This window comes from Vibrio sp. IB15, assembly GCF_016406055.1.
In the GTDB taxonomy this organism is placed as follows: Bacteria; Pseudomonadota; Gammaproteobacteria; order Enterobacterales; family Vibrionaceae; genus Vibrio; species Vibrio chagasii.
This window is the reverse complement of record NZ_JAEFCE010000004.1, coordinates 1-57,671: the sequence shown is the minus strand read 5'-3', so window position 1 is coordinate 57,671 and position 57,671 is coordinate 1. Positions and strand designations below refer to the sequence as shown.

Here is a 57,671-nt window from a genome sequence, read left to right as displayed (position 1 = left end):
GTTTGCACGCCATGCGTCGTTGTCACGCTCGTCGTATTGTTTACCCAGTACAAGAAGGTTTTTCAGCAATGTTTCTGCGTAGCCGTCTTGAACCATCGCGTTAGCAGGCATAGTGATGTATTGCTCACAGACGTGAACCCAAGCATCAACCAGACCATTCACCAATTGGCGCTCTGGTAGAGACTTCATTACATCTGGGTCCATAACTGCAAACTTAGGCTGTACCGCAGGGTTTAGGAAAGCCAGCTTCTCTTGAGTTGCTTTACGAGTGATTACTGCGCCCATGTTTGATTCAGAGCCTGTAGCAGGAAGCGTCAGTACCGCACCGATTGGCGTCGCTTCGGTTACTTGGTGCTTACCTGTTAGGATGTCCCAACCGTCACCGTCGTATTTCGCTGCTGCTGCAACATATTTCGAACCATCGATTACCGAACCACCGCCAACAGCGATAATGAATTCTACGTTTTCTTCTTTAACGATAGCGACTGCTTTGTCTAATGTTTCTTTAGTTGGGTTTGCTTCAACACCAGAAAACTCAATCCAAGCGTGATCTTTAAGAGATGCGACTACTTGGTCGTAAACACCGTTGCTTTTGATTGAACCGCCACCGTAGATGACAAGTACTTTCTTTGAAGTATCAACGGCTTGGCTGATAGCGTTGATTTGGCCTTGGCCGAAGTGGATAACAGTAGGGTTAACATAGGTAAATTGCATCGTCAGTTCCTTGTGTAAAGCTAAAATTTTTATTTTGTTGTAGTGCTTAATTTCTATATTTGCATATTAGTACACGGAATTAGGGTGGTGAAGGTCAATTTCTCCAAACTAATTGCCTATTTCTACATAATTGATATTCTCTTTGGGCTTTTGTGCAAACTAACATCAACCTTTGAATGGAACACCACCTGTTATGAATACACTCGCTCAGTTACTGCAATCTTACGTTGAACTCAAAGGTTGGGATGATCTTGAAGGGATCAGAGAAACAGAGATAGAGGGCGTATGGTTGTATCGCAGTAGTGGTGGGAATCAGCGCCAACCATTCACTTACCAGTCAGGTATCATCATGCTTGGACAGGGTAAAAAGAATATCTACATAGGCGACAGGCCAGTAACTTACGCGGCAGGTGATTACCTTGTGGTGGGGGTGCCAATGCCATTGGAGTGTGAAGCTTTACCAGTTGATGGTGAGCCGTTACTGGGTTTGTCGATCAACATTGATTCTCAGCGTTTGCACAGCTTAGTGAAAAAGCTCGAAGAGCAAGGTTTTCTGGAGAGTTATTGTAACAAGCACAAACAGAATTCGAGTGGCTTAGAGTCCACTCGAATGGAAACGGCGATGCTAGAGAGTTTCACTCGGTTGGCGAAGACACTGCATTGCGATATCGAAGCCAACATCTTGGGTGACGCAATGGTGACGGAGATTGTTTATCGCGCTTTGACAGGCTCTGAGGGCCGCGTACTGTTTGATTTAGCCCATCATGATGGCCATTACGCACGCGTCGCCAAAGCATTGTCTAAAGTGCATGAAGAGTATGATCAAACCATTACTGTTCAGTCGCTAGCTGACGAAGCGAACATGAGTGTGTCTGCTTTTCATAATGCTTTCCGCAACGTCACTTTCGAATCACCGCTCCAATACTTGAAGAAGGTTCGGCTTAACAAAGCCAAGGAGCTAATCCAGTTAGAAGGCCTACGTATCAGTGATGCCGCACGCCGAGTTGGTTATTCTAGTCCATCTCAATTCAGCCGAGAATTTAAACGTCATTTCAATACTACTCCACGAGCTGTTTAGTGTTCCTTTATACGAATGGCTGGGAAAGTGCTCTCTGTCTGATAGGTTGTTAAATATTTAGTTGGAAACGTCGGAGTTAATATGGATAAAGATAGACTTGAACTTGTTCAGAGTATCATAGAGCGCGCTCTATGGTTGGGCAGCGAAAATCTAAAACATCATGGTTGGTGTATTACTTCAGACCTTATAGAAGACGAGCTATATATGTTCGTACGCGAAAGTGGATTAACTGATCTTGAGGCGATAGAAATACTTTTAAAGGAAAGGTTCGATTCTCTAATTTTGATTGAACTGGAAAGAGAAACTGAGTTAATAGTTTCACCTTACAGTGATATGTTGAAAGAATGCATTAAGGCTTTTGAGTTAGGCTTTTATAATGTTTGTATACCTAGTTTGTTTAGTATTATTGAAACATCCCTTATGTATCTTGCCAATAGAGGTGACTACAAAAGTCTTCGCTACGTGACAGGGATAAGGAGAAGAGTTAATTCAGAGCACTGCCAATACTCCCTAAGATATAAGCTAAACGATATTGCAAACGTTACGGAAGCTTTATTTTCTAAGGTGGATTTTGATAGTAATGAGTACGATAGCTTGTTAAATCGGCATGTATCAGTTCACGGTCGTAGGGAGACAGCGTATACCAAAACAGACTGCCTCAAACTGTTTTTGCTCTTATCATCTATCAAATCTTGCTATTCAAATTAAAAATAACTCACGAGCATGGCGTCAATAGTCAAACGTTGACGGCATCTTCACACAAAAAAGTCACTTAAAATAATTAGTTAACCAGCCTAAAAATTTATGCATGGAAATAAGGCGGTAACTTCTAAAAAACATTGGTTAAGGGTCTTTTAGTGTGAACAAGCTAACAAACACGAACTAAATTTAAAAACTTACCCATTATATTACGTGGGAAAGTATTCAATATAATTGGATATACTTGAAAACAGTTAGGGGTGAGTAGTCCTCAAACCTAATTTACGTGGATAATTAGTCTTTTGATGACTAATTATCCCATAAGTCATTGAATATTATTCGAGTGATAGTCTGATGGGTATCACGTTCAATCTAAGTTTATTCACCTAACATGGCGCTACTTTAATTATTCATTCCAATACGATTGTTCAATATAAATACGTATTCTTATTTTATTAAAAGGATCACACCAATGAGTAGCGATATCATTAAAATTTCAAGAAATACTGAAAATGCACCATTAAATAATGTATCTACACAAACCGTTGCTTTTTCTCATTACAATAATTTCTCTGCTCAATTACCCATTGACCCTAAGACAGGTCAAATAGTCATCGGTGATATTAAAGATCAAGCAACGCAATGTTTGAATAATATTAAAGCGATTGTTGAAAGTATCGACCATGTAATGGATGACGTGGTGAAAATTAATATCTTCGTTAAGAAAATTTCCGATATGGAAGCTATCGATGAAGTTTATAAGGGCTTCTTTAGTAATAGCCTTCCGACACGCACAGTAGTTGGTGTTGCAGCTCTGCCAATGAGCGATGCGCTAGTTCAAATGGACGCGCTTATTTCAAACGGTGAAGGTACAACGCCACAGGCTCCATGTGCGTTAGTTAAGGTATCAAGAAACACGGATAAAGTCCCTCAGAGTGCTTTGTCTATTCAGACTGCTGCTTTTTCTCACTACAATAATCTTTCAGCTCAATTACCGATTGATGTGAACATCGGTGAGTTGGTTTCAGGTGGTATCACAGAGCAAACAACGCAATGTTTAGCAAACATTAAAATGATTCTGGAAAGCATTGGTCATGTTATGAATGATGTGGTGAAAACCACGATTTATCTAAAAGATATCCAAGATGCAGAGAAGGTAAACGAAGCTTGTGCCAAGTTCTTCCCAAGTTATGTTCCAGCGCGAACGATTGTACAGGCATCTGAATTACCCATGGGCGCTTTAGTCCAAATCGATACCTCAGTTTCACATGGCGATGGCACACCACCACAATTACCAGAAGATACTTGCTTACTGGTTATTGAAGCAAATAATACGGTTGAAGCACCTTTTATGCCTTATTCGCACACCGTTGCTTTCTCGCACTACAATCATATTTCAGGTCAACTTCCTGTAGATCCGAAAACTCATGAAGTGGTTGCTGGTGGTATTAAAGAGCAAGCTGAACAGTGTCTTAAGAATATTAAGGCGATCATTGAAAGTGTTGATCATTGCATGGACGATACGGTGAAAGTTAATATTCAACTTAAAGATATTTCAGATCTTGATGCGGTGAACGAGGTCTACACTACATTCTTTAGTGCTGACTTACCGGCAAGAACGGTGGTTGGGGTTTCGCAGATTCCTATGAGTGCATTAATTCAAATTGATGCCGTCGTATCTAACTGCGAAGGTACACCCCCACAAGGTGTTGTTGCTTAAGCATAGTTGCACACATCGATAACAACGTTGATATTTAAGCTCTAGTTCCTAACTTGGAATTAGAGCTGATTCAGTTTGAAGGCCTGCGAATAAGCGACGTTGCATGCCGAATCAATGACTCCAATTCATCTCAATTTAGGTGCGAATGTAAGCGCCACCTCAATACATCACCACGAGCGGTGTAATGTTTCCTATCAGCAATGAAGGTTGTTAAACATGCGGCACTTCATATAGTGCAATCTTGCGCATACTTTTTGATTGACCGAGAAATATAAATTTTATAAATACCTGTTATTGAAGTAGTAAGATTCTGTAGGAGGTTCATTTGCTCGATTTGTTAAAGAAAGTTGTGCTTATCAATTTAATGGCTGCAATGGTCGTTTTTGTGCTGTCGCAGTTTTTTCCTTTCTTTGCTTCTACTCGACTCGTCGACTTCTTATTTTTTGTCGTTATTGTCATTTCGATTTTGGCAAAACTTCTGTGGGAGGGAGGCGTTCATAGCAAAACAACGCGCTTAGATGATCCTATTACAGACAAAGTCTACAAAATGGTCGACGGGCACGATTTTGCTAAAGACCAACAAGAACACTATCGAATGAATTATCAAACGGGCTTAGTGTTATTCATTGCTGGCTTACCGGCGTTTATTACGTGCTTTGTTCTGCAATTCTTTTAAGTACGGGTAAGAGGTAGTTATGGAAGAATATTTAGAACTGGACGTGATGACATTGGAGTCAATTTCAAAAGAAGCGGGCTTTCCAATAGATAGAGATGTGTATTTAGCATCTCATGCCCAATCGATGGAACAAGGACTGCTTGTCGAATATCGGCGACATAATAAGCTAATTGGCTACACGACGTTAAGTGATTTAGGCGATGGCAGCTGGTTTGTCCCTATGTTTGTGGTACACCCAGACTATAGAAGTAAAGCCGCTTTTCTTGCTCTATTTCGTGGCATTGTAAACATACTGAAAGATCGTGATTCAAGGGTATTAGTAAGCAATGTTTTACGCTTAAATGAACTGTCGGTGCAGTTTCATAAGCGATTAGGATTTGAAGTAACACGTGAGAATCACTTAGGCTATGAGTTTACTCTAGCGTTGACGCCTGAAGTAAAAAGAAAATGGTCTAATTTCGTCGCTGTTACCTAGGGGTCATAAATAATTGTGGATCGAGTTTGACCTCAAGTATGTGGTGGTTAATATCACCTTTCTATGAATCGCCTCACTATTAACGCTTCTCATCTTTCGAGAGTAATCAACAAGGGCATGTATTATGTACAAAGTCGGAATCGTATTATTTGATGACTTCACAGATGTAGACTTCTTCTTGATGTATGACTTATTAGGAAGAACGACGGACTCTTGGGAGGTTAAGGTTCTTGGAACTAAGCCTGAGCATCGTTCACATTTGGGTATGACGGTGAAAACCGATGGCCATTTGAGTGAAGTAGCGCAGCAAGATGTAGTGCTGATAACAAGTGGTTATCGCGGTATTCCTGCTGCATTGAAAGAGCCAGAGTTCATGAACTCATTACAGCTGGATCCGAGCGAGCAGTTAATCGGGTCGATTTGCGCGGGATCTTTTGTGTTACACGAACTGGGTTTACTTAAAGGTAAGAGGCTTACAACAAACCCGCATGCCAAACCAACATTAGAAGCGATGGGGGGAGACGTCCAAGATCTGCCTTTAGTTATTGAAGGCAACATTGCTACGGCTGGTGGATGTCTTTCTCTGGTCTACTTAATTGGTTGGATGGCTGAACGATTATTTGATTCTAACAAACGTAGAGCGATTCAAAATCAACTCATCCCCGCAGGGCAGTTAGATCTCTTCGAAGATCTTATCTCGGGAACCATCCAGTCTGCAGAGGCTGATAACTTACACAATAAATCACTAAAAGCTGAGCTGCTGGACGCAATGGTTTGAATCATAGTCACGGTATTCCTACAAAAAGCGTTTAGCGAGAGAACGAAAACAAGTGTATGCCATTTAGAATTATTTTAATGCTATGCCTAGCTCTGACGGGCTGCGCGTCCAATGAAGCTTTACAACCGGACCCAACAAGTATCACGTTGTTTTATGGCGAGACATCGATCTCCGCAGGCGTATTAGAAGACAAAACATTTAATTCAGTACTCGCCGATAGAGCTGAAAGTGTCACTTTTTCGGGTTTAGTACGAAAGCAAGACTCTGGTTACTTGGTCGATATGCTTGTGATTCGAGAAACGAAAGAGCCACGCTCGACTCGACAATTAAACACGTCAATTCATATGAAAACTGGAGAGTTAGTGGATGTGGGTGGCGTGAACAACGACATTTTTAGGGTGATTTTGGAATAGTGTTATCAGCCTTTAGTTAAGCGAGAGGTTATGCAGCAGAATATTACCACGGAACGATTAATCTTAAGGCCATTTCGATTGAGTGATAGCGAGCGCGTTGCTGAACTTGCGGGTGAGAAAGTGATAGCTGATATGACGGCTAATATTCCTCATCCATATGAAGCAAGTATGGCGACTGATTGGATTAACACGCACGAGTCTTTCTTTAATGAAGGAAAAGGTGTGGTGTACGCGATAACTCTTAAAGCAAACGACGAGATTATCGGTGCAGTTAGCTTTCCTAGTTTGCAAGATGGTGTTGGTATTCTTGGTTATTGGCTTGGTGTTCCGTTTTGGGGGCAGGGTATAGCCTATGAAGCCTCATTGGCGTTAGTGGAATACAGCAAAGCTCATTTGGGGCTCACAGAACTGAAAGTGATGCACTTGTCTGAAAACAAACGCTCAGAGTCAGTTATACGAAAGCTCGGTGTAAAGTTTGTTGAGAAGCAGGTGCGTAAAGTCCATGGTAGAGATCGTGAACTATACCTGTATCACTCTTTACTTTAGTTTTCTTATATATCGTATCCATTTCTACATTTACAAAAATTAAATGGTCTAGCGAAATAAATAGTTCAATTATCTAAAATTTCGCTTTACCTCAACCTAACTTCAAGTCTTAAGCTTCTTTTACTTATTCATAAGGAGCTTATTATGCAAAGTAATTACGTTAAGGAACTCTCCGTTAAAACTTACCAAGAAGCGATTGAGAGAGAGGTCGTTAAATCAAAAGTTCGACCATTTCATGCACCGAGTTTTTTCAGTGGTGCCTTGTTATCTATGGCGGTAATGGGATTGTTTTCGGTCATGCCAATACTTTGAGTGATGGTTGACTCCCATCATCCTAGATAGAAACACAGAGAGTTCGAAATCTGAAAAAAAACAGTACTTTAAGGGAGCCTTGTAGAGTTACTTATGGATATATCTATACACTTACTTCAACCAAGTGATGTTGGTCCTCTTTTCGAATTTGAAGTCGAAAATAGAGAGTGGTTTAATCAATTTGTTCCTGCTAGGGATGACAGTTTCTATTCTGATTCAGGGGTTGCCGAGCAAATTGCGCTCTTCCTGAAGGAATACCAAAATGGTGAGTTGATCCCAATGCTAATTAAGGACGCTAACGGCGTCATTTGTGGAAGAATCAACGTTCGCGATATCAGCAAAAATGGTGAAAACGGGGAGCTCGGCTATCGGGTTGGTCGAGCTTTTGGTTCTAAAGGTGTCGCCTCTAATGCGGTCAGAAAGCTGCTAATCTACTTGTCTAAGCACTCATCCCTAAAATATATTGATGCTTATGCATTAGTAGGTAATGTCGGTTCAAATAAAGTACTAACAAATACGGGCTTCGACCTCGTTGATTGTGTCCCAAATTACGCAGTATTCAAGGGAAAGCAACAGGATGCCAACTATTACCGCAAGGCAATATCCGTATAAGTGGGCATTTGATATCTATTATTTTTCCTATAATCAATGAGATAATAGGCTCGGAAAGATGAGCTCACACCATTGTGGTGCGAAACAATACAGAGATCAGTTTATGAACATTGTGACAGTCTATAGTGGTAATCAGCAGGTATACGCGAATTTATATCAGGGCTATGCGGCTGAGTTTTCAAAGATTATCGGAGACAAACCAGACGAGTATGGCTTGTTTGAGATTTACCCGACGCTTGGTGATGCCGTAACGGGTTATTTACTCTACATTGATGGCGTTCCTGCTGCATTAACTGCCATTGAAACCAAAGCGCCAAACGAGTTTGAGATTTGTGATTTCTATGTGGTGCCTTATTTTCGAAAAAATAAAGTAGGGAAACAGTTTATCTCTGAACTGTTTGAACACCTAAAAGGCAGTTGGGAGATTAAACAAGTACTGGGCGCAGATCATGCTGTTAAGTTCTGGAGAGAAGTCGTTAATGACTACACCTCAGGTAATTATGTGGAAGACCAGTACCAAGACGAAAAGTGGGGTTTGGTAACAAGACAATGCTTCAATCATGATGGGATTGCCAAGTAAAACCTTATATATCAGAAGCTGGCGGGGTCCTTCTAGCCAGCTTCGGGCCTGTCTATTTTAAGGTTTAAGGTGTCCTCTAGATTTAGGGTAACCTTATTGCTTTATCGTTACTTTTGAGGTTTATTGCGTTCGATTACACTGATCGCGATTGCTAAAAATAGAATATCTTTCACTAAGAAGAAGTTAGTGACCAAAATACCATCCGATACTTTCCAAGCGTTTGGCGTGGTAATTAGAAAGCTCAGTGTCACAACAAAGATAGCCGCCGAAGCAATGCCAGAATAAAACGCGACTTGCGGTTTCTTAAACCCAATCATCAGCCCTAGGGCGACAATGATTTCAGCACCACCAACCATATTAGACACGGCTTGGACTGAGAATAAGTTGTAAAGCCAACTCATTGCTGGGTGATTGGCAATTAAAGGCTCAATCAACATCGCCTCGGTAGGCGTAAACTTATAAATTCCAATCCAAGCTAACACCAACGCGACACCTATCACGCCAAGGTTGTATCCGAAGTTGATTTGTTTTAAATCATAGGTTTGAACATGCATAAAAGTACTCCATTAATAAGTTCTACACATGACCGCACTAGTGCAAAATTAATTTCACTGTGAGAGTATTACTCCTGCTTATGAATCATTGCGATTTGTATTTTAATGTTATATGTATCAATGGTTTATTTGAAGAAAATGAAATGATAGTTTTTATTAAGAGCTTAATACGACGGTACAAGGAGATAAGTTATCAACGCACTTATATATGATGTATTTAGTGGAGAGTCGGCGAAAGGGAACCCTTGTGGGGTTGTTGAATTAGAGCAATGGTTAGCAGATTCAGAGCTACTAGAAATAACACATCAACTAGCACAGCCTATTACTGCTTTTGTGAAGAAATCGGGAAGTCAGTTTGACATCCGTTGGTTTGGATTAGATGGTGAGATAAACCTGTGTGGTCATGGTAGTTTGGGTGCTGGTACTGATTTGATTGAGCGGTATAAGTTTGAAGAGGTTACGCTAAACAGTGATTACGGACAGGTCGTGATTTCTAGAAAAGACGGCCTATCTCGATTGGAACTGCCAAGCTGGAATGGTAAACCTTACGTTCAGTGGAGCGATGCTCCAATTGATTTGTCGGCTTTGAATCAGCCCGTTGTCGATGTATTCTCGACAAGAGATTTAGTGTTAGTGTTGGATTCAGAGGAAGCAGTAAGGAATTTTACTCCTGATTTTGAACAGTATAGAAAAATCAATGATTTACATGCTGTTATGGTGACCGCTCAAAGCTCGGATGACGGTTATGTACTTCGTTATTTTGCACCGAAGATCGGCATTTCAGAGGATTTAGCAACCGGATCTGCGCAATGTTCACTGGCCCCATATTGGTTCGATAAGCTAGGAAAAGACAAACTCTCAGTTCGTCAGCTTTCGAGTGCTGGTGGTTATTTTGAAGTCGAGAAGGGAGCCAACTCTTCGATTGTCGTCTCTGCTAGAGTTGAATGCCGTCAGTGAAAGTGTGTTGAGCCTATGACCAATACCGCGAACTAATTTTTGTTATCAATATTAAGGATTTGGATTAGATTACTCTGATGTAGATCCCAACAATAAAAAGAGAATAGCGAGTGAAGATTCATAGAATTAACCCGACCAAGCGTTGGTCTGATGTGACTGTTTTTAATGGTATTGCAAGCTTTGTTGAAGTTGCTGAATCGGACACATCTGCGGGCATTAAGAGTCAGGTCCAACAAATTTTTGAGCAAGCTGAAGAGATGATGAGCCTGGTAGATAGCGATAAATCTCGCGTATTGTCGGTCACTATTTACCTAACGGATTTTGCTAACTTTGATGCACTCAATGAAGTGTGGGAAGCATGGTTCCCTGAAGGCTGTGCACCGAGCCGTGCATGTGTGAAAGCTGAACTGGCAAACCCTGAACTGTTGGTTGAAATGTCATTCATGGTTGCTGCTGGGGAAAAGTTTCAATAAACCGACATACAGATAGATAAAACAAAGCCACTCAGGTGATTCACTTGAGTGGCTTTTTTGTTCGAAACACGAAACCGAGGTTAGTCGGCTTTGTGATTAAGCGATGCCTTGCTCTTTTGCCATCTGTGTCGCGATCTTAGGAGCATGCCATAGACATGGCAGTAAGATGAATGACACAGGAACGGCGGTAATCACAATGAATGACTGCAGAGCAGAAATACCACCAGAGCCCATTGAGATAAGCGCAATGGCTACAGCACCCATGATGATGCCCCAGAAGGTGCGTACTGCTGCGTTTGGCTCTGTTGTGCCTGTCATAACCACACTGATGGTGTAGGTCATTGAGTCACCTGTTGTTACGATGAACGTGGTGGTCAGGATAAGGAACAGAATTGCAATCAGAGTCGGGAATGGCAGTTGCGCAGTAATAGCAAGTAATACCGCAGGAAGATTGAAGCCTTCGAACGCACTAGAAATCACGCCAGGATTTTCTAATTCAAACGCTAAACCACTACCACCAACGATGCTGAACCAGAAACAGGTTACTAGCGGAGCAACGATGCTGATAGACACGATCATTTGGCGAATTGTTCGGCCACGTGAGATGCGAGCAATAAAGATTGCCATCATTGGGCCATAACCTAAGAACCAACCCCAGAAGAATACCGTCCAACCACCTAGCCACGCTGTATCTTGTCGGTAAAGCGCCATTGGGATGAAGTTATCGATCATTTCACCCATGCCTTGCAAGTAGCCATCAACGATGAAGCTTGTTGGACCCACAAGAAGGATGTAGCCGATCAGGCATACAGACAAGATGATGTTGTAACGGCTAACCAGTTGAATGCCTTTGTTCACGCCGCTCAATGCAGATAGGGTGTACATGGCGATGGCGAATAGAATGACGATGCTCTGCGTAGCAAAGCTATCTGAGATACCAAACAGTTCACTTAGCGCATAACTGATTTGAAGACCTAAGAAACCAATTGGGCCGATAGTGCCTGCTGCAACAGCAACAATACTACATGCGTCGACTACGTTACCAATCCAGCTATTGATCGCTTTGTCGCCCAGTAGCGGGTAAAGCAGAGTACGAGGTTTAAGAGGGAGCCCTTTGTCGTAGTGTAGGTGCATCAGTACGATAGAGGATAAGCCACCTAAGATTGCCCAAGCAAGAAATCCCCAGTGCATGAAAGACTGAGATAGGGCGTTGAATGCCATTGCTTGAGGATCAGCGTTGCCGTATAGAGGCGGAGCAGAAACGAAGTGAGCAATAGGTTCTGCTGCTGCCCAAAATACACCACCGCCTGCGAGCAGCGTACATAGGACAATCGACATCCATTTGAAGGTAGTCATTTCTGGAAGGGCAAGTTTACCCAAACGAACGTGACCAGTGCGTCCTAGTGCGAGCACTAAGCCGATGATGAAGTTGAGTAGTAACAGAACCTGCCAAAAAGCACCGAACCATTTAGTTGAGTAACTAAAGCCGATGTTTACAAGTTCTGACAACACCGAGGTGTTGGTGAAGGCAAGAATGACAAAGAGAGTTAAAAAGCTCCCACTTAGCCAAAATACTGGATTTCCAAGCTCCAGTTTTTCACCCAAAGATTGGGCTTTAGTGAAGTTAATAGAAGTAGATTCTGCGTTGATGTTTTCGTTGGCGACTTGCGTCAAGTTGGACATTATTTCTTCGCTATATTTGGCTCTTTCAAGCCTATGTATTTCTCCCACACTTGCATTGGAAATGTGAGGTTCGTCAAAAAAGCCGCGATACTATCACAGTTGTTAAGAAAAAGTGGGCGAATTTAGAAAAGAAATCGGTTCTATGGCTCAATCACTCCCTTTTGGTTAGTTTTAAGACGAAATTTCAGAATGAATGAATAAAGTCGATATGAATAGAGTTTTGTAATTAATGAGGTGAATTAGGCGATATTTTTTAGCGTCCCGAAATAAATTTAATATTAGTTGTTCGTGCAAAATAAGTGTCGACTCATTGCATGCTATAAACAAATTAATGCGAGTCATTTTATAAATATCGAATATTTTAGGTGTTAAATTGGCACTGTTACCTACAGTTGTTTTGCGAAGAGATTTAAGTGGTGAGAAATATGACACTTAAATTAAGCATATTGAAACAATAACTTAAGGGACAGCTAACATGCACCTAAACCAAGGAAGAGTGGCCAATAAGGTTTTTACACTCAGTACTCTCACCGCGTCATGCTTAATGGCGTTCAATAGCTACGCGGCTGTTGATTGTTCAACGTTAGAAGCGTGGGATTCTGCCACGGTATACACCGGTGGTGATCAGGTTTCACATGACGGCAGCGCGTACTCAGCGAATTACTGGAATCAAAACAACAACCCGAGCCAATTTGAAGGTGACTATGCACAATGGAAAAAGATTGATGTGTGTAGCGGCGGTGGAGACGGTGGGACGCCAAATGAAGCGCCAACCGCTTCGTTAACAGCACCTACCGTGTCAGATGTGATCGTTGAGGGCGATAATGTCGTCTTAAGTGCTACGGCACTTGATGCTGATGGTAGCGTTGCTTCAGTAGAATTTTTTGTCGATGGTACTTCCGTCGCAGTAGTAACAGCAGCACCATTTGAAGCGACTTGGGCTGCAACGTCGGGCAACCATCAGGTTTCTGTTGTAGCAACAGACAATGAAGGTGCAGCAAGTGTAGCAAGCGCGGTATCTGTTTCTGTCGATTCACTGCAACCTGGCAATGAGGCGCCAACGGTATCAGTTGCACTTTCAGCGGCTTCTGTAGATGTAGGTAGCGTGGTAACACTTACGGCAACGGCTGCAGACAGTGATGGTACGGTTGATAAAGTCGATTTTTATGTGGCAGGTTCTTTAGTTGGTACGGCTGCAACAAGCCCGTATACGCTTGACTACACAACCACTCAAGCAGGTACTTTGTCTGTTTACGCCAAAGCGACCGACGATCAAGGCGCAACAACGGATTCAGCCTTGGCTTCTTTAAAGGTGAATGGTGCTCCAACGGTGAGTACATGTCGTCCTGATGGCTTGTATCAAACGCAAGGTGTCGATGTTCCTTACTGTACAATTTACGATGATGAAGGCCGTGAGAAAATGGGCGCGGATCACCCTCGTCGTGTGATTGGTTACTTCACCAGCTGGCGTGCAGGAGACGACCCGCAAGCGGCTTACCTGGTTAATGATATTCCTTGGGAACAACTTACACATATTAACTATGCGTTTGTGAGCATCGGTTCGGATGGCAAAGTGAACGTTGGTGACGTAAACGATCCAAATAATGCTGCTGTAGGTAAAGAGTGGCCGGGTGTAGAAGTCGACCCTGCATTAGGATTCAAAGGTCACTTTGGTGCGCTGGCAACCGCGAAGGAAAAACATGGTGTTAAAACGCTAATCTCAATTGGTGGTTGGGCTGAAACGGGCGGTCACTTCGTGACTGACGGAAGCCGAGTTGCTGATGGTGGCTTCTATACTATGACGACCAATGCTGATGGATCTATCAACCACCAAGGCATTGAAACATTCGCGACTTCAGCGGTAGAAATGCTACGTAAATATCAATTCGATGGCCTAGATATTGATTATGAGTACCCAACGTCAATGGCCGGTGCGGGTAACCCATACGACAAAGACTTCATGGAACCGCGTCGTGAGTACCTATGGGCCTCATACCAAGTGCTGATGAAAGTACTGCGTGAGAAGCTTGATGTGGCGTCTGCTGAAGATGGCAATCACTACATGTTAACTATCGCGGCACCTTCTTCTGGTTACCTGTTGCGCGGTATGGAAACATTCGATGTCACTCAATATCTTGATTACGTGAACATCATGTCTTACGACCTTCACGGCGCTTGGAACGACCACGTTGGCCATAACGCAGCCTTGTTTGATACAGGTAAAGATTCAGAACTAGCGCAGTGGAATGTATACGACACAGCGGCTTATGGTGGCATCGGCTACCTGAACACGGATTGGGCTTACCATTACTTCCGCGGTTCAATGCCAGCAGGTCGTATTAACATCGGCGTTCCATATTACACGCGTGGTTGGCAGGGCGTAACAGGTGGTGAAAATGGTCTTTGGGGCCGAGCTGCACTGCCTAATCAATCTGAATGTGCCGCTGGTACAGGTGAAGGTGAGAAGAATAACTGTGGTCACGGTGCGATTGGTATCGATAACATGTGGCATGATACCGACCCTAAAGGAAACGAAATGGGCGCAGGTTCGAACCCAATGTGGCATGCGAAGAACCTAGAGAAAGGTATTTGGGGTTCTTATGCGGACGCCTACAAGCTAGATCCTGTAAATGATCCAACGGATGTTCTAAGGGGTACTTACACGCGTAACTACGACAGCGTGGCGGTTGCACCTTGGCTATGGAATGCTGAAAAAGGCGTGTTCCTTTCTACGGAAGATAAAGAGTCTATCAACGTGAAAGCGGACTACGTTATCGACAAAGAAATCGGCGGCATCATGTTCTGGGAACTGGCTGGCGACTACAACTGTTATGTACTTGATGCAAGTGGCAACCGAACAACGGTTGATACCACAGAGCAAGCGTGTAACAGCGGTAACGGTGAGTTCCACATGGGTAACACAATGACTAAAGCTATCTACGATAAGTTTAACTCGGCAACGCCATATGGAAACAAAGTCGCGACAGGCGCAATTCCTACTGAAGCATTAGACATCGCAGTATCGGTGGGTGGCTTCAAAGTCGGTGACCAAAACTACCCAATTAATCCTAAGATCACGTTTACCAACAATACGGGGCAAGCACTGCCTGGCGGTACTGAGTTCCAGTTCGACATTCCAGTATCTGCACCAGACAACGCGAAAGATCAATCTGGTGGTGGTTTGACTGTGATTGCTTCGGGTCATACTCGTGCGGATAACATCGGTGGATTAGACGGTACTATGCACCGTGTGGCCTTTACATTACCTGCATGGAAAGAACTGCCTGCTGGTGGTGTGTATGAGTTGGACATGGTGTATTACTTACCAATTTCAGGTCCTGCAAACTATGCCGTTAACGTAGGTGGTGTTGATTATGCCTTTAGCTTTGAGCAGCCAGATTTACCTTTAGGTGATATCAGCTCTGGTGGTGATAACCCTGGCGACGGTGGCACAAACCCTGGTACGTGTGATACTGCAGGTTTAACTGTGTACCCAGATCTGCCTCAGAAAGACTGGGCCGGTAACCCAAGCCATGCTAATACGGGGGACCAAGTGGTTCACAACGGCAGTATTTACCAAGCTAACTGGTGGACAAGTTCTGAGCCGGGCAGTGACGGTAGCTGGACCAAAGTGTGTTCATAGTATTGATTTGTTGATAGAGGTGAGAGCTTTCTAGCTTAGCCTCCTTAAACAAACCACTTAACGTAGAGTTAAACGCCGAACTCAATCCTGTTCGGCGTTTTTTTATTCATGGTCTTACTATGTTTTACGCCTGCTACGTCTGAACGGTGAAAAAGTAGAAGGTAGTGAGCGTGTAGAGGAATAACAGATATAAAAAAGCCCAAATAGATCGCTCTATTTGGGCTTTTTCAGAATAGTTTGAAATCGCTAGTCGCTAAATTAAGCTTTTGCTTCTTTCATCGCTTCCGCTTTTTTTTCCTTTTGCATTTTTGCAAGGAAGTAGATGTTTACACATGCGATGAAGCCGTTGGTTGCAACCACTGGCCAAGCGTCAATCATAACGCCGTATGCTGTGAAGAGTGCACAGCCAATAAAGTTAAGGACACGCAGGCGAACGATATCTTTCATTGTTAATGAAATTGCGACCATAATAGACGCAGCGTAACCTAAAATCTCAACCATATTGAATTCCATTGTTTGACCCTCTTAAATTTGCCGATACTTTGTCGGTACCAATTCTTCTCTTCATGAGATGATTGAGGAAGCTCCGTGCCTCGAATGGTCTGGTTATGTTTAACGGGGTAGACTATACCAACTCCGTTTTTGTGATTAAACCCCCAAAATAGGTAGAAGTGAAGGTTAGCGATTACGCAAACGTTTAATGCATTTTTGCTTAACATAATTACCGTTTATGTTGGTGGTTGAATTGATAGTTATTGATATATAGGTAAAGGCTCTAACCATGATAAAACGATCCATTTGTGCAACAAAAAGCATAAAGACCGCTGTGCTTGTGACCTTGATGAGCATTGGGCTGACGGCATGTACGACCCAAGAGCAACTGCCTGTGCATGATTATGGTGTCGTTACTAGCGGTGACTTCGAGTTTATGAAAAATGGCGTCACGACTTATTCATGGCACCTACAATCAGAACAGGTATATCTCTCTAAGAAATACAATGAAACCGTCGTGACTGACATGGTACGTGATGCGATTGAAGAGCAGTTAACTGAAAAAGGGTACCGCTTAGAGCAAGTTGGGGGTGTTGGTGACGTGGTGGTTGGCTTTGGCCTAGCCGAAGAGTCAGAGCTGAATGACAATTCCATTTTCGATGCGGTTCAGCTCTCTACAGGTGTTTCATTCTATGATCGAAAGGGAAAACTCGCCGAAAAAGGCTCTCTATACATTGTGTTTTCAGTGCCAAATTCTCAGGTGATCCAGTGGCGAGCGCTAGCGCAAACGGGTATTCAGGCCGATCTTGAAGCAAGTGAGAGCAAAGAGCGAATTTCTGGTTTTGTGGAGATGCTATTTAGACAAATGCCAGAGAGATAAATAGCAAATACTAAGTTGGGGTAGTATTTGCTTGGTCGATATTAACGGTCGGAAAAATGAACAGATCGCAGAATATACTTTTTTATTTGTAACTAAAGGTACATTTGCGTAAAGCAACGTAAAGTTCGCGCTTCTTTTGCTAGCATTTGTCTATACTGGTCAAAACGTTAACTTAGGTTTAATTCAATGAAACTGTTCTCCAAATACTCTCTTCCTCTATTAAGTATATTCATTGTAAGTAACGCAGCGATGGTTAGCACGGCAGCTATCGCAGCACCTTCTATAGTACCGGCACCGCCAAGTTTGGGCGCGAAAGGGTATGTGTTAATCGACTTTAATTCTGGTGATGTGCTCGTCGAAAAAAATGCGCATACCAAGTTGAACCCAGCAAGCTTGACCAAACTGATGACCAGCTATGTCGCAGGTCAGGAGATGAAGCGAGGCAACATCTCCGCGGATGATAAAGTCAGAATCAGTGAAAACGCTTGGGCAAAGAATTTCCCTGACTCTTCAAAAATGTTCATCGAAGTAAATACCGACGTCGCGATGATGGATCTATACCGAGGATTGATTATTCAATCGGGTAACGATGCCAGTGTAGCGATCGCGGAGCATGTTGCAGGCTCTCAAGATGCCTTTGTTGATTTGATGAACTCTTGGGCTGCTTCGCTTAAATTGGAAAACACTCACTTTGCTAATGCACATGGTTTAGACGCTGACGACTTATATTCAACGCCTTACGATATCGCAATGCTTGGCCGAGCAATCATTAAAGATCTTCCAGATGTCTATGGCTTATACAGTGAGCGTTCTTTCAGTTACAACGGCATCACGCAACACAACCGCAATGGCTTGCTCCGTGACAGAAGTTTAACGGTTGATGGCATGAAAACGGGTTACACCTCGGGGGCGGGCTACAGCTTAGCGAGCTCGGCAACACAAGGTGAAATGCGACTTATCGCAGTGGTGATGGGCGCATCGAGTGTTAAAAGCCGTGAGTCAGACAGTAAGCAGCTTTTAAGTTACGGCTTCCGATTCTTCGATACGCTTAATGTCCACCAAGGTGGCGACCAAGTGGCTGAAGAGAAAGTATGGTTTGGTGACCAAGACACTTTGAAGCTTGGGGTTGCAGAAGACACGTTTATCACGCTACCTAAGTCAGACAGCAAAAGGCTCACCGCATCTATCGAATTAAACTCGGAACTCAAAGCGCCGATTGCAGAAGGTCAAACTCTAGGTGTCGTTCATTACACGGTTGATGGTGAAGATGTTCAAACTCAGCCTTTGATCGCACTTGAATCGGTTGAACAGGGTGGCTTGTTCAAGCGTTTGATGGACTACATTAAATTGTTCTTCTCAAGTCTGTTCTAAGTGAACTGACACCAGAACGAAAAGTAAAATGAATGGGCGCTGTGATTTGATCACAGCGCCTTTTGTTGTTTTAGAACTAGACAAAGCGAGGTGAATAACGTTCTTTATTAGCAGTCGCTGATGGTTTCGATTACTATACGCAAAATTTAGCAGTGTAGTTACTTATGACCATAGAGATAAAGAACATCACCGAACCTGAAGTAACTTGCGCCAATTGCCAGGCATGCTGTTGTCGTTTAGAGGTTATGATTATCACAGATACCGGTGTCCCAGAAGAGCATATTGCTTACGATGAGTGGGGCGGTGAAACCATGAAACGTTTAGATGATGGTTGGTGTTCAGCGGTAGATAGGGAAACACTGATGTGCACTATCTATGAAAACCGACCATGGATATGCCGTGAGTTCGAAATGGGCTCTTTTGAGTGTATCGATCAGCGTAAAGAGGTTATGGGTTAGGTTGTATTAGCAACCGGTTGATCCATATTATTAAATCAATATACGATATCTTGTAAGTCAGGGCTTTATATCTCGATTTGATATAGAGCCCTGATTCGTTTTACTGATTTAGTGTTGTGTGAGAACGAGTCGATTTAGAACTTAGAAGGCACTTCAAATTCCATCCATTCCCCGGTTGTTGGGTGAATCAGTTTGAGGTAGCCCGCATGAAGGTGCAGTCGTTCGCATTTGTAGCCATATAGGTCATCACCACGAATTGGTACGCCAAGTCCTTGTGGGTGAGCGCAGTGTACGCGTAGCTGGTGGGTACGGCCTGTTTTAGGATACAAGTACACCTTAGTTTTTCCGTTGTTGGTGCTGACCGCTTGCCAGTGCGTTTCTGCATTACGCCCATGTTCATGACAAACGAGTTGTCTTGGTCTGTCGGTGATATCGCCACGTAACGGCAAACTAATATCGCCAGAATCACCGTGGATTTCACCATCAAGCAGAGCTGTGTAACGTTTCTCAACGGTTCTATCGATGAACTGCTTCTGGATGTGTTTGTTGGATTCGGCCGTCAGCGCCAAGATCAACAAGCCAGATGTCGACATATCCAGTCTATGGATAATCAAAGGGCCTGTTGCATCTGGGTAGCGCGTTTTGATACGTATATATACTGAATCTTCGATGAACTTGCCTGGAACCGACAAGAACTCTTCGGGCTTGTTCACGACCACGATCTCTTCATCTTCATAAACAATTTCAAAAGACTTACCGACCGCAGGGTTTACGATAAGCGGATTATCTTCTAGCTCAATGCCACTTAGCTGGTGCTCAAGGATCTCAAAGCTCTTACTTTGGCAAACCGGGTAGAGGTTTCCGTGTTGTCGAATAATATCTGTTGGCGGTAGTCCCCACCAAAACTCTGCTAAAGCTAACGGTGTAAAGCCGTGTTCAAAGGCAAAGTTTAGCAATTTAGGTAGGCAGCAGTCACCAGAGCCTTGAAGCGCGTCTTTACCATCTAACAATTCAAGCAGGCTCTTTGACTCTGCCGCTCGGTTGACAAAACGATAGTGAGACAAGCGCTGTGTTTCTAATTCTGTAGAAATGGCCTGGAAGTCGTTCTTACGGCTTTTAAGTTCGCTTTCGATAGCGTCTACTTGTGATTGCTTTTCAGCGATCTTTTGTTTCCACTCGATACGAAGTGCTTTGAGGTCTCGCTTCTCTTGGCTGCTTTGATTACCTAACTGCTTAAGTAGATTGGCCGCATACTCTAGATTACCGAGTGCTTTCTCTTGGTTAGCTTGCTCTCTCAGTTCATTGCGCTGTGCTTTGTTGGCAGCCATAGTGAGTTGAAATGCTTCTATTGCTTTGCTCGCGTCGTTTTTAAGTTCGCTCAGCGTTGATGTCAGTTCATCTAAGTTATGAGAGTGCTCTAGGTTAGAGATGTCGTCAGCTAGAGTCGCTTGTTGAGTTAAGCTGTGTCTGTTTTGGTTTTCAAACTGCTTTTTATCAAATGCAGATGGAACAAAGCCAAAGCTTGTTAGTTGGGACTCTAACGACGAATCGAGTTGCAAGCCTGAGAACGCAGAAAGGTAGCCCAATTCTTGAGTTTGAGGGTGTTGAACCAGAAGAACGGCATAGAGATTACCTTGTGATGTTTCATTCACACCACAGTCAAGCAGTGACTGTTGAAGCTGCTGCATCGCTATTTCACACAGTGGATGCGGAGTATAGTAATACGGGAATGTAAAACGCTCTGGCAGCGATAAGGTTTGATTCGCTGTTTGGTTTAACGTGTGCAGTGGTGTGTATTGAGCAAGGTTTGCTGACATGAAGATCAAACTCTATGGGTATTCAGTTTAGAGCTCGATATTGTTGTCGAAATGAAGGTAAATGAGAAGCCAAAGCGAAAGATAAATCGGCTTTGGCTTCATTTAGACGGTCATTTTCACGCTATGGACGCATTGAATAGACAAAATCTCGATTAATTGGAGTGTTCTAACTCGAGTTGTTCCGCCTTTTGGTAAGCAAGGTGGCTCGCTAAAAGGTCACCGTATTTAGCAATGTTATGGTAAAGCGAAGTTGCACCAAAGTTACCGACGATTTCTACGATGAATGACATCATGAAATCGGCACCAGTGAGTGTTTCGCCTACAAGATAGGTTTTGCCTTCAAGTGATTGGTTTACGAAGGTCAGTATCTTTTGATTTTCGTCATCAGCATAACCACCAAGGAAGTTTGTTTCGGCGCCGTCTTTCATCACGAAGATCTTAAGCAGCATTGGTAAAATGCCCGAACTTTCAGCAAAGTGTAGCCACTGAGAATACTCAACGTATTCAGCTGTGCCGCGTGCTGGTGCAAATTTACCTTGGCCAAATTTGTCAATGAGGTACTCAGTAATCGCGCCAGATTCACTGATCACCAAGCCATCATCTTCAATGACTGGAGATTTGCCTAGAGGGTGAACAGACTTCAGTTCAGGTGGTGCTAAAAACGTGACACTGTCTCGTTGGTAAGGTTTGATCTGATAGTTTACACCAAGCTCTTCGAGTAGCCAGATGATGCGCTTCGAACGCGATTTATTCAGGTGATGTAAAGTAATCATAGTTCTGCCTATTCTATCCTTGAGCTATTTTGGTTCGTTAGTTTTGATAACAAGTTTACCGAAGTTCTGGCCTTCTAATAGACCCATGAAAGCTTGTGGCGCTTCGTCTAAACTTTCAATTAGGTGTTCGCGGTAGTGCATTTTTCCTTGAGAAAGCCATTCGGTCATTTGAGTTGCGAATTCATTGTAACGATGCGCGTAGTCGTCGAAGATAATGAAGCCTTGCATCTTAATGCGCTTAACTAGAAGGGTACCCATAAGGCTAGACATACGGTCTGGGCCCTCAGGGAGTGATGTCGCATTGTATTGCGAGATAAGACCACAAACAGGAATTCGAGCGCCTGTATTTAGAAGAGGCATCACTGCATCGAATACCTTGCCGCCAACGTTTTCAAAGTAAACGTCGATGCCGTTGTCACACGCTTTCGCCAATTGTTCTGCGAAGTCATCTGCCTTGTGGTCGATACATTCATCGAAACCAAGAACCTCTTTCGCGTATTGACACTTCTCTTGACCGCCAGCCACGCCAATGACACGACAACCTTTTAGTTTACCGATTTGTCCTACGGTAGCGCCAACTGGACCAGTTGCAGCCGCTACCACTAACGTGTCGCCTTCTTTCGGTTGGCCGATATCCAGTAAACCCATATAAGCGGTAAAGCCTGGCATGCCCATGATGCCCAGTGCGTAAGAAGGGTGAGTCGGCTCTTTTCCTAGCTTGATAAGACCTTCACCATTCGACACGCCATAGTCTTGCCAGCCTGTGTAAGCCAACACCCACTCGCCAACTTCAAAGTCGCTGTTGTTTGATGCTTCAACCTGACAAACAGTTGCACCAACCATCACCTCATCAATAGCAACTGGATCGGCATAAGATTTTGCATCATTCATACGACCACGCATGTAAGGGTCGAGAGATAGGTAAACTGAGCGAAGTAACATTTCACCATCGTTGATTGCTGGTGCGGCAACGGTTTCTAAGCGGAAGTTATCTTCAGTTGGTGCGCCGACAGGGCGAGAAGCCAATACGATGCGACGATTGTCTTGTTGAGTCATTGGATGTCCTTAATTTTATATTGTGTTTATTTAGAATTAGACCAGTCGTCTAGTATTGTTTCCTAAAAATCCCGCCGTCATCAAATTGATAAGAGGGCGGGTGATTTCTTTTAAGCTAATAAAGTCAATGCCAATCAAACGCAGTGCGCGTTAATGGCTTTCACCTTTTAAAATTTGTTTGGTAAGGCGTAATGCCGATTCTAAGCTATGTGAACTTTGGCTTAACTTGCTTAATAAACTAGCGCCTAGCCACATTGAGTATAGGTTCTGGGCTGCTTCTTGACTGTTTTCTACCGAGATAGAGCCATCTTCAATACCGCCAACAATACATTGTTGAATGGTTATCGTGACTTTCTCAGCACCTTTTAGCAGAGCCTGGCGCATAGGATCAGAAAGGTCAGAAACTTCAGCGCTGAGCTTAACCACTAAACACTTGTGTGCGTTACAGGTGCCATCTTCAGTTTTCGCCCATAGTGAAAAGTAACTCAAGATTCGTTGATAATGGCTGCCTTCACCGTGCACTAAAATGGATTCAATCTTAGTGATGTAGTTTTCAAAATAGTGCTGGATTAGCGCCTCACCAAATTGCTCTTTTGATTTAAAGTAGTGGTAAAACGACCCTTTCGGTACTTCCGCTTCTTTAAGCAATTGTGATAAGCCAACGCCATTAAAGCCGTTGTTCACTATTAATTGATAGCCGACATCTAAAATATGCAGGCGTGTGTCATTTGTTTTCTCGTTCATGGTCGATACTATAATTTAAATTAGACCAGTCGTCTAGTGGCTGTGTTTTTACTTGATTATTCGTGTCAACTGGATGGTCGCCAGTGATAAGGCGCTTTAAAGCAATGATTTACCAATAAAAAGCCCCGGCATGTTCTGAATGTCGGGGCTTAACGTAATGCTCACTTTCAAGCGAGTAGATTACTGGATAGAGATTAACTCAACGTCAAAAATCAGTGTTGCTGATGGTGGGATTGGGCCGGTACCACCTTTGCCGTAACCTAGCGTGCTTGGAATGAATAGGCGGACTTTTTGACCTTCTACCATGTAAGTCAAACCTTCTTGCCAGCCTTTGATTACTTGCTTCAGAGCGAATGAGATTGGCTCACCACGTTCTACAGAGCTATCGAAAACCGTGCCATCGATCAGAGTACCGTGATAGTGAACTGTTACTTTGCTGTCTTTAGTAGGGTGAACAGTGCCAGTACCTTCTTCAAGAACTAGGTACTGAAGACCGCTCTCAGTCGTGATCACACCCTCTTTCTTTCCGTTCTCTAGCAGGAACTGTTGACCTTGTTCGAAGTTTTCTGCACCAGACTTATGATTTGTCCAAGTACGGTAAATCATGAAACCCGCCAAAAGAAAGACGATGACCGGGATGACAAATTTAGACATAGTAAAACCTATTATATTTATTGCTTAGTTTATTAATGAGCTGACTAAAGCCGCGCTTATGGTTGAGTCAAAAGGTAGTTGATGGTTTTTGCGATACCAGCAACGTCTTGGTGACCAGCTGTCAGCACTTGGTATTTGCCGTTAACGATAAACGTTGGTACTGAGTTGATCTGACCTTTTACTGAAACTTCTTCTGCTTTCTTAACGTAGTCGAAAAGTGTTACTTGCTGTTCTTTGTTCAACTGGTATGGGCTAACCAAACCGCGAGAAGTGAAAGCTATTTCTAGCGCTTGCTGGCGCTGCTCTGGTGTCGCGTCTGCGCCCATTTGAACCGCAGCGAAAAGGTCTTCCATGAAAGCGTGGTCTGGCGTTGCGTCTAGCTGCATTACTGCTGTGTAGTAGATCATTGCGCTGATTTGAGCACTTTCATTGAATGTTACGTGCATCTTGCCAATGGTTTGGTCTGTAAGCGACTCAATCTCTGGAATTGCACTTTCCATTTGGCGACAGTGACCACAATTTAGAGAGAAGATTTCAGTGATCGGTGACAGGTTAAATTCTGTTAGAGCGGTCGGAAGCGCCTCGTATTGAACGCCTTTTTGTGGCTCGTCTGTTTCGCTACAACCAGCAATAACAAGTACAGCAACAAGCGCAGTGAAGAATTTAGTAAATGGTTTAAACATGATGTTTACTCTAGCGTTGAGAAGTCGTGAGATTCTAACTATTTAGTACGAATTGGAAAACAATTATAAGGTAAATAAATGCAAACAGTACGAACTAGCGAGTTAAGACAGGCTAGTTGACGGTTAACTGTGATCAAAAGCACTATTTTTAGAAGTGCGTGCTTTTTGTCTAAAGTTTTTTTCTGGGTGCCGATATAGACATAAGTAAATGGTTTATCTGCATGAGTGGTTGGTGAAGTAATGAGATATTTAGCGATAATGTTAAGCATAGCTTTGGCTGGGTGTGAAACGACGTTACCAACCGGTATGTTAGGCGACAATCTGCTAGAGACAGCGCCTCAAACAGATTACGATTTGATGCATCCGGAGTGGGGCGTTGTTCAAACGACAACAACTACAAACCGCCGCGGCTACTCAATGCAAAGTAGCTCTCAACATCAAAGAACCATAACCACTAACTACGGTCGTGGCGTGTCAACGAACGACCCGCTAGAAGTGTTTCTAAGACAAAACCGCATCGATTTTGAAGTGTTGCCAGGTAACCATGTGATGGTAAAACTTGAGCAACATGTGAATTTTAAAACAGGATCTGCGTTCCCTGAACCCGCTTACAATCAATGGTTAGACACACTTGGTAGTTACCTTTCTCAGCGCCAAGACATCGATATTGTGATTGAAGGTCATACCGATAACACCGGCACAGATCGTATCAATGATCCTTTGTCAGAGCAGCGCGCAAAAGAGGTGAAAGCTCGCCTAGAGAGCAACTATGTGTCGAGTCGTTCTATCTATACTCGTGGCTTTGGTGAGTACGTTCCAGCGTGTACCAATGCTTCCCCGCAAGGTAAGGCGTGTAACCGTCGTGTTGAGCTGATGCTGATTGTCGCGAAATAGGTTTTAGCGTTTTGTTCTTAAGAGAAGATCGCACAAATAACAGACATAAAAAATCCCTCACGTTCGAGGGATTTTTTGTATCTGACTTTCGCTTAGCTTGTTAGCTTATGCGAACTGCTTTTCTAAGTAAGCAACGATGTCTGAAGACTCGTACATCCACTCAGTTTTGCCGTCTTTCTCAATACGTAGACAAGGCACTTTCACACGACCGCCGCCCGCTTCAAGCTCTGCACGGTGCTGTTCATTGTTTTTAGCATCACGAAGTTCAAACTGAACCGATTGACGTTTCATCGCGCGGCGTACTTTTACACAAAATGGGCACGCTTCGAATTGGTATAACGTGTGTGATTTAGCTTGCTCATTGACTTTGTTTTGTTCTTCTTGCGAACGTTTCACGCCACGAGGAGTAAAAACAAAATTTAATAGCAAAATGACACGACCTAAGAACCAACGGATAAACTTCATAACTCTCTCTACATATTTAAAATTAGCGTTACAATTTGCAGCATTATATACACAAGTTTTGCCAGATGCTCGCAACAAACTGCTAATATCTATTTTGTCCGTTCAATCGTGTGAGACTTAGCCACATTTAGCCCTAAACGCTTCGATAGTCGGGTTAGGTTTGCTCGGTCCGTCTTTAGAACTCGACCTGCCTGCGCCCAGTTAAAGTTCGCCTCTTCTAACACCTCAGTGATGATGCTACGTTGAAAATCGTCGGTTGCACCACGTAAGCCTGCCGATAGATCGACCGTTGGCGTAGATAGCGGGGTTGTTTTCGCTTGAGTCGTGGCGACTGGCTGGTCTTGATCCAACGGCCCACAATCTTCTTTGGTGATTGTTACTAGGTTCTTGTTGGTACTGCGAGCAAGTGCTTTCAGTGCCGAACGGCTGATTACGTGCTCAAGTTCACGGACGTTACCTGGCCAGCCATAGCGGTTCAGGAATACAAGAACATCAGAGCGGAATTTAACTTGGTTGATGCCGAGCTTACGACGAGCCTGTTCTAGGAAGAAACCGGCTAGTAAACTGATGTCGTCTCCACGATCTTTCAAAGCAGGGACCGCAATAGGGTACACACTTAATCGGTGATATAAATCGGCTCTGAATCGACCGTCTTCCACTTCTTGCTTTAAGTCTCGGTTAGTTGCTGCCAACACACGCACGTCAATGGTTTGAATGTTGTCTTGACCTACAGGTTGAATTTCGTTGTTTTGCAGCGCACGCAGTAACTTACTTTGCGCGGCTAACGGCAGTTCACCAATCTCATCTAGGAACAGGGTACCGCCATCGGCGAGTGCGAACTTACCTAAGCGGTTTTTGTCTGCACCCGTAAATGCACCACGTACGTGACCAAACAGTTCACTCTCAACTAGGTTCTCAGGAATAGCCGCGCAGTTTACGTAAACCAGTGGATTACGCTTACGTTGCGATTGATGGTGAAGGGTACGAGCGACCAGTTCTTTACCTACACCTGTATCACCATGAATCAGAATGTTGAATTCTGAAGGCGCTACTACAGCGATGTCGTTCTTAAGCGCCACCATGGTGTCACTGTTACCAATCAACTCACCGCCGTCGCGTTCCCACGCCTCAACGTTCAACTCTTCTAACAGCTGTTTGGATTGTTTCGCTTGATGTTCAAGTTGAGAAAAGGTCAATGCCATCTGCATGCTTGATGCCGCAATGGCTGCTAAAACTTCTAGGTTACGCGCTGGAATATTAGCGAAGACGTCTGGCTTAAGGCTGTCTAGCGTTAGAACCCCTAATAGCTTATCGCCAAATAGCAAAGGCAGTCCCATACAGGCGTGCATTGGCAGGTCGCCATCATGGTCGATCAGTAGGCCATCAAAAGGATCTGGGAGAGAACTATCAGAATCGAAACGAACAGGAGAGCGAGATGCACATATCTCCGCAAAACGAGGGTGCTCTGAAATGATAAAGCGACGACCGAACGTGTCGCGGCTGAGCCCTTGCATTGCGATAGGTACTAGTGTGTCACCTTGAAGGCTTAATAGCGCGACACAATCACACGTAATGGTTTTACGAATGGCATCGATTAGGCGATTAAAACGATCTTGATCGTTCACACCACTTGCGAGACCAATGGTCATTTCCATGAGGGTAGATGCGGAGATATCTTGCATAAAAAACTCTAACTGTGTGTGTTTATATACATCATAGAGTCTTATTGACTTAAAAAAAAGGTCTTTTTGACATTTTTATAAAGGGATTTTTGAGAATAAAGCCAGTGCTGGCGGGGCTTGAAAAAGTTGGCACTGATTGTGCAAAAGAGACAGTGAAGCCCAATTATAGCGCTGATTAAACAGACTATTCTTGATCTCAATCAATCAGGTGGCATTAATCAGGTTTCGCGATTTTTTGAAATGAAAACGAGTCAAAATAACTCAGTTTCTAAGAATAACTAAGCTTTCAGAAAATCGATAAGTCATTCTTAATTTTTAAGTAGTCAAAATGACATAATAGGTCATAAGGCTCAGTGTTCGGAGTAAATTCATGCTTAACAATGCATATATCGAAATCATCAAATCTACTATTCCTCTACTTGAGAGCGCAGGCCCGGCTTTAACTCAGCATTTTTATCAACGTATGTTCACACATAACCCTGAGTTAAAAGATATCTTCAATATGACTCACCAAAGAACAGGTCGCCAAGGCGTAGCACTGTTTGAAGCTATCGCGGCATATGCAAAGAACATTGAAAACCTAGCAGCGCTAACAACAGCGGTTGAACGTATTGCTCACAAACACACAAGTTTTAACATTCAACCAGAACACTACCAAATTGTTGGTTTACACCTGATTGAAACATTACGTGAATTGGCAACAGACGCGTTTACACCTGAAGTTGAAGAGGCGTGGACAGCGGCTTACCTTTTCTTGGCTCAAGTATTCATCGATCGTGAAGCTGAGCTTTACCTACAACGCAAACAAGCTGTTGGCGGTTGGGAAGCGGCACGTACATTCGTGATTGCAGATAAGATTGAAGAATCAGCACTAGTAACAAGCTTTATTCTACAACCAAAAGATGGCGGTGACGTTCTAGATTACACGCCTGGTCAATACATCGGTATTGAAGTTAAACCAGAAGGTGCGCAATACAGTGAAATTCGTCAATACTCATTATCAGACAAGCCGAACGGTAAGCAATACCGCATCTCTGTGAAGCGTGAAGGTCATGGCCAAGAAACACAGGGCGTGGTTTCCAACCACTTACACGACACGGTTGCTATCGGTGATGAAGTAAGCCTTTACGCTCCAGCGGGTGACTTCATGTATCAAGAGCGCAGTAAGCCAGTAACGCTTATCTCTGCAGGTGTTGGTGTAACGCCAATGCAGTCAATGCTTGAGTTCTTGAATACTGAAGAGAAAAACGAGCCAGTGCTTTACCTACATGCTTGTGAAAATGAAGATCAGCACTCATTCACTAAACGTGTCAAAGACATCGTTGCTGATAAAGGCTGGTCTGCGAAGACATGGTACATGAACAAAGAAGCATCTGCGTGTGAGAATACGCACGAAGGTCAAATGGATCTTGCTTCGATCTCTGATACTGAAGGATTTAAAGACAGCGATTTCTACATCTGTGGCCCTGTAGGCTTCATGAAGAACATTGTTGAGCAGCTAGACGCACTGAAAGTTGACCGCTCTCGTGTTCACTACGAAGTATTTGGCCCTCACGCTAACTTCTAAGAACCACGCTAACTTTAAGAACTTTAGGGAGTTGTGTTAACACTCGCCTGATCTATTAACAACCTTGCCCAATCAAAAGGCCTCACAATGTGAGGCCTTCTTTCGTTTTGTGCGAAGCTGCGGATTCAGCGTGCTGGAAAGTATTATTTGAATTGGTTAAGAACGTTTCACTTTCTTAGACATGTAATCGGGGTCAAAAAGCTCGGGCCAGTACATCTTCACGTAACCGCCAGCGACCCAAATTACTAGGATGGTTGCGATGGTCAACTCGAAGAAACCAAATTTATGTAACCAGTACCACTGTGGATACTCGGCACCGAAAAAGGTGGTTAAACGATGCATAGCGATAGCACTGATTACCGATGGAAAGGTTACCGCAGCAATGGAAGGTTGGAACTTCAGTCGCATGAGCCTTACATAGCATAAGTAGATCAGCAACGTCATGGTAATAGCAATACCCGCTAAGGCGCCTGTCAGAATTGGGTCGGGGTGGTCGAAATTAACCAAGTAAGCGGCAAGCGACAAGTTCACTGGAGCCGCCATGATTGCTAGTGTCGGTCTTGCTCTACGAGGGAGGTTTCCTTCAAACACCAAGCGATAAAGCACTACAGGTAGTAAGAAGAAGTAGATACCGATGCAGGTGGCTGCGAGCGTTTCTGAAAACACTGTGTGCCCAAATTGGGTGCCTGCCAGCGAACTACTGATCAACCCTACAGGATATAGGAACCAGCTTGGAACGATATTAGACATCTTGAAATTGATGATCTGGAAACCGAAGAACAACACCATCATCGAAAAATGAAGTAATAGGGCACAGAACCAGATTGGGTAGGCGATTATTGGTGATATTTCGGCTAAATAGTCACATAGGATCAACAGTGCCATGCTCATTGGCGCCATCAAGCTTCCACTAAGTGGGTGACGAATATCATTAATGAAGGTATTAAAACTTGTCAGGTAACGAAGTAAAACAGGTAACAGAAGCAGCGCACCAAGTGAAGCGAGGTAGGGGCGAATAACCTCACCTATGCCTGGTATATATAAAGCCCAAGCTTGTCCTAGACCTATAACACCAAGTGCTAAAGATGCCTGAGATGGCGGCACGTTTTTTACTTGGGTCAACCTTCTCCAGTTCAACGACTTGCTCCAACTTAGTGACTTATAAAACAATTGTTAACAATAAAGCTTTTGCTCTATTTAATGCGTGCAGTTGTGCCATCAATAGCTGTTGAGGGCGCTCAACTAATTTTGAGTGGATGATAGCAACTTTAACGTTTGCTTTTTTGACTTTGATGCGGAATCGGGACATTAAGCACGTTGAATGTGTGCTTTTGTTCTGTGAGTCATTTGTCATTAACGAACTTCCTCTTGTTGAGGGAGGTCTTGTTGTCTCAACTTCTCATTTTTAAGCGTGCGGTTCAGTAGTTGGCTGTAGATTGGTTGGCCACCTAGCATTTGCGCAAAGATAACGGCACCAAGGCAGGTAATTATCAAAGGTAAGATCAGGTAATAGTTATTGGTCATTTCGATAACCAGCAATATACCTGTAATCGGTGCACGTACAGTTGCTGCGAACAGTGCGCCCATACCTGCAATCGCAAACATACCTGGTTCTATATTTAGTTCAGGGAAGAATGCCGCCGCGATAAGCCCAAATGCATAACCAAAGAGTGTACCGAGTGCTAGCATAGGGGCGAAAATACCACCCGGTGCACCAGAGCCGAAACAGAGTAGAGTGGTAAGCACACGCCCAAGGAAAATAAGCAGTAATATGTTGGTGCTGTAATTACCGTTGGTGACATTTGGGATAATACCGATACCACCGCCAGTCAATTCTGGAATGTAGAGAAGCAATAAACCAAAGCAACCACCGAGTAATGTACCTGTTATTAAGTAACGTTTGCGGTCGTTTTTGTGTATTGCGACAAACATGTCTTGTGAAAGGGTGATCAGTTTATTGAAAATTACCCCAAACATTCCGAACAGTACGCCTAACAACAAGAATAACCATAGTGCACTCAGTTCAGGCTGTTGATATTGAGGCATGGTGATGACAGCCGACTGCCCGTTGATAGAACGAAATACAATGTTGGCTGAAACGGCTGAAATGATAACGGCTTTGATAGAAATGAGAGAGTAGCGGAATTGTGGTCGCATCTCTTCAACAACGAACATGATTCCAGCTAATGGAGCATTGAATGCAGCTGCTAAACCACCAGCTGCGCCAGAGGCAAGCAGTGAGTGTCGACTGTCATCGTCTTTTACACGGAAGATATCAGTGACCATACGACCAATGCTGCCACCCATTTGCACGGTTGGTCCTTCACGACCTAACACCATACCTGAACCTAATGCGCCCATACCGCCAAAGAACTTCACAGGTAGAACTCGCCACCAACGAACCGGTCGCATCCCGTCCATCGCGCCTTCAATCTCAGGGATACCGGATCCTGCGGCTTCCGGGGCAAAGCGGTGCACGAGAAAATAGCCGATGAAAGCAAAGGCTGCACTGATAAGAAACGCAGATAACCAAAGTGGTAGATGATTGCCCAGCTCATCTTTCAGCCAGTCGGTACGTGTTTCTGTTATGAAATGCACTGCAACTTCGAAGTAGGTACCAACAACACCCGCAAGGATACCAACAAGGCAAGAAAGGATGAGAACTGAAACGGGAGCTTTGTCTCTAGAAAGAAATTGGTTGATAGCACCCCTTGGCATTTTTGCTAAAAGGGACTGCTTAAATTTCTCTCTATTGGTCATTGAAGTTTGGTTCCTGAGTTGATGCGGCGGGGCTTAAGTAAATTATACGCCTACTCTGCTTATCCTATAGCAACAAAGATGCAAAGTTGAATTTCATTTATGAAAGGAGTGTATTACATAAATAGATTGTATAAAGAATATAGTGGAATCACCGTCACAATTTTGATCGAATCTACAGCGCTAACTTGAATTACTACCAAAATGAACCATAGTTAAATCGTAAAGCAACATAACGAGCCGCAAGGAGACATGAGGTTTTACACACAATTTGGATGGATTCAAAAATACAAAGTTTTAGTTCCTCGTTAAATGTTCAGGTCGATATTTAAGACTTCCTGATTCGCGAACTCACGATTGAGTAACGAGGGTGAGGCGTACTCTTGAAGTACGCCTTTAGTTTGTTTGGAGCATCCAAAATCACTTCTCTTTCTCTAGCGCCAAATCTTCGAATGCGTGCACCAATTTCTCTTCTCACTCTCCCTTGGCCAAGGGCTTGTTTTCAATTTATCAATCTAAGTATAAACAAGCGATTGGGGTCAACTTTGTAGTGATTGAGTATATACTCCCTTAAAAAGGAGAACTGATATGACCAAAAAAGTTCCTACGAACATAATTACGGGTTTCTTAGGTGTTGGTAAGACGACTGCTATCTTGAACCTATTGAAAAATAAACCTGAGAGCGAAAACTGGGCTGTTCTGGTTAATGAGTTTGGTGAGATTGGTATTGATGGTGCACTGATGACAGATCAAGGCGCATTGATTAAAGAAGTGCCGGGTGGCTGCATGTGTTGTACTGCTGGTGTACCGATGTCGGTGGGCATTAATGCGTTGCTTCGTCAAAAGCCAGATCGTTTACTGATTGAGCCAACAGGCCTAGGGCATCCAAAGCAGGTTATTGCTACCCTAACTTCAGAACAATACACACCATACGTTGATCTTAAAGCAACGCTAGGTTTGGTAGACCCGCGTAACTTATCCAACGAAAAGTACACCTCTAATCAGAACTTTAATGATCAGTTAGACAGTGCTGATGTGATTCTTGGTACTAAAGTTGACCTTGTTCACTCTGAAGACATCGATGTATTTAACGATTGGGTAACGGATCAAACGCCAGCAAAAGTGTTCCATAAGTTGATTCACGATGGTGAAGTGCCTCTAGAAGTGTTGGACATTGAGCGTGTGTACGGCAGTGCTTCAACTCATCTAGAATCACACCATCATGATCACGCTGAACAAGAACCTCAATTCGAACTTCCTCCGGGCGAAGCGTTTATCCGAAAGGAAAACAAAGGGCAGGGTTACTTTAGCTGTGGCTGGTTGTTTGGCGCAGAGTATAAATTCGATTTCGATGCACTATTCTCAATGCTGTCTGATTTAACGGCTGAGCGCGTTAAAGCGGTGGTTAATACAGATCAAGGTTGCTTTGCTTTTAACGTCGCGAATCAAGTTGTGTCCGTCAATGAAATCACACTTGATGGCTTTGAATCACGACTTGAAGTTATCGACTCACAGCTTATGCCTTGGGGCGACCTTGAGCAGATATTGCTCAAGCTGTGTGGTATCAAATAGGGTTTATTCTCTGTTTGAGCCTAATAATTGGGTTTTTGCTTCGCGGTTCGCGTGGTAAACACCAGATTAAGTGAGAAAATTTGCGTTATATCACGATAAATGTGAGATAAATCACTCTAATTACTTTATAGTGCTCGGCTGAAATAAGAATGTAGGCTGTCTGCTTAAGGAACTCGTAACAATGTCATTTTCCTCTCAAGGTTTTGCTCCTGAATTAGTCAAAGCGCTGACTGAGTGCGGTTATGAAAAACTCACTCCAATTCAACAAAAAGCAATTCCAATGGCTCGTAAAGGCCATGATATTTTTGCTACTGCTCAAACCGGTACAGGTAAAACAGCGGCATTCTCATTGCCTGTTATCCAGCATCTACTGAACAGTGGTAAAAAAGCATCTCGAGGAACGGCTCGCGGCCTTATTTTAGCTCCAACTCGTGAGCTAGCAGCGCAGATTGCTCAAAACATTAAAGACTACGTTAAATACACAGAACTAAGCGTTTCTGCGGTTTACGGTGGTAACAAGATGTCTTCACAGGTTCGTCAATTAGAACTGGGTGTTGATATTCTGGTTGCAACGCCAGGCCGTTTAGAAGAGCACTTAGAAGCGGGTAACGTGTCTATTGCTAACCTAGAATTCCTAGTATTTGACGAAGCTGACCGTATCTTAGATATGGGCTTTATCAATGCGGTTCGCAAGATCATGTTGGATGTAGAAACTTCTCCACAAATCATGATGTTCTCTGCGACCACATCAACGCAGTTAAACCAGCTGTCGGTTGATATCTTACGTAAGCCAAAACGTATCAGTGTTGAGCGTGAAAACTCAACGGCTGCAACGGTAGGTCACGTCGTTTACCCTGTGGATCAAGAGCGTAAAACAGAGCTACTTTCTGAGCTTATTGGCCGTAAAAACTGGCGCCAAGTACTGGTGTTTGTGAACTACAAAGAAACTGCAAACGAAGTGGTTAAAGAGCTTAAACTAGACGGCATTAAAGCAGTACTGTGTCACGGTGATAAAGCGCAAAGTGCTCGTCGTCGTGCTCTAGATGACTTTAAAGAAGGTAAAGCACGTGTAATGGTAGCAACCGATGTTGCGGCTCGTGGTCTTGATATTGAAGACTTACCACACGTGATTAACTACGACATGCCGTTCTTAGCAGAAGATTACGTTCACCGTATCGGCCGTACTGGTCGCGCAGGTAAGCAAGGTCATGCTGTTTCTTTCGTTAACCGCGAAGAAGAGTTAACTGTGGTGCAGGTTGAGAAACTGATTCAACAACGTATCCGTCGTGTTGAGCAACCTGGTTACGAGCCTAAGAAGCGTGATGCTTACATTGAGAAGCTAAACACGAAAGCGGCATACAAAAACCGTCAAGGTCGTAAGAATAACGCGAACGATGCACCACAAGATCAAGCAAGCGCAGAACGTCGTCTAGCGATGATGAAGCGAATTAAAAACCGTCGTAAGTAAAATTACGGTTGGTTATGTAAAAGAGCCACTGTATTGTGGCTCTTTTGCGTTTTTGGGCGCGGTGTTATTTATAAACACAGTTTTTCTACATAAATGCTTATTCTGGCGTTTGTGATCATCGATTTTTCAATCTCCCAATTTTCAGTGAACTGTTTCTCAATGGGGAAACAGTGAGTTTCAAGCAGTAACAAGGCAGTAAGGTAATAATATGGATAGCGCGCTACTTTTAGCTTTCATCCCCACGTTTTTCTTTGTTTCAATCACCCCAGGCATGTGCATGACTTTGGCCTTAACACTAAGTATGAGTATTGGCTATAAGCGTACATTGTGGATGATGATCGGTGAGCTGGCAGGTGTTGCTGTTGTGTCGGTCGCTGCTGTATTGGGTATTGCTTCAATAATGCTGAACTACCCGTGGTTATTTGCTGGCTTTAAGTTCGTTGGTGCAGCATATTTGTTCTACCTAGGTATTCAGATGTGGCGCTCAAGAGGCAAACTGGCGATCAGTACTGATAATCAAGACACCCAAGTGAACAATGATTGGGATTTGGTGGTTCAAGGCTTTGTTACTGCGATTGCAAACCCGAAAGGCTGGGCGTTTATGATTTCTCTACTGCCTCCTTTTATCAACAGCAGTAAAGACTTAGCACCGCAGTTGTTCATTCTCGTGTCGATTATTCTTGTTTCTGAGTTTGTTTGTATGACTCTGTACGCGACAGGCGGTAAGAGCCTTAAGCACATGCTCGGTAAGGCTGATAACGTGAAGTTGATGAATCGTATTGCTGGCACATTAATGATGGGTGTTGGTGTGTGGTTGTTTGTGAGTTAATTCTACTGCAACGACAACGAGCAGAGAGATTCTACTACTCAATCGCTCCACCTTTTCGAGGATGACGAGAGCTTGGGGGGATGATGAGTTTTGAGGCTCGGATTCTTACGTAAATCGAAGATTGAACACAATAGAAAAGAGCGATAGGGCATTTGGCCTTATCGCTCTTTTTGTATTACCTAGATAACTAACGCTGCATTGCGTTGTTTGCTAAACCGCGATCTCACCACCGTCTTCACGGCGAATAACGACAGTAGATGCTCGTGGACGGACGTTACCTTGAGTTTGAGCCGTTGCATCGTCTGATGATGGCCAGTTCGCAGGGTGTTGAATGTTCACAAACAGTGATTTGAAGTCAGGGCTGATGGTAAAGCCTGTTACTTCACAACCGTTTGGCCCCACAAAGAAGCGCTTTAGCTGTGCTTGATTTTTTGCATCAATTACCGCGCTGTTGCCTTGGTCATCCGTTAACTGAGATGGAACTACTGCAAGCATTTGGTCATTGGTATAGCCCGTTACTTCGTCTGCACCGTTATCCGTTTGAATCCATAGGATGCCACGCGCATCAAACGCTAAGCCATCAGGGCTCGCAAATTGGTTCATGTCTGTTAGACCTGAGCGGTTGATAGACTTATCTTCCACAGCAGGAGAACCGAATACAAAGATATCCCAATCGAATTCGCCCGCCGTTTTACCTTCATCCCAGCGGATAACATGACCAAACTTGTTGTTTACACGAGGGTTCGCTGAGTTCGCTTCTTTACGCTTGTTGTTGTTTGTTAGCGTTAGGTAAGCGGTACCTGTCATTGGGTCAACAGAGCACCATTCAGGGCGATCCATTGGTGTTGCACCTACAAGGTCGGCAGCGCCTGCTGTATTGACGATAAGTGCCGCTTGTGAATCAAACGTATCACCTAGCTTGCCACCGTTTGTTGTTTTGCTGTTTAGTGTTAATGGTAACCACGTACCTGAACCATCGTCGTTGAACTTAGCTACGTAAAGCGTGCCTTTGTCCATGTACTTGTCGCCGGCGTTTAGGCGGTTGCTTGGCTCAGCGTCACGTGGGTCCCATTTCGCTTCAGAAACAAATTTGTATAGGTATTCGAAACGAGAGTCGTGACCCGAGTAGAATACGATTGGTTCGCCTTCGGTTAACTTACCAAACGTACAACCTTCATGACGGAAGCTACCTAGAGCGGTACGCTTCTTCGCTCGTGAGTTTGCAGTGTACGGGTCGATCTCAACAATGTAACCGTGACCGTGTGCTTCGTTACGGTAATCGTCCATTGGAGAATCAGCTGTTGGAGTTACATCAAAGCGTGCAAACTCATCTAAACGCTCTTGTTTGTCACCAGAAAGCGTGTCCCAACCGTAACGTGTTTTATCTGTCGCGATACCGATACGCTCTTGAGCAGGTGTAGTTGTCCCTTTATTGACGAAGTAACCCGGCCAGTTTTCTTCACAAGTGAGGTAAGTGCCCCAAGGTGTGTAGCCGTTACCACAGTTGTTCAATGTACCACGAGCTTGGCTGCCGTCTTGTGAGAATTTCGTTTTGGTAAACTCACTGTGAGCGACAGGGCCAGATAGGTCCATTACAGTGGCGCCAGTATAGCGGCGGTTAAGTGGGTCGTTATCGACCATTACCCACTGGTTGCCCTCAAGCTTAACGCGAACAACACTCACGCCGTGCGCATTGATCTCTTTGCGTACTTCACCAATGTTAGGGCGAGCGCCTTCATTGTATGTCGGGCCATTAGCGTGAAGTGCTTTTTGGTCAATGTATTCGTGGTTGATCACCAACAAACCATCATTGCTGTTGCCATCCAACGGGAAGAAGTGCATGCCATCGTGGTGCATTCCCAGTGCGTTAGCTTGGTCTTGTGCATTGTTGGTGCCGTCTTTTAGCCAAGGATTGCCTTGCTTATTGAGTGGAGTACCCCAAGGAACTAATACTTGTGCAGTGTATCCTTTAGGCACAACCACGCTGTTTGTTAATGAGCCTTTAACGGATTCAAATGCTAGCGTCGCAGTACTTTTTTGTGCGCCCGTAGCTTGCATAGTTGCCGCGTTAGCTGTGCTGTGACCACCTAAACCGAATGCACCAAAGGCGGTCATTGCACTGATGCCTAAGCCGCCTTTTAATACGTTTCTTCTTGAAAGGTTTGCTTCTAGAACCTCTTCAAAGGGTTTGTTGTTACTCTTGTTAAAACGAGTGCTATCAAATGTTTCCTTGCTCATCGCAACTGCTTCCTATTGGTTGACTTTATTATTTGTTATTTATGACTTACAAAATTAATAACTAATTGGTTAATAAGTTGGGTAAATTTGTGACCAATCGTGAAGCAGTTAAGTGACAGATTTTTTTGGTTTTTATTAAGCTTTTGTTTCTGTAGCACGATTTTTGTCTCAAGGCTTTTTATGCAAGACAAAACACTTGGGGATTGGGTTAGAACTGTGTATAAATGCTTAATCAAATGAAAAGAGAGACAGTTATGAAATTAGATAAAATCGAAAACAAAAATCGTCGCCTACGCAAAAAGCTATACCTAGGTGAATTCGCGATTCTGGGTTTTGAAGTAAGCTGCAAGACATCGATTGCTGATTTTGACCAATACGATGTGTTCATTGACGAGTTCATCGATTTCATCGACAGCATCGGCTTATGCTTTGGTGGCGGTGGCCTTGAGCTGTTTGAAGGTTTCTTATGTTCTATCGAGCGTTACCGTTCTGTAACTGAAGCAGAGCAACTGCAAGTTGCACAATGGCTTGAAGCGCGTGCTGAAGTAACAAAAGTTGAAATTAGCGAGCTTATTGACGCAAACTACGCGTTCTAAATTGATGTTGTACTGTTAGCTTCACTTAGAGGCCTACACGGCTTTTAGAACGAGCAACAATACACTCAAACAGAGGCCGAATCGGTAAATCGATTCGGCCTTTTTGCGTTTTGACTTAGAACCGGATTCGAAGCGGGTGAGGGTCGTGATTCAAAATGAGGTGGAGCAGGAAGCGCCGAATGGTTCATTGGGAATAGGAACCAAGATCGCGCAGTCTATACTGATGTTGCATCACAGTGTGTTAGAAACAACAAAGGCAGAGAACTCATTTCAGCAAAGCTTTTACTTGCCGTCGATATAGTTCTTTCTGCCTTTGGTATTCGCTAGGCTGCTTTTGAATTGCAGCCTGCTAAAGATTAAGCGAGGTTACGCGTCTTTGTTCTCTTCGTTGCCTTCATTTACTTTTGCGTAGAAGTGAAGCAACTCAGTTAATTCTTTAACCCAACCAAAGGCATCTTTTGGTGCGTTCTTTAAGATCTTCTCTACTTTCTCGCAGTGTACTTCAATCGCAATAGCTTCTTCTAAGTTGAAAGATATTGAGTAGAAGTGCCAAAGCAGTAGGCGAGTCATGCGTTCGATGTTTTGCTGTGAGTTATCTGATTCAGAGAACGCTAGGTTTACTTCACCAAGTGCAATTGCTGTCATTCGTAGCATTGCATCGAACTTCGCTGATTGCATGCGTTCTTCGCTAGTCACTTCTTCTTGTTCGAATGTGAATAGCTCTGTCATTGCGTCTTCAGGAACAAGGCGATGGATCATTCTTAAACTAAATTCTTCTAGTTCATGACGAGGCATGGTGATTAAACAATTTAAGGTGTAGTCGCGTTGCATGGTGTTCTCTTGATTCAGCAAAAAGGTCGGACAGTTTAATGGAGAAGCGAGCTTAGAAAAAGCAGATTTTAGATAAGCCTACCTTTGTAGGCTTATCTAGATGCCGCATACCTGAAAACTAGCGGAAATGGTGAATATAAACAGCGCTACGCTTTACTATGACTGGGCGGCTGATATTGCATGGATTGGTCGTTTCTCATAAAGATATTGCTCGCGACCAAGCTACCAATACAAATAGAACCAAGGGCAAGCCAGGTCATCGCATCTGGGATCTCGTTGAACAATGGAATCGCCAATAGTGTCGCAACGGCAGGTGTCGCACTGCCAAACGCAGCAGAACGCTCAGCCCCTAAGGTATTAACCGCATATAGGTAAGTGAATGCGGCAATTAAACCCGCTCCGACACCTTGTATTGCTGAATGAATGGCAAGCTCTGCAAAAGGCCATTGAGCGAAAGGTACATCCATTAAGTGACTAGGGAGTGTTCCTGTCAGGATAAGAAGGGCTAATAACAAAGTAGAGCAGAGAGAGATAAAGCCCGCACTGACCAAAGCATTTAAGTTGGCAACGCGAGCTGAGATAGTGAAGGTTGCCCACATTAAGCTCCCGCACAGGAACAGTAAGTGGCCTTTGGTGTGCTCAAAATTGAAGCTACTCAAACTGCTCCCCAAGAACAACACAATACCAAGTAACACCAAAGCTAGGCCAACGATTCGGTGGCGGCTAAGTGGTTGCTTGAAAAAGAGCACCGCAATCCCGGTAACAAACAGAGGTAGCGTGCCGGGCACTAAAGCACTTCCGTGAGAAACTGGAACGAATTGCATCGCTGTGCCAGCAACCAGCAAATAAGGCAGGCCACTGCCGATGAACATACCTGCTAAGTAACGGTTAGGCACTGCTGTAATGGTATTACGCGCTTTCCACACCAAAGGTAATAAGACCAAGGCAGGAATAAGAAAGCGTGTGATTGCTATGTCTGCGGGCGTTAAAGCTGAATTCGCACCGCCTTTAAGAGAAAGGAAAAAGCTTGCCCAGATGAGCAGAGTGACGGTAATTGATAGATAGCCAAGATTCATAATAAACAATGAAAGTGAATGATGATTCATTATGAGGGAGAGCACCTGCCTCAAGTTGGCAAGTTTGGTTCTAACTTGATCTATCATTGAGGATTTCTGCTAACATTCCTTGGATTATTAACAAATTTAACTAATGGGTGGCTTTTGCTATGGACAGGATTGATAGGCATCTTCTCGAGTTGCTACAAAAGGACGGTAGATTGACCACGGCTGAGTTAGCGGATGAAGTCGGCTTATCCCCTTCACCTTGCGCGAGACGCATCAAAAGGCTAGAAGAAAAGGGCATTATCGACGGATATCGCGTGAGTTTATCGCGAGAGAAAGTTGGTGTGGCGATGAGTGTGTTTGTTGAGGTGAGCCTGAACAACCACCAAGAAGTGTCGATTGATAAGTTCGAAGGCGCGATTGTCGAGATGGAGGAGGTCATCAGCTGCCATGTTGTGTCTGGCGCTTATGATTATTTACTAGAGGTGGTTAGCCCGAACTTAATGGCTTATGAAGCATTTACTAGAAAACTTCAGCGGCTATCTAACGTCAAAGACATCCATACTCACCTAGCGATAAGGCAAGTAAAAGGTAATGCGCCGCTTCCGGTGTATACCGACTAACCCGATGGAAAGCTAGGTTGTTATTGGGAAGAGTGAGCTGAAAACGAAATGATTTGCTCCTTGGTTAACAAAGCGAAGATGACTGAAGATCTTTCACAAGATGCCAAACTCAAGGCAATAAAAAACGGAGCACCTAGTGAAAGGTACTCCGTATATGATAGGTGCAAAACTTAGTGATACTTAAAGTTAGAGATTGAACAATCTCCAGTTTGTGCATTAATTCTGAATGAAAAAGCATGTGAATGATAATCCACACCGTCATTCCAGATTGTTTCTCCAAATATCTTACATAGCTCTAATTCACTTACTGAACCGAACTCTTCCATGTGTTTAGCTACAGATAAAAGCTTAGCTCTTATCTCTGCAGTCCATTCCGTGTTACTCAAGCAGTTGAAAGCCATAGTTTTTTGCATATTACCTAGCCAAAATGTTTCTTGTTATTAAGTTATATGAAGATTCATGATAACAATTTTTTTGCGTTTGTAAATCTATTTTGTGATGAATCTCTCACATAATTACTTGCATTGGTTGGAAATTGAACTTTGCTGTTGATAGTTAACACATTATATTTACAATTTATTGATAAAGCTTTGATTAAGGCTGGGTTGAATACATTTTCATCAGACGCAGCTGATTTTGCAGGTAAATCTAGCGAAGCGGTTCGTTTGACTGAACGCTTTCGCGTTCATTTAATTGGCGTGCAGCATCGATCATTGTGGCTTCCTGACGATACCTAAACGATAGTTGCCTGAACTTTTCACCCAGCACGCTAATGTCTTGCGAGAGAGACTGTGAGCTCTTCACATGTGACAGTGCGCTTGCTGATTGACGAGCAAGTTTTGCTTTATCGCATTGTTGAGCCATTGCTTCCCATAGTTGAGCAAGAGAACGAGCGCCTTCTAGCTCGGTCGATACTACATAGGACTGTTTAAGAAGAACTTCGGATATATCGTAAGCGGTATTCATGTGGCTGTTGAGCTGTGTATTAAATCTTTGTTCATACTTTGCCCAAAGTTCAATGATTTGCTCTCCTGTGAAATGTTTAGACAGTAGGGTCTGTGACTCATAGGTTGAGAGAACTTGATTGAACTCTTTTGTGTATTGGTTATAACGGGTTTCAAAGGCGAGCTGACGAGCTAGCAGCGTTTGCCAACTCTCACTGTTACATTCACTGGCTATTACCACACTGGCACTCAAAGAGACGTTTGTGATCAGAACCTTAACCCAAAAACTCATGACCTTCCTCTACTTACGATGTTCTCAACATAGAGTATAGATGAGCTGATGCATGAGTTGATGTACACTGCAAATTCACTTCAAACGGATAAGCTGGTGGATTGAATGAAAAAAGCGCTGATCGCTTTACTTGTATTGTTAATTTTGGGTGGAGGAGGCGCAGCGTACTACTTCTTCATTATGAAGAAAGATCCTACGCCACCAGAAAAAGTTGAAGAGCCCGTTGCTGAAACTATTGAGCAACCTATATCTGAATTAAAGCCTGTTATGGAACTACAACCTGAGCCAGAGCAGACAGAGTTTTATGTGTTAGATAGAAAGCTCGAAGTGGTAGAACAGCCTGAGATTGATGGCTTGATAACGGACTACCTCTACAAAGGGGAAAAGGTAGAAGTACTTGAGAAACAGGGCGATTGGGCACGTATTTCCGATTACATTGTTCTGAAAGAAGGTGGCCCGCAAACAGCAGAGTGGGTTTCCATGTCTGGCTTATCGAATGATGAAGTGGTCGTTTCTGATAAGGAAAACAAAGAGATATTAGACTCTTACTTAGTTAAGTCCGACGATCTTAAGCTGTACCAAGAGAAATTTCGCAACTCAGTTGCTAAGTTGATGTCTGAAGGTGAGTGCGAACCCAGTGACTTTGAAGAGTTAGGCGGTTGGGTAAAATCGGTTCGGTATAGCGATCGCGATGTTTACTTTATCTACTGCGGTGGCTTGTCTCTTGAAAACAAAATTTATCTTGATGTAAATACCAATGAAATATTTACAGATTAAGAGAAAATCAAGTATTACTATTGAGAATGTAACCGTCGCTAGACTATAAGTTATCAATTAATTATTAAAGCCCACTCTGTAATGGAGTGGGCTTTTTCTTATTTATGAAATGAAGATTCAATCATTTTACCCTTAAAATCATATTGCTCGCTTTATAGAATAAATAAGATAGATTTATTAATAACAAATAATACTTTTACTAATATTTTGGTCTTCAATAGATTCTGTTTTTAATATTGCATTCTTATTGAAACAAGATTCGGATTAGGGTTTTCTCTTTTATTTACAGTGATTTATCATTTTTCCTGATATAAGTGAAATTAAAAATATTATTTAAAATCATATGCTTGTGTAGGTTTTACATGTATTTAACATTTCACGATTTTTGTGAAGCTAGTCAGATTTTTAGACATCAGTAGGAATTATTTTCTGTTTGTAATAATAATTTTTGATTTTGATATGTAGTGTTTAATTAAAGCAACGCGAAAGTTTAATTATCGAATAATACATTATTTTATTAACATTATTGTTATTTAATTGCTTATAAGGGATGGAACCATTAATGAAAAAACTTGCTTTAATTACAGGGTCAAAGGGCGGTATCGGATCGGCTATATCATCTAAGTTGGTCGCTGACGGATATCGTGTGATTGCGACTTATTTTACTGGAAATTATCAGTGTGCACTGGAGTGGTTCAACGAGAAACAGTTTACTGAAGATCAAGTGAGATTGTTTGAATTGGATGTCACCAACACAGAAGAGTGCGCATTGAGCTTGAGCAAGTTGTTAGAGGAAGAGGGAACCGTTGATGTTCTCGTTAATAACGCTGGCATCACCCGTGATAGCGTATTTAAAAAGATGAACGCCGAAGCGTGGAAAGAGGTTATCGAAACGAACTTAAACAGCCTGTTCAACGTGACTCAACCGCTGTTCGCACCTATGTGTGAGAAAGGAAACTGCCGCGTTATCAATATCTCGTCAGTGAATGGCCTTAAAGGGCAATTTGGACAAACTAACTACTCGGCAGCTAAAGCGGGAATGATTGGTTTCTCGAAAGCCTTGGCTGCAGAAGGCGCTCGCAGTGGCGTAACAGTGAACGTGATTGCCCCTGGCTACACTGCAACGCCAATGGTTGAGCAAATGAAGCCTGAAGTATTGGATTCAATCAAGAACCAAATCCCAATGAAACGTTTAGCAACGCCTGTGGAAATTGCCGAAGCGGTTGGTTTCCTAGCCAGTGAATCTGGTGCATACATTACAGGCGAGACTTTGTCTGTAAATGGCGGTTTGTACATGCACTAATGGCGAAACTGACAGGAATTGAATAATGGAAAAAGTATTTATTGTTGCAGCGAAACGAACACCAATCGGTTCATTTACGGGTTCATTGAAAAACGTTAGCGCGGGTGAATTAGCTGGCGTCGCAATTAAAGGGGCTCTGGATTCAGTAGATCTTCCCCTAGATGTCATTGATGAAGTGATCGTCGGTAATGTGATTTCAGCAGGGCAAGGCATGGGTGTTGCACGTCAGGCTTCTATCTACGCAGGGCTGCCTGAAGAGACTCCAGCCTATGGTGTCAACATGATCTGCGGTAGTGGTATGAAATCAGTCATGGACGCTGCAGCTCATATTAAAGCTCAAGATGCAGAAATCGTGGTTGCTGCGGGTGTGGAAGTGATGTCTCAAATCCCTTTCGTGGTTCCGCCAAGTATTCGTAACGGACACAAGATGGGCGACATTTCGATGAAAGATCTGCTTGTTGGCGATGGTCTGACGGATGCGTTCAATCATTACCACATGGGTGTGACAGCAGAGAACATTGCGAATGCATTGAATATCTCGCGTCTTGCTCAAGACAACTACGCGCTAGAAAGCCAACAAAAAGCGGTAGCTGCAATTGAAGCAGGTAAGTTTGCTGAGCAAATTGTGCCTGTTGAAGTGAAACAGCGCAGACAGACCGTCACCTTTGATACCGATGAATATCCGAAAGCGGATGCAACGTTCGAAGGTTTGCAAAAGCTTCGTCCTGCATTCGACCGTGAAGGTACTGTAACGGCGGGCAACGCTTCAGGTATCAATGACGGTGCGAGTGCAATCATCTTGGCATCAGAGAGTGCTGTATCGAAATACGGCCTGACACCACTGGTCGAGCTAACAAGCTACGCACAGTCTGGATTAGACCCAAAGATCATGGGCTTAGGTCCAGTAGAGGCCGTGTCTAAAGCGCTGGATAAAGCGGATTTAACACTCGAACAAGTTGATCTGTTTGAATTAAACGAAGCGTTTGCGGCGCAAGCGCTTGGCGTGATGTATCAGCTTTCTGAGCAGCACGATCTGCCATTAGACGCTTTTAAACCAAAAGTGAATGTTAACGGCGGCGCGATTGCCCTAGGTCATCCTCTAGGAGCGTCAGGCAACCGAATCATTGTTTCACTCATCCACGAAATGCTTGAGCAAAAGACCAGTTTTGGCGTTGCTTCACTCTGCGTCGGTGGGGGAATGGGAACCGCTATTCTGCTTAAGGGTATTGAAGGTTAACGCCGGATGTATCGTTGGCAAGCTAAACAATTTATCGCTGCAGTCTACAAGGTGCGTTAGCAAACCATCGCACCTTAACTGAAACAATATCAGTACCAATTTACTACACTATGTATTCATCAGGAGTTACTTATGTACACGGATATTTTTAAAACAATTACTGACCAAACTGAAAAGCAATTTGAACCGTACTTTAAGTTCAACAAGTTAGTTGCGAAGAACGTTCAAACAATGACAGAATTGCAAATGAATGCGATGAAGACTTATACGGACATGGGTCTTGCTCAAATGAAAGCGGTAAGTGAGATTAAAGATGTGAACAGCCTTACTGCATTCAACAGCCAACAGCTAGCAGCATTGACTCAACTGTCTCAACAGATGATGAGTGATAGCGCAAAGCTGCAAGCGGTAGCGAAAGAATTCAAAGAAGACGTTGAAACACTAACAACTGAAAACTTGAAAACAGTTACACCAGCATAAATTCAATCGCTATCGAGTTAGCGCAGTGTTTATTGTGAGGCTCGGTGGCGATTTTCCGATTATTGGAGTCATGTTATGTTTCAACACTTCTTTTCGGACTACCTTGTTAAACTTCAACAAACAAACCAGCAATGGTGGGACAACTTTGAACAAAACAAGGAAGCCGCGCAATCTCCCTTAAACCAAGCGATGCAAGAATTGAATTTTGATGATGCATCGAAAATCTTTGAGCAAGCCGCTAACCAACCCGCTGCACTCCTCCAGTTACAATCCCAATGGTGGGAGCAACAACTTAAGATCTGGCAAAATGCTGCATTGATGGGTAACACAGAGAGTGTAATCACTGAAGATCGCAGTGATAAACGCTTTATTGATGAAGCGTGGAAAAACGACCCATTTTATAGCTTTATCAAACAATCCTATTTGTTGTTTAGCAAAAGCTATACCGACACAATAAACTCAATTGACGGCATTGATGAGAAAACCAAAGAGCGTGTTGCGTTCTTCTCACGTCAAGCGATCAACGCACTTTCTCCAAGCAACTTTATTGCGACAAACCCAGAGTTGATGAAATTAACGCTTGAGCGAAATGGCGAAAACCTGATCGATGGGCTTGAGCAATTGCAGGCTGATGTTGAAGCAAGCGCTGATATCCTCAAGATCCGTATGACCAACAATAATGCATTCCGGTTGGGAGGCGATGTTGCCAATACAGAGGGGGATGTTGTTTTTCAAAGTGAATTGTTTGAACTGATTCAATACTACCCGAAAACACCTAAGGTCAATGCTACGCCATTGCTGATCGTACCGCCGTTTATTAATAAGTATTACATTCTCGATCTTCGTGAGAAGAACTCGATGGTTCGCTGGTTGCTTGAACAAGGGCACAGTGTGTTCATGATGTCTTGGCGCAATCCCGGTGAAGCACAGAAAGAGTTAGAGTTTGGTGACTATGTGACTGAAGGTGTCGCGAAAGCTGTGACCGCAATCGAAGACATTACTGGGAAAGAGCAGATCAACGCTGCAGGTTACTGTATTGGCGGTACTGTATTGGCTTCAACAGTCGCTTACTATGCCGCTAAAAGAATGAAGAAACGCATTAAAACCGCTACCTTCTTTACGACTTTATTAGATTTCTCTCAGCCGGGGGAGGTGGGCGCCTATATCAATGAAACGATCATTAACGCCATAGAAAAACAGAACGATGCTAAAGGCTTTATGGATGGTAGATCGTTGAGTGTGACGTTCAGTCTGCTGCGTGAAAACAGCTTGTACTGGAACTACTACATTGACAATTACCTAAAAGGCAGCAGTCCAATGGAGTTCGACCTTCTCTATTGGAACAGTGATAGCACCAATGTAGCTGCTAAGTGTCATAACTTCCTGCTACGAGAGTTGTACCTTGAAAACAAACTGGTGCAAGATAAGGGCGTGAAAGTGGGCGGTGTCTGGATTGACCTGAATAAGATCAAAATACCTAGTTACTTCATCTCTACTAAGGACGACCACATTGCACTTTGGCAGGGGACTTACCGCGGTGCACTGAACACGGGTGGTAACAAGACGTTTGTGTTGGGCGAGTCTGGACATATCGCAGGTATTGTTAACCATCCAGACAAAAAAAAGTATGGATTTTGGCTTAACGACAATTTAGATGATTCTGCTGACGAGTGGCTATCAAATGCAACTCACAATGAAGGTTCTTGGTGGACACACTGGAATCAATGGCTACAGGGCTTTGAAGCGGGTGAAAGGGTTGAACCGTTCAATCAAGGTTCTGAGCTGTATCCTGTGATTGGTAAGGCGCCAGGTAATTACGTAAAACAGGTCCTTCCAATTGTTAATAAAGCTAAGAGCGATACAGAAGTCACTGAGAAAGGCGCCCAACCAAACGACGCGTAGTGTTCGTATGGATACTTTACAACAATAAAAAAGCACCACAGGTAATAAAAAAGCCACTGAACCCAGTGGCTTTTTAACTCATCTCTAACGTACCAAAGGTAGGAGAAAAGTTGATTCGATTCTTAATCTATTTCTTTATCTTTACCCATAGATAAAATCCAAAGAGATACGGCTGCAACACCTACGAAGCCGGCAAGAATGATAAATGGCATAGCACTGTAACCTAGTATATGCCAAATCACGCTTTCTAAAGTACTCATTCAATTGCTCCTTATTGCCAGCCTTCAACACCGTGCATGTCTGGTAGTTTATGTGCGATACCCTTGTGGCAGTCTACACATGTCTTCTCACCAGAAGCCAGCGCTGTTGAGTGTTGTTTCGCGCTACGAGGACTCTGCTCAGAGAAATCCATGTAATCGAACTGGTGACAGTTACGACACTCAAGTGAATCGTTCTTCTTCAATCGAGCCCATTCTCGTTCCGCTAAGTGATGACGGCGCTCTTTGAATTTCTCAGGCGTGTCAATCGTCTTAGCAATAAAGTGAGCGTACAGCTCTTTTGATGCTTGAACCTTACGAACAATTTTATCAGTCCATTCATGTGGTACGTGACAGTCTGAACAGATTGCACGAACACCAGAACGGTTTGAGTAGTGAATTGTCTCTTGGATCTCTTCAACGATAGGTGCGTGACAGCCAGAACAGAATTCTTCTGTGTTGGTTGCTTCCATACCTGTGTTAAATGCACCCCAGAACAAAAGACCGCCAGAGAACCCCAAGAAAAGTACAAGGCCAACGGCTGCTTTACTGGGAGTTGTCAGTCTTTTCCAAAACGCTTTTAGTAATTTCATATAATCGCCTCTCTACAATACGGCTAAGATTAGCGTAGTGAGTCAACAGGTTTGAATTCGTTCTCTACTAATGGTTTCGCACTAGCTTGTGGAACGTGACACTGCAGACAGAAGTAACGACGAGGTGAAACGTCAGCAAGTACTGCATCTTCACGGTTCATGTAGTGGGTAACACTAATTTTTGTTGCACCCATCTCTTTCGCATTTTTCCAGCTATGGCAAGACAGACATTTGTTCGCGTTTAGAGACACTTCGTAGCTACGGATATTGTGTGGTATCAATGGTGGTTGGTATACGTAATCGCTTTCAAGTACTTGGTCGCGAGGGTACTTTTTGAAGTCGTCTGCTGCACGCGTTGCTTCAAGCTCACTTGCACCACGTAAAGACTCTACGCCACCAATGCCGCCAGGGTTATCCAGCTCAGCTTGAGCCACGCCAGCTAACAAAAGACCGGCTGTTAGTAGGGCAGTAATCAGTTTTTTCATGTTAATTTCTCCGCCTAAAGGCTAATTCTTTGAGAGGACTACTTTCTCTAAATGGTGAAAAAGTAGCCGCAACATTAATGCTTAAGATCGTTTCTCTAAGCCTAGGGCTTAAGCAACTTTAGTGATCTTAACTGGACACTTCTTGTAGTCCGTCTGTTTAGACAGAGGATCCGTTGCATCCAAGATCAACTTGTTGATCAGAATTCTTGCATCAAAGAACGGTACGAATACCAAGCCTTGTGGTGGACGGTTACGGCCGCGAGTTTCAACACGTACACGAACTTCACCACGTTTGTTTTCGATAAGAACTTCATCACCACGGCGTAGGCCACGAGCTTTAGCATCAGCAGGGTGCATGTAACACAGTGCATCTGGCACAGCTTTGTAAAGTTCTGGCACACGACGAGTCATAGTACCGGTGTGCCAGTGCTCAAGAACACGGCCTGTACATAGCCACATATCGTACTCTTCGCTTGGCACTTCTGGTGGCGCTTCGTACGGAGCATTGATAATCAGTGCTTTACCGTCTGGCTTACCATAGAAATCCCAACCAGAGCCTGCTTTCGCATATGGATCTGAACCTTCTTTAAAGCGCCATTGAGTTTCTTTACCATCAACAACTGGCCAGCGTAGACCACGAACTTGGTGGTAGCGATCGTATGGTGCTAAATCGTGACCGTGGCCGCGACCGAAGGCTGCGTATTCTTCGAATAGACCTTTCTGTACGTAGAAACCTTGTGCTTGCGCGTCGTCGTTAAGCTCTTGAGCTTCAGACAGAGGGAATGCATCAACATTGCCGTTTCTGTAAAGCACGTCGTACATAGTCTTGCCACGTAGTTCAGGTGCTTTAGCTAGAAGCTCTTCCCCCCAAACTTCTTCAATAGTGAAGCGCTTAGAGAACTCCATGATTTGCCATAGGTCAGACTTCGCTTCACCTACAGTTTTCACTTGTTGGTACCAAGCTTGTGTACGACGCTCTGCGTTACCGTAAGCACCTTCTTTCTCGATCCACATTGCTGTTGGAAGGATAAGGTCAGCGGCTTGCGCTGTTGCTGTTGGGTACGGGTCAGAACATACGATGAAGTTGTCTGGGTTACGGTAACCAGGTAGACGTTCAGTGTTGATGTTTGGACCAGCTTGCATGTTGTTGTTACACATTACCCAGTAAGCGTTGATCGTACCGTCTTTTAGTGCACGGTCTTGAGCAACAGCGTGTTTACCGGGCTTAGGTGGGATAGTGCCTTCTGGAAGCTTCCAGATTTCTTCTGCAATCTTACGGTGTTTAGGGTTCGCAACTACCATATCTGCTGGTAGACGGTGAGAGAACGTACCAACTTCACGAGCTGTACCACAAGCAGATGGTTGGCCAGTTAGTGAGAATGGACTGTTACCTGGAGTAGAAATCTTACCTGTTAGAAGGTGGATGTTGTACACAAGGCTGTTCATCCATACACCACGAGTATGTTGGTTCATACCCATTGTCCATAGAGACATTACTTTGATGTTTGGATCCGCGTATTGCTTAGCAAGCTTAATCAGGTTCTCTTCAGATACGCCTGACATTTCAGATGCTTTCTCTACTGTGTACTCTGCAACTGCTGCTTTGTATTCTTCGAAAGTGATTGCAGTCATTGCACCTGAGTTAGGGTTTGCTGCTGCTTTCTGCAGTGGATCGTCATCACGAAGGCCGTAACCGATGTCAGTTGTTGCCTGTTTGAAGTGCGTGTGCTTGTTCACGAAGTCCCAGTTAACCGCATCGTTTTGAATGATGTAGTTTGCAATGAAGTTTGCAATCGCAAGGTCAGACTGAGGGTTGAAGATGTAACCAGTGTCTGCAAGCTCAAAAGAACGGTGGTAGTAAGTAGACAGTACGTTTACTTGAACGTGTGGGTGGCTTAGACGACGGTCTGTAATACGAGTCCATAGTACTGGGTGCATTTCTGCCATGTTTGAACCCCACAGTACAAATGCGTCTGTGTGTTCGAAGTCATCGTAACAACCCATTGGCTCATCGATACCGAAGGTACGCATGAATGCACCTACCGCAGAAGCCATACAGTGACGAGCGTTTGGATCGATGTTGTTTGAACGGAAACCCGCTTTCATCATCTTAACGGCTGCGTAGCCTTCCATTACTGTCCACTGACCAGAACCGAACATACCAACACCTGTTGGACCGTTCTTCTTAAGAGATGCTTTCCATTTCTCAGCCATCACGTCGAACGCTTTGTCCCAAGATACTGGCGCGAAATCACCATCTTTATGGAACTCACCATCTTTCATACGAAGAAGAGGTTGCTCAAGACGGTCTTTACCGTACATAATTTTCGAAAGGAAGTAGCCTTTGATACAATTAAGGCCTTTGTTTACAGGTGCTTCTGGGTCGCCTTGAGTCGCAACCACTTTGCCGTTTTGAGTACCTACTAGTACCGAACAGCCCGTACCACAAAAACGACAAGGCGCTTTATCCCACGTGATTTTTGTTTGATCTGAGCTAGCAATCAGGTTGGTTGCTGTTGCTGGTAGTGTTACACCTGCAACGGCTGCCGCTGATGCAGCTGCGTTTGCTTTCACAAACGCACGTCTTGTCATTTTCATACTTCACCCTCGAGTTGAGAATTGTTGCTTCCAGTTTCTAAATCCGTTTCGTCTAGTCCAGTCTCGATTTGGTGATAAACCAAAGCTGTACCTAAAACGTTCTTAATGTTGTTTATTGCTTCGATGGTGTCCGTTACAAAACCTTGGTTTTCGGTTTCTAGGACCACGATGATTTTGCCTTCAGGGCTATCTCCGTAGATTTCAGCGTTATCGAATTGCTCGATCTCTGCTTTGATCTCATTGAGATGCTCTGGGCTCACATGCACGACTAAACTTGATATATGCACTTCATTTAGTGCCATAAATTGCTCTCGTTATTTTTTATTTATGCATTACTCACAAGAACAGCTGAGGTAGGGCAAACTGCTACGCAGGCTCCACAACCGCTACACTCATCTAACTCGATTTTTGGTAGAGCAACACTGCCTGCTCTGAGTTGAAATTGAATGGCCATAGGTTCACACATGTCACCACAGCTTCGGCATTCAACATTTTGCTGTGCTAAACACTTATCAGAGATTTGTGCTTTAGCTTGCCAAGGCTCTCCTTGCTTTGGCTTAAAAATGGGTTCGGGACAAACATCTGCACATTGATAGCAGAACGTACATTCATCAATTGAAAAATCGACAGTAGGAAATCCACCGTCGCCTACAATGATTACCTTAGTCTCACAACTCTCGATGCATTTTCCGCAGCGAGTGCAATCATCTACAAAGCTCTCTAGGTTATGAATCCAAGGCAAACGAATTTGGCTTGAATCGACTTTATTCCTAGAAAACAGACGACGTTTTGACAGGTCTACCACTAAAAACCCCTAGATGTTGCTACGATGTTGTAATTGTCGGTCATTATTTCATTAATATCTTGTAATTTGTCATCACAAGTAGTGTAGATTTAGAAACAATTGTATAAATACCCCCTAAGGGCTAATTGGGGGTATATATTGTCATAGATCAATAAATTACGAGGCGAGTGATCACATATTGAATGGAGCTATGATTTTTGATGTGTGACAATACGAGCCTAATAGCAAGTCATTTATCAATAGGAAGTCACCTTTGCTTATAAAACCAGTCTCATCTGTTACGAGTACAATAGCTAAGTCATTACTCTCTATACTGCTGTTGTCGGTTGCTACTACTGGCTTTGCTATCTTTACTCTAGCTTCAAGCTTGAACGATGCTGAGGCCGTCAACGTAGCCGGCTCGATGCGTATGCAAAGCTATCGTTTAGCCCATGATATTCAAATAGAATCTGTTGATTTCGATTCTCATATCCGTGAGTTTGAAAGTTCACTTTATTCGCCTTCGATGACTAAATTGGTGAGTTGGGATGTACCGACGGATATCACAGAAGACTACTATCTAATTATTGGCCGTTGGCATGAATTGAAACGCGTTCTGAATAGTGAAGACCGTAAACACTATCTCGTGTTGGTTGAAAATTTCGTAACTGAGATCGATGGATTTGTTTTTAAACTGCAAGAATTCTCAGAAGACAAATTGATTAAACTGGCGTGGGCTGGTGGTATCGGTTTGGGCGGGATCCTCGTCATATCTCTTTTGGTTGTTCATTTCGTACGTAAACAAGTTGTTAAACCACTGCATGCGCTTGTTGGTGCAAGCCAAAGGATCAAAAACAGTGACTTCGAGGTCGAACTCAAGGTAACGAGTAACAACGAGATGGGTATTTTGACCAAAACCTTCAACTCGATGGCGAAAGACTTGGGTGTGCTTTATCGAAACCTAGAAGATGTGGTCGATGCGAAAACAATAGAACTACAGAATGCAAACCAATCGCTACAGGCGCTGTATTACTCTTCACAAGAGCTGACAGTCACGCGTATCGCACCTGAAAACTTTAGAGCGATATTGCAGCACCTCGTAAGCTTAGAGGGCATCGAATCTTTGCGATTAGAGATCGTCGACAATTCAGGCCGACCATTGATTATGGATGAAGGCTACGATCCATACCGAGATTATGAAAAATTTGAAATGAAGTTGGACGATAACGAGCTCATTCTCGGTTATCTATATTGCTCGTATCACCATGGTCACTCGACAAAAGCGTTGATTGAGAGCTTTATTCAACTACTCTCAAGAGCCATCTATTATAATCGTGCTCAAAAGAAGGCTGAGCAGCTTATTATTATGGAAGAGCGTGCAACCATTGCCCGAGAGCTCCATGATTCGTTAGCTCAATCACTGTCGTATTTAAAAATCCAAGTGACGTTGCTTAAACGTGTCATCGGTAAACTGCCTGAACAGCAGCATCGTGAGCAATCTGAACAAATTGCATCGGAAATCGGCAATGGCTTAGCAGAAGCCTATACTCAATTAAGAGAACTTCTCACTACATTTAGGTTATCCATCAAAGAGGGTAACTTTGGAGATGCTTTAAGCACTATGCTTGAAGAGCTCAGCGAAAGAACGGATGCAAAGATTAAACTTAATAATAATCTTTCATCTATTGTACTTGATGCACATAGTCAGGTTCACTTGCTTCAATTGATTCGTGAAGCAACAATAAATGCAATAAAACACGCCAATGCCGACTTGATAGATGTATGCTGTATCGATGAGGACGGTGAAGTATTAGTCGTGGTTAAAGATAACGGAGATGGCTTTGACTTAAGTAGTTCGAAAATGAACCACTATGGGATGAGCATTATGCAGGAGCGTGCGGCAAGACTGAATGGCGACTTAACGATTGAAGCGGCGCAAGGTGAAGGCTGTACAGTCATATTGAAATATAAAAGTTTGAAGGAAGTTAAAGTTGACGGTTTGTAAAGTAATGCTGGTTGATGATCATCCATTAATGCGTAGAGGCATAAGCCAATTACTGAGCTTTGAAGACGAATTTGAAGTGATTGCTGAAGCAAATAATGGTATAGAAGCTGTTGCGCTTGCTCATGAAGAAGAACCTGATTTGATCTTGCTTGATCTGAACATGCAGGGTATGTCTGGCTTAGATACATTGAAAGCGCTTCGTACTGACGGTTCTAGTGCTAACATCGTTATTCTAACAGTATCTGATAGCCCAGCAGACATTGAAGCGATCGTAAAAGCGGGTGCTGATGGCTACTTATTGAAAGACACTGAGCCTGATGAGCTTATTGAGTTGCTTAAGCAAGCACACGGTGGCGACAAGGCATACAGCAGCGTGGTTGCTCGTTACCTAAACGACGCGGGTAGCCGCAACGACATCTTCGACCAGTTAACCGAACGTGAAATGCAGATCTTGCAAGAAGTTGCTAAAGGTTACCGTAATAAGCAAATCGCCGATCATCTGTTTATTTCTGAATCGACAGTTAAGGTACATATGAAGAGCTTGCTGAAAAAGCTGCAAGTACCTTCTCGTACAGCAGCAACCGTTCTTTACCTAGAACGTTACGGAGAAATGAAGTAGGGCTTGTTCCTTTGAAATAACACTATTTCAAGCCGTACTGTTCAAGTCAACTCTCAATAGCTTTGAAAGTGTTGCAGAGGAATATTAAAAAAGGCGCTGAACTTATTAAGTTCAGCGCCTTTTGTTTGGGCATTATATAGCTGTATAACTATTAAAGACTTAAGCAGCCATTGGTACTAGAACAAGTGTACCGAAGATAACAGTGATAAGGCCGCAGATGACTGGTACAGATGTACGTTTTACTACTTCAAATGGGCTGATTTTACCCATGCCTGAAGTTGCTACCACTACGCCAGATACTGGAGAGATCGTACGACCTAGGTTTGATGCTTGAAGCATTGGGATAATAAGGAAAGCTGGGTTTAGGCCCATCTTCGCAGCCAGTGAAGGCGCAAGCTCAACGAATGCATAGAAAGGTGCGTTACCGGAACCTGTCGCAATGGCCGCAGCAACCGTTAGGCCTGTAAGGATCAGCATTAGTGCGATGCCGCCAGCACCTGCTGCTTCAGCAAGACCGATTAGGTTATCAATCGCACCGATAGACATTAGGCCTTGAGCAAATACACCAGCCGCAACTAACAGCATTACAACGCCTTTAAATGCGTCCGCCATACCTTGGTAACAAGAATCTAGATCTTTTAGCGTCTTTTCACCGTCGAATTTCTTCACAACGTAATCAACAAGTGCACCAACAAAAATTGAACCCACTACGATAGTGTAGATGTCTAACTTAAGACCCGGAATAGTACGGCCATTGAATAGGAAAACACCGATAATAGGTAGGAACGGAAGCGCCGCATAGAAAGCAGGCGCTGTTGTTTCAATCTCAGAAACATCAACTTTTTCCATTGGCGTGTTTTCTTTCTTATCTAGGTACTTGTTCCAGAAAAAAGCTGCAGCTGCCATTACGATAATTGCGCAGATTGACACCGGTAGCACCGTTTGAACCGCAAACACATCTAAGTCTAGCCCTGATTTTTCTGCAGCGATGACCACGTCACCAGATGTTGGAGAAAGAATGATTGCTGCTGGAGATGCACATACTGCAACCGCTGCAGGGCGAGAAATACCCATCGCTGTCATCATTGGGAATAGGGTAGCCATCAACAACACGCCAAGGCCAGTAGCAGAGCTCACCGCCAAAGACATCAGACACGCCACGATGTAAGCAGCAACAAGAAGCGCGTATGGAGATTTGATAACAGATAGTGGTTTAGAAAACTGTTTCACAACAACATTGTTTGCGCCAATGTGAGTCATGTAAGAAGCGAAACCACATAGAAGCATGATCTGCATACCTAGGCCGCCGCCACGGTATTGAAGCATGTACTTAACGAATTCTAATGAGTCGGTAATCATGTTACCTGTTGAAGCGATCTTAGCTGGTAAGACTGTGTGACCAATAAGGCCGGTAATAAGAAGAAGAGCAAGGCCGGCAGTTAACAAAACTCCGGCTGCTTTATAGCCTTTTACAATAAAGTAACCTACAGCGATGGTAACCACTAATCCGATCAAGAGTTCTAACATCGAAATCTCCACAAAGTTTAAAAAATACAAGAAACTGTTTCAGAATATGACAATGAATGTACCGAAAACTGTACTTTGGCACGAGGCATAGTTGAGGTTGATATGATCTAAGACAAACATTTTCTTCGATGTTAATTCTGGTTATAAATCATGAATAACTGCTGTTGTTTAGATGTTAATAAACAAATATTATCGATCGCTAAAATATTACTTGGATCACCTTTGTGTAGTTTTGCTGCATATGGTGACTTCCATTTATAAATAATTTGGATTCACAAGTTGTGCTGGGTAATTAATGAGAAGGTGTATTTTGACATTGAGTAGATTGAAGAAAGCTCGACGTCAGAAATGAGGCTACAAGGATTGTTTAGTTAGAGAGTGATGATATCGAGACTGTCCTAAATTCTGTGTAACTGTCTAAACTTAAGCCTTAAAGGCTAAGGA

General features: G+C 43.5%; 57 protein-coding genes and 2 pseudogenes (1 of these 59 running past the window's edge). 33 read left to right on the top strand and 26 right to left on the bottom strand.

Annotation, left to right across the window (positions count from 1 at the left end; translation table 11 throughout):
- Positions 1–714, bottom strand: partial view of an iron-containing alcohol dehydrogenase gene (locus JC606_RS02460; RefSeq protein WP_198777792.1) — the 5' portion only. 435 nt of this gene lie to the left of the window's left edge; only the first 714 of its 1,149 coding nucleotides appear in the window; its start codon is at positions 712–714; its stop codon lies beyond the left edge, outside the window.
- A gap of 193 nt (positions 715–907) precedes the next feature.
- Between JC606_RS02460 and JC606_RS02455 the strand changes: the two genes are divergently transcribed.
- The 12 genes and pseudogenes from JC606_RS02455 to JC606_RS02405 all read left to right on the top strand — a co-directional run bounded on the left by JC606_RS02455 (position 908) and on the right by JC606_RS02405 (position 8,603).
- A complete protein-coding gene (locus tag JC606_RS02455) occupies positions 908–1,792 on the top strand; it encodes an AraC family transcriptional regulator (RefSeq protein ID WP_105023580.1) in 885 nt (294 codons plus the stop codon).
- A gap of 81 nt (positions 1,793–1,873) precedes the next feature.
- Positions 1,874–2,500 carry a hypothetical protein gene (locus JC606_RS02450; RefSeq protein WP_198777790.1) on the top strand — a complete coding sequence of 209 codons (627 nt, stop codon included), beginning with the start codon at positions 1,874–1,876 and terminating at the stop codon, positions 2,498–2,500.
- 463 nt (positions 2,501–2,963) lie between these two features.
- Positions 2,964–4,211: a RidA family protein gene (locus tag JC606_RS02445; RefSeq protein WP_198777788.1), complete on the top strand. Its 1,248-nt coding sequence runs from the start codon at positions 2,964–2,966 to the stop codon at positions 4,209–4,211.
- Positions 4,212–4,261: 50 nt separating this feature from the next.
- Positions 4,262–4,396, top strand: a pseudogene (locus JC606_RS23305) (AraC family transcriptional regulator); the annotation flags it as partial.
- A 140-nt stretch (positions 4,397–4,536) separates the two neighbouring features.
- Positions 4,537–4,887 (top strand): hypothetical protein, encoded by a 351-nt coding sequence (locus JC606_RS02440; protein WP_198777786.1) that lies wholly within the window; start codon positions 4,537–4,539, stop codon positions 4,885–4,887.
- A 19-nt stretch (positions 4,888–4,906) separates the two neighbouring features.
- Entirely contained in the window at positions 4,907–5,362 is a 456-nt protein-coding gene (locus JC606_RS02435) for a GNAT family N-acetyltransferase (protein WP_198777784.1), read from the top strand.
- A 124-nt stretch (positions 5,363–5,486) separates the two neighbouring features.
- Positions 5,487–6,140, top strand: coding sequence for a DJ-1/PfpI family protein (locus tag JC606_RS02430; RefSeq protein ID WP_198777782.1), 654 nt, complete (start codon positions 5,487–5,489; stop codon positions 6,138–6,140).
- Positions 6,141–6,196: 56 nt separating this feature from the next.
- On the top strand, positions 6,197–6,553 hold the full coding sequence (locus tag JC606_RS02425; protein ID WP_137408313.1) for a hypothetical protein: 357 nt from the start codon (positions 6,197–6,199) through the stop codon (positions 6,551–6,553).
- Positions 6,554–6,583: 30 nt separating this feature from the next.
- Positions 6,584–7,099 carry a GNAT family N-acetyltransferase gene (locus tag JC606_RS02420; protein ID WP_137408314.1) on the top strand — a complete coding sequence of 172 codons (516 nt, stop codon included), beginning with the start codon at positions 6,584–6,586 and terminating at the stop codon, positions 7,097–7,099.
- A 144-nt stretch (positions 7,100–7,243) separates the two neighbouring features.
- Complete coding sequence (locus JC606_RS02415) at positions 7,244–7,411, top strand: hypothetical protein (protein ID WP_170222463.1); 168 nt, start codon at positions 7,244–7,246, stop codon at positions 7,409–7,411.
- 93 nt (positions 7,412–7,504) lie between these two features.
- The gene (locus JC606_RS02410) at positions 7,505–8,023 is read left to right on the top strand and encodes a GNAT family N-acetyltransferase (protein ID WP_137408315.1); all 519 of its coding nucleotides are present in this window, start codon (positions 7,505–7,507) and stop codon (positions 8,021–8,023) included.
- Positions 8,024–8,126: 103 nt separating this feature from the next.
- Positions 8,127–8,603, top strand: coding sequence for a GNAT family N-acetyltransferase (locus JC606_RS02405; RefSeq protein WP_004737327.1), 477 nt, complete (start codon positions 8,127–8,129; stop codon positions 8,601–8,603).
- 107 nt (positions 8,604–8,710) lie between these two features.
- Here JC606_RS02405 and JC606_RS02400 read toward each other — a convergent pair whose 3' ends face one another.
- Positions 8,711–9,157 (bottom strand): DUF417 family protein, encoded by a 447-nt coding sequence (locus tag JC606_RS02400; protein WP_198777780.1) that lies wholly within the window; start codon positions 9,155–9,157, stop codon positions 8,711–8,713.
- 192 nt (positions 9,158–9,349) lie between these two features.
- Between JC606_RS02400 and JC606_RS02395 the strand changes: the two genes are divergently transcribed.
- Together JC606_RS02395 and JC606_RS02390 are read left to right on the top strand one after the other, a co-directional pair.
- A complete protein-coding gene (locus JC606_RS02395) occupies positions 9,350–10,114 on the top strand; it encodes a PhzF family phenazine biosynthesis protein (protein ID WP_332873229.1) in 765 nt (254 codons plus the stop codon).
- A gap of 110 nt (positions 10,115–10,224) precedes the next feature.
- The gene (locus JC606_RS02390) at positions 10,225–10,587 is read left to right on the top strand and encodes a RidA family protein (RefSeq protein ID WP_004737330.1); all 363 of its coding nucleotides are present in this window, start codon (positions 10,225–10,227) and stop codon (positions 10,585–10,587) included.
- Between the two features lie 96 nt (positions 10,588–10,683).
- Here the strand turns inward: JC606_RS02390 and JC606_RS02385 are convergent, their stop codons facing one another.
- Positions 10,684–12,270 carry a BCCT family transporter gene (locus JC606_RS02385; RefSeq protein ID WP_137408318.1) on the bottom strand — a complete coding sequence of 529 codons (1,587 nt, stop codon included), beginning with the start codon at positions 12,268–12,270 and terminating at the stop codon, positions 10,684–10,686.
- 475 nt (positions 12,271–12,745) lie between these two features.
- Here JC606_RS02385 and JC606_RS02380 point away from each other — a divergent pair, with 475 nt between their 5' ends.
- Positions 12,746–15,913, top strand: a complete 3,168-nt coding sequence (locus JC606_RS02380) for a chitinase C-terminal domain-containing protein (RefSeq protein WP_198777779.1) — start codon at positions 12,746–12,748, stop codon at positions 15,911–15,913.
- 258 nt (positions 15,914–16,171) lie between these two features.
- Here JC606_RS02380 and JC606_RS02375 read toward each other — a convergent pair whose 3' ends face one another.
- Positions 16,172–16,426 (bottom strand): YgjV family protein, encoded by a 255-nt coding sequence (locus JC606_RS02375; protein WP_008219360.1) that lies wholly within the window; start codon positions 16,424–16,426, stop codon positions 16,172–16,174.
- Positions 16,427–16,694: 268 nt separating this feature from the next.
- On the opposite strand from JC606_RS02375, the gene JC606_RS02370 reads away from it, so the two are divergent.
- From JC606_RS02370 to JC606_RS02360, 3 genes are all read left to right on the top strand, one after another.
- Positions 16,695–17,285 carry a DUF4136 domain-containing protein gene (locus JC606_RS02370; protein ID WP_198777777.1) on the top strand — a complete coding sequence of 197 codons (591 nt, stop codon included), beginning with the start codon at positions 16,695–16,697 and terminating at the stop codon, positions 17,283–17,285.
- Between the two features lie 186 nt (positions 17,286–17,471).
- Positions 17,472–18,656 (top strand): D-alanyl-D-alanine carboxypeptidase family protein, encoded by a 1,185-nt coding sequence (locus tag JC606_RS02365; RefSeq protein WP_198777775.1) that lies wholly within the window; start codon positions 17,472–17,474, stop codon positions 18,654–18,656.
- Positions 18,657–18,820: 164 nt separating this feature from the next.
- Entirely contained in the window at positions 18,821–19,114 is a 294-nt protein-coding gene (locus tag JC606_RS02360; protein ID WP_082856299.1) for a YkgJ family cysteine cluster protein, read from the top strand.
- Between the two features lie 134 nt (positions 19,115–19,248).
- Here JC606_RS02360 and JC606_RS02355 read toward each other — a convergent pair whose 3' ends face one another.
- The 6 genes from JC606_RS02355 to JC606_RS02330 form a co-directional block, all read right to left on the bottom strand.
- Positions 19,249–20,931, bottom strand: a complete 1,683-nt coding sequence (locus JC606_RS02355) for an RluA family pseudouridine synthase (protein ID WP_198777773.1) — start codon at positions 20,929–20,931, stop codon at positions 19,249–19,251.
- Positions 20,932–21,083: 152 nt separating this feature from the next.
- Positions 21,084–21,704: a glutathione S-transferase family protein gene (locus JC606_RS02350; RefSeq protein ID WP_198777771.1), complete on the bottom strand. Its 621-nt coding sequence runs from the start codon at positions 21,702–21,704 to the stop codon at positions 21,084–21,086.
- A 24-nt stretch (positions 21,705–21,728) separates the two neighbouring features.
- The gene (locus JC606_RS02345; protein ID WP_198777769.1) at positions 21,729–22,760 is read right to left on the bottom strand and encodes an NADP-dependent oxidoreductase; all 1,032 of its coding nucleotides are present in this window, start codon (positions 22,758–22,760) and stop codon (positions 21,729–21,731) included.
- Between the two features lie 150 nt (positions 22,761–22,910).
- The gene (locus JC606_RS02340) at positions 22,911–23,504 is read right to left on the bottom strand and encodes a TetR/AcrR family transcriptional regulator (protein ID WP_137408325.1); all 594 of its coding nucleotides are present in this window, start codon (positions 23,502–23,504) and stop codon (positions 22,911–22,913) included.
- A gap of 180 nt (positions 23,505–23,684) precedes the next feature.
- A complete protein-coding gene (locus JC606_RS02335) occupies positions 23,685–24,158 on the bottom strand; it encodes an FKBP-type peptidyl-prolyl cis-trans isomerase (RefSeq protein WP_004740094.1) in 474 nt (157 codons plus the stop codon).
- Positions 24,159–24,214: 56 nt separating this feature from the next.
- On the bottom strand, positions 24,215–24,841 hold the full coding sequence (locus JC606_RS02330) for a thioredoxin domain-containing protein (RefSeq protein WP_137408326.1): 627 nt from the start codon (positions 24,839–24,841) through the stop codon (positions 24,215–24,217).
- 258 nt (positions 24,842–25,099) lie between these two features.
- Between JC606_RS02330 and JC606_RS02325 the strand changes: the two genes are divergently transcribed.
- Complete coding sequence (locus JC606_RS02325) at positions 25,100–25,735, top strand: OmpA family protein (RefSeq protein WP_004740096.1); 636 nt, start codon at positions 25,100–25,102, stop codon at positions 25,733–25,735.
- 105 nt (positions 25,736–25,840) lie between these two features.
- Here JC606_RS02325 and JC606_RS02320 read toward each other — a convergent pair whose 3' ends face one another.
- Together JC606_RS02320 and norR are read right to left on the bottom strand one after the other, a co-directional pair.
- Entirely contained in the window at positions 25,841–26,200 is a 360-nt protein-coding gene (locus tag JC606_RS02320; RefSeq protein ID WP_004740097.1) for a glutaredoxin family protein, read from the bottom strand.
- An 89-nt stretch (positions 26,201–26,289) separates the two neighbouring features.
- Positions 26,290–27,882 (bottom strand): nitric oxide reductase transcriptional regulator NorR, encoded by a 1,593-nt coding sequence (gene norR, locus JC606_RS02315; protein ID WP_004740098.1) that lies wholly within the window; start codon positions 27,880–27,882, stop codon positions 26,290–26,292.
- A 370-nt stretch (positions 27,883–28,252) separates the two neighbouring features.
- Between norR and hmpA the strand changes: the two genes are divergently transcribed.
- Positions 28,253–29,449, top strand: coding sequence for an NO-inducible flavohemoprotein (hmpA, locus tag JC606_RS02310; RefSeq protein ID WP_198777767.1), 1,197 nt, complete (start codon positions 28,253–28,255; stop codon positions 29,447–29,449).
- A 156-nt stretch (positions 29,450–29,605) separates the two neighbouring features.
- Here the strand turns inward: hmpA and JC606_RS02305 are convergent, their stop codons facing one another.
- The gene (locus JC606_RS02305) at positions 29,606–30,553 is read right to left on the bottom strand and encodes a TDT family transporter (RefSeq protein ID WP_008219328.1); all 948 of its coding nucleotides are present in this window, start codon (positions 30,551–30,553) and stop codon (positions 29,606–29,608) included.
- A 249-nt stretch (positions 30,554–30,802) separates the two neighbouring features.
- A complete protein-coding gene (gene clcA / locus JC606_RS02300) occupies positions 30,803–32,209 on the bottom strand; it encodes a H(+)/Cl(-) exchange transporter ClcA (protein WP_032498410.1) in 1,407 nt (468 codons plus the stop codon).
- 585 nt (positions 32,210–32,794) lie between these two features.
- Between clcA and JC606_RS02295 the strand changes: the two genes are divergently transcribed.
- From JC606_RS02295 to JC606_RS02285, 3 genes are all read left to right on the top strand, one after another.
- The gene (locus JC606_RS02295) at positions 32,795–33,778 is read left to right on the top strand and encodes a CobW family GTP-binding protein (protein WP_137408330.1); all 984 of its coding nucleotides are present in this window, start codon (positions 32,795–32,797) and stop codon (positions 33,776–33,778) included.
- A gap of 181 nt (positions 33,779–33,959) precedes the next feature.
- On the top strand, positions 33,960–35,246 hold the full coding sequence (locus JC606_RS02290; protein WP_004740103.1) for a DEAD/DEAH box helicase: 1,287 nt from the start codon (positions 33,960–33,962) through the stop codon (positions 35,244–35,246).
- A gap of 208 nt (positions 35,247–35,454) precedes the next feature.
- On the top strand, positions 35,455–36,075 hold the full coding sequence (locus tag JC606_RS02285; RefSeq protein ID WP_137408331.1) for a LysE family translocator: 621 nt from the start codon (positions 35,455–35,457) through the stop codon (positions 36,073–36,075).
- A 210-nt stretch (positions 36,076–36,285) separates the two neighbouring features.
- Here the strand turns inward: JC606_RS02285 and JC606_RS02280 are convergent, their stop codons facing one another.
- Positions 36,286–38,313: a PhoX family protein gene (locus JC606_RS02280; RefSeq protein WP_198777765.1), complete on the bottom strand. Its 2,028-nt coding sequence runs from the start codon at positions 38,311–38,313 to the stop codon at positions 36,286–36,288.
- Positions 38,314–38,567: 254 nt separating this feature from the next.
- On the opposite strand from JC606_RS02280, the gene JC606_RS02275 reads away from it, so the two are divergent.
- Together JC606_RS02275 and JC606_RS02270 are read left to right on the top strand one after the other, a co-directional pair.
- A complete protein-coding gene (locus JC606_RS02275) occupies positions 38,568–38,909 on the top strand; it encodes a YggL family protein (RefSeq protein WP_137408333.1) in 342 nt (113 codons plus the stop codon).
- Between the two features lie 115 nt (positions 38,910–39,024).
- Positions 39,025–39,210: pseudogene (locus tag JC606_RS02270) on the top strand (sensor histidine kinase); the annotation flags it as partial.
- A gap of 65 nt (positions 39,211–39,275) precedes the next feature.
- Here JC606_RS02270 and JC606_RS02265 read toward each other — a convergent pair.
- Positions 39,276–39,740, bottom strand: coding sequence for an exoribonuclease R (locus JC606_RS02265; protein ID WP_137408334.1), 465 nt, complete (start codon positions 39,738–39,740; stop codon positions 39,276–39,278).
- A gap of 146 nt (positions 39,741–39,886) precedes the next feature.
- On the bottom strand, positions 39,887–40,816 hold the full coding sequence (locus JC606_RS02260) for a DMT family transporter (RefSeq protein ID WP_198777763.1): 930 nt from the start codon (positions 40,814–40,816) through the stop codon (positions 39,887–39,889).
- 149 nt (positions 40,817–40,965) lie between these two features.
- Here JC606_RS02260 and JC606_RS02255 point away from each other — a divergent pair, with 149 nt between their 5' ends.
- Positions 40,966–41,424: an Lrp/AsnC family transcriptional regulator gene (locus JC606_RS02255; protein ID WP_102423585.1), complete on the top strand. Its 459-nt coding sequence runs from the start codon at positions 40,966–40,968 to the stop codon at positions 41,422–41,424.
- Between the two features lie 170 nt (positions 41,425–41,594).
- Here the strand turns inward: JC606_RS02255 and JC606_RS02250 are convergent, their stop codons facing one another.
- Together JC606_RS02250 and JC606_RS02245 are read right to left on the bottom strand one after the other, a co-directional pair.
- The gene (locus tag JC606_RS02250) at positions 41,595–41,837 is read right to left on the bottom strand and encodes a hypothetical protein (RefSeq protein WP_004740110.1); all 243 of its coding nucleotides are present in this window, start codon (positions 41,835–41,837) and stop codon (positions 41,595–41,597) included.
- Between the two features lie 235 nt (positions 41,838–42,072).
- Positions 42,073–42,660, bottom strand: a complete 588-nt coding sequence (locus JC606_RS02245; RefSeq protein ID WP_102423584.1) for a hypothetical protein — start codon at positions 42,658–42,660, stop codon at positions 42,073–42,075.
- Positions 42,661–42,765: 105 nt separating this feature from the next.
- Between JC606_RS02245 and JC606_RS02240 the strand changes: the two genes are divergently transcribed.
- The 5 genes from JC606_RS02240 (at position 42,766) to phaC (ending at position 48,359) form a co-directional block, all read left to right on the top strand.
- Positions 42,766–43,437 (top strand): SH3 domain-containing protein, encoded by a 672-nt coding sequence (locus tag JC606_RS02240; protein ID WP_137408335.1) that lies wholly within the window; start codon positions 42,766–42,768, stop codon positions 43,435–43,437.
- Between the two features lie 562 nt (positions 43,438–43,999).
- Positions 44,000–44,740, top strand: coding sequence for an SDR family oxidoreductase (locus JC606_RS02235; protein ID WP_004740113.1), 741 nt, complete (start codon positions 44,000–44,002; stop codon positions 44,738–44,740).
- Between the two features lie 25 nt (positions 44,741–44,765).
- Positions 44,766–45,977 (top strand): acetyl-CoA C-acetyltransferase, encoded by a 1,212-nt coding sequence (locus tag JC606_RS02230; protein WP_198777762.1) that lies wholly within the window; start codon positions 44,766–44,768, stop codon positions 45,975–45,977.
- Positions 45,978–46,109: 132 nt separating this feature from the next.
- Positions 46,110–46,457, top strand: a complete 348-nt coding sequence (locus tag JC606_RS02225; protein WP_004740115.1) for a phasin family protein — start codon at positions 46,110–46,112, stop codon at positions 46,455–46,457.
- A 75-nt stretch (positions 46,458–46,532) separates the two neighbouring features.
- Positions 46,533–48,359, top strand: a complete 1,827-nt coding sequence (gene phaC, locus JC606_RS02220) for a class I poly(R)-hydroxyalkanoic acid synthase (protein ID WP_198777760.1) — start codon at positions 46,533–46,535, stop codon at positions 48,357–48,359.
- Between the two features lie 122 nt (positions 48,360–48,481).
- Here phaC and JC606_RS02215 read toward each other — a convergent pair whose 3' ends face one another.
- The 6 genes from JC606_RS02215 to napF form a co-directional block, all read right to left on the bottom strand.
- Positions 48,482–48,619 (bottom strand): TIGR02808 family protein, encoded by a 138-nt coding sequence (locus tag JC606_RS02215; protein WP_063525154.1) that lies wholly within the window; start codon positions 48,617–48,619, stop codon positions 48,482–48,484.
- Between the two features lie 11 nt (positions 48,620–48,630).
- Positions 48,631–49,209: a NapC/NirT family cytochrome c gene (locus JC606_RS02210; protein ID WP_004740118.1), complete on the bottom strand. Its 579-nt coding sequence runs from the start codon at positions 49,207–49,209 to the stop codon at positions 48,631–48,633.
- 29 nt (positions 49,210–49,238) lie between these two features.
- The gene (locus JC606_RS02205; protein ID WP_198777758.1) at positions 49,239–49,694 is read right to left on the bottom strand and encodes a nitrate reductase cytochrome c-type subunit; all 456 of its coding nucleotides are present in this window, start codon (positions 49,692–49,694) and stop codon (positions 49,239–49,241) included.
- A gap of 108 nt (positions 49,695–49,802) precedes the next feature.
- Positions 49,803–52,292 carry a periplasmic nitrate reductase subunit alpha gene (gene napA, locus JC606_RS02200; protein ID WP_198777756.1) on the bottom strand — a complete coding sequence of 830 codons (2,490 nt, stop codon included), beginning with the start codon at positions 52,290–52,292 and terminating at the stop codon, positions 49,803–49,805.
- A complete protein-coding gene (locus JC606_RS02195; protein WP_008219286.1) occupies positions 52,289–52,594 on the bottom strand; it encodes a chaperone NapD in 306 nt (101 codons plus the stop codon). Before JC606_RS02195 ends, napA begins: the two co-directional genes overlap by 4 nt.
- Before the next feature lie 23 nt (positions 52,595–52,617).
- Positions 52,618–53,097, bottom strand: coding sequence for a ferredoxin-type protein NapF (gene napF, locus JC606_RS02190; RefSeq protein WP_198777754.1), 480 nt, complete (start codon positions 53,095–53,097; stop codon positions 52,618–52,620).
- 253 nt (positions 53,098–53,350) lie between these two features.
- Here napF and narQ point away from each other — a divergent pair, with 253 nt between their 5' ends.
- A complete protein-coding gene (gene narQ, locus JC606_RS02185; protein WP_198777752.1) occupies positions 53,351–55,081 on the top strand; it encodes a nitrate/nitrite two-component system sensor histidine kinase NarQ in 1,731 nt (576 codons plus the stop codon).
- A complete protein-coding gene (locus JC606_RS02180; RefSeq protein WP_198777750.1) occupies positions 55,068–55,700 on the top strand; it encodes a response regulator in 633 nt (210 codons plus the stop codon). The genes narQ and JC606_RS02180 overlap by 14 nt, the downstream gene beginning before the upstream one ends.
- 159 nt (positions 55,701–55,859) lie before the next feature.
- Here the strand turns inward: JC606_RS02180 and dcuC are convergent, their stop codons facing one another.
- The gene (gene dcuC, locus JC606_RS02175; protein WP_004740125.1) at positions 55,860–57,227 is read right to left on the bottom strand and encodes an anaerobic C4-dicarboxylate transporter DcuC; all 1,368 of its coding nucleotides are present in this window, start codon (positions 57,225–57,227) and stop codon (positions 55,860–55,862) included.
- Between the last annotated feature and the right edge of the window lie 444 nt (positions 57,228–57,671).

Bases quoted from the DNA above. Each gene is read 5' to 3' on its own strand.
- JC606_RS02455 (WP_105023580.1), top strand. From the start codon at position 908: ATGAATACACTCGCTCAGTTACTGCAATCTTACGTTGAACTCAAAGGT.
- JC606_RS02450 (WP_198777790.1), top strand. From the start codon at position 1,874: ATGGATAAAGATAGACTTGAACTTGTTCAGAGTATCATAGAGCGCGCT.
- JC606_RS02445 (WP_198777788.1), top strand. From the start codon at position 2,964: ATGAGTAGCGATATCATTAAAATTTCAAGAAATACTGAAAATGCACCA.
- JC606_RS02435 (WP_198777784.1), top strand. From the start codon at position 4,907: ATGGAAGAATATTTAGAACTGGACGTGATGACATTGGAGTCAATTTCA.
- JC606_RS02430 (WP_198777782.1), top strand. From the start codon at position 5,487: ATGTACAAAGTCGGAATCGTATTATTTGATGACTTCACAGATGTAGAC.
- JC606_RS02425 (WP_137408313.1), top strand. From the start codon at position 6,197: ATGCCATTTAGAATTATTTTAATGCTATGCCTAGCTCTGACGGGCTGC.
- JC606_RS02420 (WP_137408314.1), top strand. From the start codon at position 6,584: ATGCAGCAGAATATTACCACGGAACGATTAATCTTAAGGCCATTTCGA.
- JC606_RS02415 (WP_170222463.1), top strand. From the start codon at position 7,244: ATGCAAAGTAATTACGTTAAGGAACTCTCCGTTAAAACTTACCAAGAA.
- JC606_RS02410 (WP_137408315.1), top strand. From the start codon at position 7,505: ATGGATATATCTATACACTTACTTCAACCAAGTGATGTTGGTCCTCTT.
- JC606_RS02405 (WP_004737327.1), top strand. From the start codon at position 8,127: ATGAACATTGTGACAGTCTATAGTGGTAATCAGCAGGTATACGCGAAT.
- JC606_RS02400 (WP_198777780.1), bottom strand. From the start codon at position 9,157: ATGCATGTTCAAACCTATGATTTAAAACAAATCAACTTCGGATACAAC.
- JC606_RS02385 (WP_137408318.1), bottom strand. From the start codon at position 12,270: ATGTCCAACTTGACGCAAGTCGCCAACGAAAACATCAACGCAGAATCT.
- JC606_RS02380 (WP_198777779.1), top strand. From the start codon at position 12,746: ATGCACCTAAACCAAGGAAGAGTGGCCAATAAGGTTTTTACACTCAGT.
- JC606_RS02375 (WP_008219360.1), bottom strand. From the start codon at position 16,426: ATGGAATTCAATATGGTTGAGATTTTAGGTTACGCTGCGTCTATTATG.
- JC606_RS02370 (WP_198777777.1), top strand. From the start codon at position 16,695: ATGATAAAACGATCCATTTGTGCAACAAAAAGCATAAAGACCGCTGTG.
- JC606_RS02365 (WP_198777775.1), top strand. From the start codon at position 17,472: ATGAAACTGTTCTCCAAATACTCTCTTCCTCTATTAAGTATATTCATT.
- JC606_RS02360 (WP_082856299.1), top strand. From the start codon at position 18,821: ATGACCATAGAGATAAAGAACATCACCGAACCTGAAGTAACTTGCGCC.
- JC606_RS02355 (WP_198777773.1), bottom strand. From the start codon at position 20,931: ATGTCAGCAAACCTTGCTCAATACACACCACTGCACACGTTAAACCAA.
- JC606_RS02350 (WP_198777771.1), bottom strand. From the start codon at position 21,704: ATGATTACTTTACATCACCTGAATAAATCGCGTTCGAAGCGCATCATC.
- JC606_RS02345 (WP_198777769.1), bottom strand. From the start codon at position 22,760: ATGACTCAACAAGACAATCGTCGCATCGTATTGGCTTCTCGCCCTGTC.
- JC606_RS02340 (WP_137408325.1), bottom strand. From the start codon at position 23,504: ATGAACGAGAAAACAAATGACACACGCCTGCATATTTTAGATGTCGGC.
- JC606_RS02335 (WP_004740094.1), bottom strand. From the start codon at position 24,158: ATGTCTAAATTTGTCATCCCGGTCATCGTCTTTCTTTTGGCGGGTTTC.
- JC606_RS02330 (WP_137408326.1), bottom strand. From the start codon at position 24,841: ATGTTTAAACCATTTACTAAATTCTTCACTGCGCTTGTTGCTGTACTT.
- JC606_RS02325 (WP_004740096.1), top strand. From the start codon at position 25,100: ATGTTAAGCATAGCTTTGGCTGGGTGTGAAACGACGTTACCAACCGGT.
- JC606_RS02320 (WP_004740097.1), bottom strand. From the start codon at position 26,200: ATGAAGTTTATCCGTTGGTTCTTAGGTCGTGTCATTTTGCTATTAAAT.
- norR (WP_004740098.1), bottom strand. From the start codon at position 27,882: ATGCAAGATATCTCCGCATCTACCCTCATGGAAATGACCATTGGTCTC.
- hmpA (WP_198777767.1), top strand. From the start codon at position 28,253: ATGCTTAACAATGCATATATCGAAATCATCAAATCTACTATTCCTCTA.
- clcA (WP_032498410.1), bottom strand. From the start codon at position 32,209: ATGACCAATAGAGAGAAATTTAAGCAGTCCCTTTTAGCAAAAATGCCA.
- JC606_RS02295 (WP_137408330.1), top strand. From the start codon at position 32,795: ATGACCAAAAAAGTTCCTACGAACATAATTACGGGTTTCTTAGGTGTT.
- JC606_RS02290 (WP_004740103.1), top strand. From the start codon at position 33,960: ATGTCATTTTCCTCTCAAGGTTTTGCTCCTGAATTAGTCAAAGCGCTG.
- JC606_RS02285 (WP_137408331.1), top strand. From the start codon at position 35,455: ATGGATAGCGCGCTACTTTTAGCTTTCATCCCCACGTTTTTCTTTGTT.
- JC606_RS02280 (WP_198777765.1), bottom strand. From the start codon at position 38,313: ATGAGCAAGGAAACATTTGATAGCACTCGTTTTAACAAGAGTAACAAC.
- JC606_RS02275 (WP_137408333.1), top strand. From the start codon at position 38,568: ATGAAATTAGATAAAATCGAAAACAAAAATCGTCGCCTACGCAAAAAG.
- JC606_RS02265 (WP_137408334.1), bottom strand. From the start codon at position 39,740: ATGCAACGCGACTACACCTTAAATTGTTTAATCACCATGCCTCGTCAT.
- JC606_RS02260 (WP_198777763.1), bottom strand. From the start codon at position 40,816: ATGAATCTTGGCTATCTATCAATTACCGTCACTCTGCTCATCTGGGCA.
- JC606_RS02255 (WP_102423585.1), top strand. From the start codon at position 40,966: ATGGACAGGATTGATAGGCATCTTCTCGAGTTGCTACAAAAGGACGGT.
- JC606_RS02250 (WP_004740110.1), bottom strand. From the start codon at position 41,837: ATGCAAAAAACTATGGCTTTCAACTGCTTGAGTAACACGGAATGGACT.
- JC606_RS02245 (WP_102423584.1), bottom strand. From the start codon at position 42,660: ATGAGTTTTTGGGTTAAGGTTCTGATCACAAACGTCTCTTTGAGTGCC.
- JC606_RS02240 (WP_137408335.1), top strand. From the start codon at position 42,766: ATGAAAAAAGCGCTGATCGCTTTACTTGTATTGTTAATTTTGGGTGGA.
- JC606_RS02235 (WP_004740113.1), top strand. From the start codon at position 44,000: ATGAAAAAACTTGCTTTAATTACAGGGTCAAAGGGCGGTATCGGATCG.
- JC606_RS02230 (WP_198777762.1), top strand. From the start codon at position 44,766: ATGGAAAAAGTATTTATTGTTGCAGCGAAACGAACACCAATCGGTTCA.
- JC606_RS02225 (WP_004740115.1), top strand. From the start codon at position 46,110: ATGTACACGGATATTTTTAAAACAATTACTGACCAAACTGAAAAGCAA.
- phaC (WP_198777760.1), top strand. From the start codon at position 46,533: ATGTTTCAACACTTCTTTTCGGACTACCTTGTTAAACTTCAACAAACA.
- JC606_RS02215 (WP_063525154.1), bottom strand. From the start codon at position 48,619: ATGAGTACTTTAGAAAGCGTGATTTGGCATATACTAGGTTACAGTGCT.
- JC606_RS02210 (WP_004740118.1), bottom strand. From the start codon at position 49,209: ATGAAATTACTAAAAGCGTTTTGGAAAAGACTGACAACTCCCAGTAAA.
- JC606_RS02205 (WP_198777758.1), bottom strand. From the start codon at position 49,694: ATGAAAAAACTGATTACTGCCCTACTAACAGCCGGTCTTTTGTTAGCT.
- napA (WP_198777756.1), bottom strand. From the start codon at position 52,292: ATGAAAATGACAAGACGTGCGTTTGTGAAAGCAAACGCAGCTGCATCA.
- JC606_RS02195 (WP_008219286.1), bottom strand. From the start codon at position 52,594: ATGGCACTAAATGAAGTGCATATATCAAGTTTAGTCGTGCATGTGAGC.
- dcuC (WP_004740125.1), bottom strand. From the start codon at position 57,227: ATGTTAGAACTCTTGATCGGATTAGTGGTTACCATCGCTGTAGGTTAC.